The sequence below is a fragment of the Nocardioides sp. R-C-SC26 genome (assembly GCF_021246465.1).
GTDB lineage: Bacteria > Actinomycetota > Actinomycetes > Propionibacteriales > Nocardioidaceae > Nocardioides.
In genome coordinates this window covers 114177-162049 of record NZ_JAHRHK010000001.1, presented here as the reverse complement: position 1 = coordinate 162049, position 47873 = coordinate 114177, and the positions used below count along the sequence as shown (strand labels likewise).

The 47873-nt window shown below is 70.4% G+C and carries 40 protein-coding genes and 1 tRNA gene (1 of these 41 only partly in view); 9 read left to right on the top strand and 32 right to left on the bottom strand.

Going from position 1 to position 47873, the window contains the following annotated elements:
* A partial coding sequence (locus KSO97_RS00745) for an alpha-(1->3)-arabinofuranosyltransferase family protein (protein WP_232675873.1) occupies positions 1 to 3038 on the bottom strand: 3038 nt, incomplete at its 3' end.
* Between the two features lie 78 nt (positions 3039 to 3116).
* Here KSO97_RS00745 and KSO97_RS00740 point away from each other — a divergent pair.
* A complete protein-coding gene (locus KSO97_RS00740; RefSeq protein WP_232675872.1) occupies positions 3117 to 4364 on the top strand; it encodes a lipopolysaccharide biosynthesis protein in 1248 nt (415 codons plus the stop codon).
* Positions 4365 to 4421: 57 nt separating this feature from the next.
* Here the strand turns inward: KSO97_RS00740 and polA are convergent, their stop codons facing one another.
* Positions 4422 to 7127, bottom strand: coding sequence for a DNA polymerase I (gene polA / locus KSO97_RS00735; protein WP_232675871.1), 2706 nt, complete (start codon positions 7125 to 7127; stop codon positions 4422 to 4424).
* A 69-nt stretch (positions 7128 to 7196) separates the two neighbouring features.
* Here polA and KSO97_RS00730 point away from each other — a divergent pair, with 69 nt between their 5' ends.
* The gene (locus KSO97_RS00730; protein WP_232675870.1) at positions 7197 to 7619 is read left to right on the top strand and encodes a hotdog fold thioesterase; all 423 of its coding nucleotides are present in this window, start codon (positions 7197 to 7199) and stop codon (positions 7617 to 7619) included.
* Positions 7620 to 7635: 16 nt separating this feature from the next.
* Here the strand turns inward: KSO97_RS00730 and KSO97_RS00725 are convergent, their stop codons facing one another.
* Positions 7636 to 8217: a GNAT family N-acetyltransferase gene (locus tag KSO97_RS00725; RefSeq protein ID WP_232675869.1), complete on the bottom strand. Its 582-nt coding sequence runs from the start codon at positions 8215 to 8217 to the stop codon at positions 7636 to 7638.
* 305 nt (positions 8218 to 8522) lie between these two features.
* Between KSO97_RS00725 and KSO97_RS00720 the strand changes: the two genes are divergently transcribed.
* The gene (locus KSO97_RS00720; RefSeq protein ID WP_232675868.1) at positions 8523 to 9815 is read left to right on the top strand and encodes an ABC transporter substrate-binding protein; all 1293 of its coding nucleotides are present in this window, start codon (positions 8523 to 8525) and stop codon (positions 9813 to 9815) included.
* A gap of 102 nt (positions 9816 to 9917) precedes the next feature.
* On the opposite strand, the gene KSO97_RS00715 is transcribed toward KSO97_RS00720, so the two are convergent.
* From KSO97_RS00715 to KSO97_RS00695, 5 genes are all read right to left on the bottom strand, one after another.
* Positions 9918 to 10691: an ABC transporter ATP-binding protein gene (locus KSO97_RS00715; RefSeq protein WP_232675867.1), complete on the bottom strand. Its 774-nt coding sequence runs from the start codon at positions 10689 to 10691 to the stop codon at positions 9918 to 9920.
* Complete coding sequence (locus tag KSO97_RS00710; protein ID WP_232675866.1) at positions 10688 to 11605, bottom strand: ABC transporter ATP-binding protein; 918 nt, start codon at positions 11603 to 11605, stop codon at positions 10688 to 10690. The genes KSO97_RS00715 and KSO97_RS00710 overlap by 4 nt, the downstream gene beginning before the upstream one ends.
* A complete protein-coding gene (locus tag KSO97_RS00705) occupies positions 11595 to 12932 on the bottom strand; it encodes a branched-chain amino acid ABC transporter permease (protein ID WP_232675865.1) in 1338 nt (445 codons plus the stop codon). Before KSO97_RS00705 ends, KSO97_RS00710 begins: the two co-directional genes overlap by 11 nt.
* 85 nt (positions 12933 to 13017) lie before the next feature.
* Positions 13018 to 14337, bottom strand: coding sequence for a branched-chain amino acid ABC transporter permease (locus KSO97_RS00700; protein WP_232676105.1), 1320 nt, complete (start codon positions 14335 to 14337; stop codon positions 13018 to 13020).
* A gap of 145 nt (positions 14338 to 14482) precedes the next feature.
* On the bottom strand, positions 14483 to 15097 hold the full coding sequence (locus KSO97_RS00695) for a response regulator (protein WP_308188241.1): 615 nt from the start codon (positions 15095 to 15097) through the stop codon (positions 14483 to 14485).
* 98 nt (positions 15098 to 15195) lie between these two features.
* Here KSO97_RS00695 and KSO97_RS00690 point away from each other — a divergent pair.
* Positions 15196 to 15268: transfer RNA gene (locus KSO97_RS00690), tRNA-Leu, on the top strand.
* Positions 15269 to 15325: 57 nt separating this feature from the next.
* Positions 15326 to 16072: a transcriptional regulator gene (locus KSO97_RS00685; protein ID WP_232675864.1), complete on the top strand. Its 747-nt coding sequence runs from the start codon at positions 15326 to 15328 to the stop codon at positions 16070 to 16072.
* Between the two features lie 16 nt (positions 16073 to 16088).
* Here KSO97_RS00685 and pyk read toward each other — a convergent pair whose 3' ends face one another.
* The 21 genes from pyk to hisD all read right to left on the bottom strand — a co-directional run bounded on the left by pyk (position 16089) and on the right by hisD (position 39903).
* Positions 16089 to 17549, bottom strand: coding sequence for a pyruvate kinase (gene pyk, locus KSO97_RS00680; protein WP_232675862.1), 1461 nt, complete (start codon positions 17547 to 17549; stop codon positions 16089 to 16091).
* Between the two features lie 114 nt (positions 17550 to 17663).
* Positions 17664 to 19133 (bottom strand): glutamate synthase subunit beta, encoded by a 1470-nt coding sequence (locus tag KSO97_RS00675; protein ID WP_232675861.1) that lies wholly within the window; start codon positions 19131 to 19133, stop codon positions 17664 to 17666.
* An 83-nt stretch (positions 19134 to 19216) separates the two neighbouring features.
* On the bottom strand, positions 19217 to 23785 hold the full coding sequence (gene gltB, locus KSO97_RS00670; protein WP_232675860.1) for a glutamate synthase large subunit: 4569 nt from the start codon (positions 23783 to 23785) through the stop codon (positions 19217 to 19219).
* 201 nt (positions 23786 to 23986) lie between these two features.
* Positions 23987 to 25021: a prolipoprotein diacylglyceryl transferase gene (gene lgt / locus KSO97_RS00665; RefSeq protein ID WP_232675859.1), complete on the bottom strand. Its 1035-nt coding sequence runs from the start codon at positions 25019 to 25021 to the stop codon at positions 23987 to 23989.
* Complete coding sequence (locus KSO97_RS00660) at positions 25018 to 25635, bottom strand: SCO family protein (protein WP_232675858.1); 618 nt, start codon at positions 25633 to 25635, stop codon at positions 25018 to 25020. Before KSO97_RS00660 ends, lgt begins: the two co-directional genes overlap by 4 nt.
* A complete protein-coding gene (trpA, locus tag KSO97_RS00655; RefSeq protein WP_232675857.1) occupies positions 25628 to 26440 on the bottom strand; it encodes a tryptophan synthase subunit alpha in 813 nt (270 codons plus the stop codon). The genes KSO97_RS00660 and trpA overlap by 8 nt, the downstream gene beginning before the upstream one ends.
* Positions 26437 to 27669, bottom strand: coding sequence for a tryptophan synthase subunit beta (trpB, locus tag KSO97_RS00650; protein WP_232675855.1), 1233 nt, complete (start codon positions 27667 to 27669; stop codon positions 26437 to 26439). Before trpB ends, trpA begins: the two co-directional genes overlap by 4 nt.
* Complete coding sequence (trpC, locus tag KSO97_RS00645; protein ID WP_232675854.1) at positions 27666 to 28448, bottom strand: indole-3-glycerol phosphate synthase TrpC; 783 nt, start codon at positions 28446 to 28448, stop codon at positions 27666 to 27668. The genes trpB and trpC overlap by 4 nt, the downstream gene beginning before the upstream one ends.
* Before the next feature lie 58 nt (positions 28449 to 28506).
* On the bottom strand, positions 28507 to 28707 hold the full coding sequence (locus KSO97_RS00640; RefSeq protein ID WP_232675853.1) for an HGxxPAAW family protein: 201 nt from the start codon (positions 28705 to 28707) through the stop codon (positions 28507 to 28509).
* Positions 28708 to 28812: 105 nt separating this feature from the next.
* On the bottom strand, positions 28813 to 29460 hold the full coding sequence (locus tag KSO97_RS00635; protein WP_232675852.1) for a Trp biosynthesis-associated membrane protein: 648 nt from the start codon (positions 29458 to 29460) through the stop codon (positions 28813 to 28815).
* A gap of 11 nt (positions 29461 to 29471) precedes the next feature.
* Entirely contained in the window at positions 29472 to 29849 is a 378-nt protein-coding gene (gene hisI, locus KSO97_RS00630) for a phosphoribosyl-AMP cyclohydrolase (RefSeq protein WP_232675851.1), read from the bottom strand.
* Between the two features lie 37 nt (positions 29850 to 29886).
* Entirely contained in the window at positions 29887 to 31740 is a 1854-nt protein-coding gene (locus KSO97_RS00625) for an ABC transporter ATP-binding protein (RefSeq protein ID WP_232675850.1), read from the bottom strand.
* Positions 31740 to 33590 carry an ABC transporter ATP-binding protein gene (locus tag KSO97_RS00620; RefSeq protein WP_232675849.1) on the bottom strand — a complete coding sequence of 617 codons (1851 nt, stop codon included), beginning with the start codon at positions 33588 to 33590 and terminating at the stop codon, positions 31740 to 31742. Before KSO97_RS00620 ends, KSO97_RS00625 begins: the two co-directional genes overlap by 1 nt.
* Positions 33591 to 33671: 81 nt before the next feature.
* A complete protein-coding gene (locus tag KSO97_RS00615; RefSeq protein ID WP_232675847.1) occupies positions 33672 to 34028 on the bottom strand; it encodes a hypothetical protein in 357 nt (118 codons plus the stop codon).
* Between the two features lie 172 nt (positions 34029 to 34200).
* Positions 34201 to 34971: an imidazole glycerol phosphate synthase subunit HisF gene (hisF, locus tag KSO97_RS00610; RefSeq protein WP_232675846.1), complete on the bottom strand. Its 771-nt coding sequence runs from the start codon at positions 34969 to 34971 to the stop codon at positions 34201 to 34203.
* The gene (priA, locus tag KSO97_RS00605) at positions 34968 to 35720 is read right to left on the bottom strand and encodes a bifunctional 1-(5-phosphoribosyl)-5-((5-phosphoribosylamino)methylideneamino)imidazole-4-carboxamide isomerase/phosphoribosylanthranilate isomerase PriA (RefSeq protein ID WP_232675845.1); all 753 of its coding nucleotides are present in this window, start codon (positions 35718 to 35720) and stop codon (positions 34968 to 34970) included. Before priA ends, hisF begins: the two co-directional genes overlap by 4 nt.
* A 4-nt stretch (positions 35721 to 35724) precedes the next feature.
* Positions 35725 to 36072, bottom strand: coding sequence for a hypothetical protein (locus tag KSO97_RS00600; RefSeq protein WP_232675844.1), 348 nt, complete (start codon positions 36070 to 36072; stop codon positions 35725 to 35727).
* Positions 36073 to 36081: 9 nt separating this feature from the next.
* The gene (gene hisH / locus KSO97_RS00595) at positions 36082 to 36753 is read right to left on the bottom strand and encodes an imidazole glycerol phosphate synthase subunit HisH (protein ID WP_232675843.1); all 672 of its coding nucleotides are present in this window, start codon (positions 36751 to 36753) and stop codon (positions 36082 to 36084) included.
* 102 nt (positions 36754 to 36855) lie between these two features.
* Positions 36856 to 37464 (bottom strand): imidazoleglycerol-phosphate dehydratase HisB, encoded by a 609-nt coding sequence (hisB, locus tag KSO97_RS00590; protein WP_232675842.1) that lies wholly within the window; start codon positions 37462 to 37464, stop codon positions 36856 to 36858.
* Positions 37461 to 38564: a histidinol-phosphate transaminase gene (locus KSO97_RS00585; RefSeq protein ID WP_232675841.1), complete on the bottom strand. Its 1104-nt coding sequence runs from the start codon at positions 38562 to 38564 to the stop codon at positions 37461 to 37463. The genes hisB and KSO97_RS00585 overlap by 4 nt, the downstream gene beginning before the upstream one ends.
* A 37-nt stretch (positions 38565 to 38601) precedes the next feature.
* Entirely contained in the window at positions 38602 to 39903 is a 1302-nt protein-coding gene (gene hisD / locus KSO97_RS00580; RefSeq protein WP_232675840.1) for a histidinol dehydrogenase, read from the bottom strand.
* A 95-nt stretch (positions 39904 to 39998) separates the two neighbouring features.
* Here hisD and KSO97_RS00575 point away from each other — a divergent pair, with 95 nt between their 5' ends.
* Positions 39999 to 40676: an LON peptidase substrate-binding domain-containing protein gene (locus tag KSO97_RS00575; RefSeq protein WP_232675838.1), complete on the top strand. Its 678-nt coding sequence runs from the start codon at positions 39999 to 40001 to the stop codon at positions 40674 to 40676.
* 195 nt (positions 40677 to 40871) lie between these two features.
* Positions 40872 to 41357, top strand: a complete 486-nt coding sequence (gene ybaK / locus KSO97_RS00570) for a Cys-tRNA(Pro) deacylase (protein ID WP_232675837.1) — start codon at positions 40872 to 40874, stop codon at positions 41355 to 41357.
* Between the two features lie 36 nt (positions 41358 to 41393).
* Here the strand turns inward: ybaK and KSO97_RS00565 are convergent, their stop codons facing one another.
* From KSO97_RS00565 to dnaE, 3 genes are all read right to left on the bottom strand, one after another.
* Entirely contained in the window at positions 41394 to 43028 is a 1635-nt protein-coding gene (locus KSO97_RS00565; protein ID WP_232675836.1) for a DUF3352 domain-containing protein, read from the bottom strand.
* 154 nt (positions 43029 to 43182) lie between these two features.
* A complete protein-coding gene (locus KSO97_RS00560; protein WP_232675835.1) occupies positions 43183 to 43893 on the bottom strand; it encodes a hypothetical protein in 711 nt (236 codons plus the stop codon).
* Positions 43890 to 47453, bottom strand: coding sequence for a DNA polymerase III subunit alpha (gene dnaE, locus KSO97_RS00555; protein ID WP_232675834.1), 3564 nt, complete (start codon positions 47451 to 47453; stop codon positions 43890 to 43892). Before dnaE ends, KSO97_RS00560 begins: the two co-directional genes overlap by 4 nt.
* Before the next feature lie 150 nt (positions 47454 to 47603).
* Here dnaE and KSO97_RS00550 point away from each other — a divergent pair, with 150 nt between their 5' ends.
* Complete coding sequence (locus tag KSO97_RS00550) at positions 47604 to 47816, top strand: hypothetical protein (RefSeq protein ID WP_232675833.1); 213 nt, start codon at positions 47604 to 47606, stop codon at positions 47814 to 47816.
* On the top strand, positions 47813 to 47873 hold the start of the coding sequence (locus KSO97_RS00545; protein ID WP_232675831.1) for a hypothetical protein. It continues 947 nt past the right edge of the window; 61 of the gene's 1008 nt are visible here — the first part of the coding sequence; its start codon is at positions 47813 to 47815; the stop codon falls past the right edge of the window. Before KSO97_RS00550 ends, KSO97_RS00545 begins: the two co-directional genes overlap by 4 nt.

Sequence of the window (47873 nt, the reverse complement as noted above, 5' to 3'; positions counted from 1 at the left end):
CCTGCCCTCACCACGGCTGTCGCCGGCGCGTCGGCGCCGGCGTCGATCCGGATCGAGGTGATGGTGCGGGGCTTGGCCCACGAGAAGAGCAGCGTCGGCGAGGGATCCTCCTCGGCCGAGACCCAGGACGTGGACGGCTCGCCGTCATAGGCGAACCGTGCCGCGACCTGCGGGTCGGCCCCGTACACCGACGTCGCGCCGACCTGGCGTCGAGCGACCGCGTCGAGGAGGTTCCCCGCCTCCCGGGTGCTGCGCGCCACCACCAGACCCGAGACGTCGAACCGACCGCTCGCCGCCGTCGTCACCGTGCGACGCATGCCGCCGGGCTCCTCCCCTGTCCGGATCCGGGCGACGTCGCAGTCGGGCACCCCCCACTGCACCGAGCAGGCGCGTCGACCCGGGTCGGTGCCCAGCACGATCGAGCCGCCAGGGTCGAGCTCGCCGGGAACCACCAGTGACCGCGGGAAGGACTCGCCGTCGACACTCACCTCCCGCAGACCGACGCGGCCGCGATCGCCGGCTGCTCCCACGCCCACCACCCGGATCTCGACGTGATCGACCACCGAACCGTCGAAGGTCACGGTGCTCATCGCACCCGAGGGGCTCGCCTGGATCCGCCGGACGACGTCGCCCGCGCTGATCTCGAGGCGACGGATCGGCAGTACCTGCGCGTCGTCCACGACGGGTGACACCTGGACGCGTCCCACCGGCCGCGGCTGCGCGAACTCCAGGCGGAGCCACTGCCGGCGAGGATCGCCGGCGAGTGAGGTGATCCACCGTGTCTGCGGGTCTCCGTCGACCGCGGCGCCGGGCGCGGCCTGCGGTGCCACGGGACCGAAGTTGTCGGCGAACCCCTGCGACGAACTCGCCGTCACCGACTCCAGGCCCTGGTAGCGCGCCACCACCTGCGCGGCGCCTGGAACCGTCGGGAAGTCGTGGACGGCGCGATCCAGCCGCCAGGGGTCGTGCGGCCCCATCACGGCCGAGAGCGCCTCGTCGCCGGTGCCGAAGGCCCGCTCGCGTCGCTGGTCACCATCGGTCACGACATCTGCGCGCTCGACCCAGCCCGGCTCCCCTTCGAGCACCGTGGCGACGTCGACGGCGATCTCGCCCGCGCGCTGCAGCGCGAGCACGCTCTCGGGCGCTCCTCGCACGGTCGTGACCTGAGACTCCGGCGTGGCGGCGATCCGGGCGGCGCCCGACGCGCCTGCGACCGACGCAGGTACGCCCAGGATCTCGACCTCGGGGCCGCCTTCGCGGTCCTCTCCGAAGGCGGCGACCTGCTCCAGCCCGCCCCGGGCGGCCGAGACGGCCGCACCACCCGGGTAGGGCGAGCCCGTGAGGGACCGGAGGAGGTCACGGCGGATCACGACGTGACCGACCCCGGCGCGGGCGAGCTGCTCGACGAGCGCAGGGGTCGCACGTCCGGTGACGATGACCTCGTTGAGGGCGTCGAGGTAGCGGATCGACTGCCCGGGGATGAGCGGTATCTGGCTCCGGGTGACCCGGTCCACCCCGCCCAGCACCAGCAACGGCTCGTCGAGGGTCCATCCCCACGTCTGCTGGGCGAAGCCCGCACCGGGGACGATCAAAGTCCGCTCCCCCGCTGCGGCGTGCTCCCGCAGGTAGGCGCGGGCCTCCTGCCACGGCTCGGAGATCTCCGACCAACCGGGCGTGCGGGTGTGGTTGGCCAGGTAGGGCTGCCCCAGGCTCAGCACGATCGCGCCGAGGACCAGCGGCACCCACGGCGTCCACGGACGCGTCCGGGCGCGGGAGGAGAGCCACTCCGCAGCGAGCACCACCGCCTGCCCGACGCCCAGGGCGAGCGGGAGTCGCACCGTCGGGTCGATCTTGTGGACGTTGCGGAAGATCTGCAGCGGGCCGTCGAGCAGGTGCACCATCAGATCGGCGATCGGGGTTCCTGCCGGTCCACCGTGGGCGACGGTGAGCGCAGCGAGTCCGATCAGCATGCCCAGGGCCAGGGGCCTGCGCAACGGCGTCCCGAGCCGGGTCAGGCCGACCAGTCCGATCGCGGTGACCGCGGCGGACACCACGATCAGCCACGGCGTCGCGACGAGCGCATGCGCCGCGGGCCACCAGGGCTGGTCGCCGGTGATCAGGTAGGCCACCCAGTGGGAGTCCCCGCGCGCGGCTTCGGACCACCCGATCAGGCCGGTGGTGTCGGCTGCGCTCTCGACGTACTCGTAGAACGGCGGCGCGTACCCCGCGAGCACGGCCAGCGGCAACATCCACCACAGGGCGGCAGCCAGCACGGCTGCGGTCCACTGGGCCAGGAACCGCCGCGGCAGGGCGCCACGCCACACGCCCCACCCCACCAGCGTGGCGATCAGCGGCAGCGAGCCGGCGTTCTCCACGGCGTTGACCCCGCCCATGCAGACGACGGCCGCTCCGCTGAGCAAAGCGGCCCTCCCGGTGCCCATCCGACCGGACAGGGCGAGCACCACCGGGAGGAGGGCCCATGGCATCACCGAACCCGGCAGCGTCTCGGCGGTGATCACGCTGACGGTGCCGAGCAGCCGCGGCGCGAACCCATAGGCCAGTCCCGCGACGAGGGCGGAGGACGGCGAGAGATCGATCGCTCGTGCCACCCGTCGAGCTCCCTCGATCGCCACGATCAGCACCAGGGCGCTCCACACCCGCTGGCCCACCCAGGCGGGGACACCGATGGCGTCCATCAGCAGGAACCAGGGGCCTTGCGGGAAGAGGTAGCCGTAGGCCTGGTTCTGGAACTCGCCGAAGTTCGACTCCGGATGCCACAGGGTGAAGGCCTCCTGCAGGAAGCTCCCCGGGCGTTGGGTGAGCTCGGCGCGGGTGTCGTAGGTCGTGCGGCCCGGCTGCTGGATGAGCGAGAACGCGACGATCAGCAGGTAGAGCCCGGCGATCGCTGCGCGCGCCGCGGACCGCTGGTCGCCGTCGTCGGGCTCCTGCGCGCTGGCGATCACCGACCTGCCCACGACTCGCCGCGCCACCGACGGGCGTGGCTCGGCGGCTCGCTGACGGGGTCTCGGGGTCGGCATGGCTCGATCACTGTAGGAGGTTCGGCGCGGCGAGCCGCCACGCAAGGAGTACCGGCGCTGCTGTGGAACACTCCCTGCGTGTCCGAGCCCGTCCCGACCCCCCAGGTCGCCGAGGCCGACCGTCCCGGCTCCGGCGGGAGCGCGGTCGCCGTGGCCATCGCGGTCATGAACATCGCTACCTACGGGTTCACGATCATCGCCGCGCGCGGACTCGGCCCCCAGCAGTACGGCGCCTTCGCCGCGGTGATGAACCTCCTGCTCGTCGTCAGCGTGCTCTCGCTCGCCCTGCAGGCCACTGCCGCACGACGCATCTCCTCCACGCCCGACGACGTGGCGATCATCGAGACCGGGGTGCTCCGGGTGGCGTGGCGCGCCGCGCTCTCGTTGGGCCTGCTGCTCATCGTCGCGGCGCCGCTCGTCAACCATGTCCTGCGCCTGGAGTCGTTGGCGACGGCGGTGCTGGTCGGCCTCATCGCCGTGCCGTCGACGCTGATGGGCGGGCAGGCCGGGGTGCTGCAGGGTGAGCGGCGATGGCGCTCGCTGGCCATCCTCTACGTCGCCGCCGGCGTGCCGCGACTGGTGATCGGTGCCGCGCTGATCCTCTGGCGCCCCGAGGAGTTCACCGCCACGCTCGGCGTCCTGCTCGGCGCCCTGGTCCCCGTCGTCGTGGGCGCCATCGCGCTGCGCGACAGGGTCCACGTGTCGCATCGCGGCTCGGACGCCGAGGCGATCGACCACGGAGCGCGAGCACTCGTGCGGGAGTCGGTGCGCAACTCCCACGCCCTCCTCGGCTACTTCGCGGTCTGCAACGTGGACGTGATCATGGCGCGGACCGTGCTCGACAACCACGACTCCGGCCTCTACGCGGCGGGCCTGATTCTCGCCAAGGCCGTGCTGTTCCTGCCGCAGTTCGTGGTGGTGCTGGCCTTCCCCGAGTTCGCCGACGACCGCGCCCGACGGCGGGCGCTACGGCTCAGCCTGGGCCTGGTGGGCGTACTCGGCGTGTTCGGGATCGCGGCGTCGGTGCTGCTCTCCGACATCGCCCTCGTCTTCGTCGGAGGCGCGGAGTACCGCGGCGTGCAGGACCACCTGTGGCAGTTCGCGCTCCTCGGCACGCTGCTCTCCATGATCCAGCTACTCGTCTACGCGCTCCTCGCACGCGCCGGGACGGGCTCGGTGCGCGTGCTGTGGGTGCTCTGGGTCGCACTCGGCGCCGTCATCGCGGGCTCGTTCGCCACCGACTCGGTCACCTCGCTGCTCACCGTCGTCACCGTGATCGACGTCGTGCTGCTCGCGGTCCTGCTGCGCCCAGCGCTGCGGCGCTGACGCGCGGGCGGCGTGGGTCGTCCTGCCGCCCGGCGCCGTCACATCGCGACGCGTCGATCAGTGCGCGGCGTCGTGCCAGGAGCGCCCGGTGCCCACGCTGACGTCGAGCGGCACGAGCAGATCGGCGGCGGCGCCCATGTGCTCGCGCACCAACGCATCGACGGCCTCGCGCTCGCCGGCAGCGATCTCGAACACCAGCTCGTCGTGCACCTGCAGGAGCATCCGTGAGGCGAGACCGTCGGCGTCCAGGGCTTCCTGGGTGCGCAGCATCGCGACCTTGATGATGTCGGCCGCCGAGCCCTGGATCGGTGCGTTGAGTGCCATCCGCTCGGCCATCTCGCGACGCTGCCGGTTGTCGCTGGTCAGGTCGGGGAGGTAGCGACGTCGACCCATGATCGTCTCGGTGAAGCCCGTGCGTCGTGCCTCCTCGACCACGCCGGCGAGGTAGTCGCGGATGCCGCCGAAGGTCTCGAAGTACTCATCCATCAGGCCGCGCGCCTCGGCCGTGTCGATCTTCAACTGCTGGCTCAGCCCGAACGCGGACAGGCCGTAGGCCAAGCCGTAGTTCATCGCCTTGATCTTCGCGCGCTGCTCGACACTCACCGAGTCCGCAGCGACGTCGAACACCCGCGAGGCCGTGATCGAGTGGAAGTCCTGACCCGATCGGAACGCCTCGATCAGCACCTCGTCGTGGGAGAGGTGAGCCATGATCCGCATCTCGATCTGGCTGTAGTCGGCTGTCATCAGGCACTCGGCCTCGGGGCCGACGACGAACCCCTCGCGGATCCGGCGACCCTCTTCGGTCCGGATCGGGATGTTCTGCAGGTTCGGCTCGGTGCTGGACAGCCGACCGGTGGCCGCGATGGTCTGGTTGAAGGTGGTGTGGATCCGCCCGTCGGGCGCGACGGTCTTGAGCAGGCCCTCGATCGTCTGCCGCAGCCGGGTGACGTCACGGTGGCGTAGGAGGTGGGCCAGGAACGGGTGCTCGGTCTTCTCATACAGCGAGGCCAGCGCGTCGGCATCGGTCGTGTAGCCGGTCTTGGTGCGCTTGGTCTTCGGCATGCCGAGCTCGTCGAAGAGCACCACCTGCAGCTGCTTGGGCGAGCCGAGGTTGATCTCCTTGCCGATCACCGCGTACGCCGCCTCGGCCGCGTCGCGAACGGCGGTCGCGAACTGCGCCTCGAGCTCGTCGAGGTACGCCACGTCGACGGCGATGCCCGTCCGCTCCATGCGTGCCAGCAGCCCGACCAGCGGCAGTTCCACCTCGGCCAGCAGCTCGGTGCCGCCGTGCTCGGCGACCGCCTCGTCGAGGGCCTCGGCGAGGTCGAGGACGGCGCGCGCCTGCAGCATCGCCGTGCTCGCGGCTTGGGCTCCGACGCCGTCGGCACCGCCGTCGAGCTCGTCGAAGAGAGAGTCCTGCTCCGGTTCCTCCACCTGTCGCAGCTCGCGCTTGAGGTAGCGCAGCGTCAGGTCGGCGAGGTCGTAGCTGCGCTGGTCGGGCCGCACCAGGTAGGCGGCCAACTGGGTGTCGGTCTCGACGCCGGCCAGCGTCCACCCGTGTGCCACGAGCGCCAACGCCGGACCCTTGGCGTCGTGCAGAGCCTTCGGGCGCGCCGGATCGGCGAGCCAGCCGGCGAGGGCAGCGTCGTCGTCGGGGGTGAGATCGGCCGTGTCGAGGTAGGCAGCGGCTCCCGCGGCGGTGGCGATGGCCAGGCCGTCGACCCGGCCGGTGCCGGCGCCCCAGGCACCGCGGACGTGGACGCCGACGCGCGACTCGTCCAGAGTCGCGAGCCAGCCGGCGACCTGGCCCGAGGCGAGACGGTCGCCGTCGAGCTCGAAGCCCGTGCCGTCGACCTCCTCCTCGGAGGTGAGCTCCTCGAAGAGTCGATCGCGCAGCACGCGGAACTCCAGACCGTCGAAGAGGGTGTGGACCTCCTGACGATCCCACGGCTGGCGGAGCAGGTCGCGCGGCGTCAGTTCGAGGTCGAGGTCGCGCACGAGCGCGTTGAGCCGGCGGTTGCGCAGCACGTCGCCGAGGTGCTCGCGCAGCGCCTCGCCCTTCTTGCCGGTGATCTCGTCGACCCGCGCGATCAGGTTGTCGAGCCCGTCGTACTGGGTGAGCCACTTCGCCGCGTAGCCCTGCCCGACGCCGGGCACTCCCGGCAGGTTGTCGGAGGTCTCCCCGACGAGCGCGGCCAACTCGGGGTAGCGCTGCGGGCCGACCCCGTACTTGGCCTCGACCGCCTCGGGCGTCATCCGGGCCAGCTCCGAGACGCCCCGCGAGGGGTAGAGCACGGTCGAGGCGTCGGTGACCAGCTGGAGGGCGTCGCGATCCCCGGTGAGGATGAGGACGTCCATCTCCTCGGCCAGCGCCTGGGTGACCAGGGTGGCGATGATGTCGTCGGCCTCGTACCCGGGCTTCTTGAGGAAGGGGATGCGCAGGGCCTGCAGCACCTCCTCGATCAGCGGCAGCTGGCTGCTGAACTCGCCCGGGGTCTTGTTGCGCTTGGCCTTGTACTCGGCGTACTCCTCCATCCGGAAGGTCTGACGGGAGACGTCGAACGCGACGGCGAGGTGGGTCGGCTGCTCATCGCGCAGCACGTTGATCAGCATCGAGGTGAAGCCGTAGACGGCGTTGGTGTGCTGCCCGGTGGTGGTGGAGAAGTTCTCGACCGGCAGCGCGAAGAAGGCCCGGTAGGCCAGCGAGTGCCCGTCGAGCAGCAGCAGGCGCGGGCGGGCGGAGCGGGCGTCGTCCTCGGTCACGGTTCGACACTATCGGCGCGCGCCGACACCGCCCGCCCGGCGTCACCACCGGTGGGAGATGATGCGGCCATGAGTGAGATCTCGCGAGACATCACCGACAACCTGCCCGTCGGCACTCTGGGCGAGAAGATGGGGATCCGCATCACCGAGGTCTCCGACGACCGGATCGTCGCCACGATGCCGGTCGACGGCAACCAGCAGCCCTACGGCCTGCTGCACGGGGGTGCGTCGGTGGTGCTCGCCGAGACCCTCGGATCGATCGGCTCCGCCAAGCACGCGATGGCGCTCGGCAAGCTCGCCGTCGGCGTGGACATCAACGCCACGCACCACCGCTCCGCCACCTCCGGCGTCGTGACCGGCGTGGCGAGGCCGGTGCACCTGGGACGCTCGACAGCGTCCTTCGACGTCGTGATCAGCGACGAGAACGGCAAGCGGGTCTGCACCTCGCGCATCACCTGCGCACTGATCGAGGCCCAGCAGCTCGGTCGCTGAGGTCCTCAGACGCTGGTCATCCTGCGACGTCGTCCTGCGCGGCGTCGCGGTGGCGGCGCATCGTGCGGCGCATCGCCACCACCCTCGTCCGGTTGCGACCAGCCGGGCTGCTGGGCCTCTGCGCCTCCAGACGCGCACGCACCGCGACGGTCGGCGCCGTCCGCAGCATGGCGAGCGGCGCCAGGGCGAGTCGTGCCATGAAGCGGTTGGCATCACGCGAGCCGTTGGCGACCCCGATCGAGATCGTCGCGATGCCGGCCTCCTCGGCGAAGGCGACCCCGCTCTCCATCAGCAGCCGGCCGACGCCGTGGCGGCGGAACTCGGGAAGGACGTGCGGGGAGTGGACGTGCACCGCCGGTTCGAGGTTGATGGCGCTCACCGTGGTGACCTCCAGCATGACCGCTCCAGCGCGGCGACCTTCGTACTCGGCGATCAGGAGCCGGCGCTCGGGTGAGTTCTGCGCGGCCTTGACCAACGACTCCGCGTCCGCGACCTGCTCGTGCACGTCGGCCCTGCGCAGCGCGTCGGCCCACAGGCCCGCCAGGAAGCCGGCGTCGGCCAAGGTCGCGGCGCGCAGCGTCGAGGACCGATACGTCACCGTCCCACCGCCTCGTCGCTGGTTCGCCACACCGCACGGTCCCGGGCCGGGACCAGACCCGGCGTCCAGGACGCAGAGCAGCGTACGCCCGCGCGCGTGCGGTGTCTGCGAGACGGCCGATTTGCGGCGCGCAGCCGGCGTCGGGTGCGCGCCGCGTGCGCACCGCGAGGCACATCAGAGATAACGAATCGGCCACAAACGACGCAGCCTCGGCAACCCACCCCCAGCCGCTCCGCATCGGTACTACCTTTCCCCCACACCCGCGACGCCCGCCCTGGGCGTTGCGATGAACCCGCGGAGGATGGATGAACCGCAGAACCACACGTAACCGCCTCGCCGTCGTGGCCGTCGCCGGCATGCTGGCGCTCTCTGCCTGCGGCAGCGACGACGGTGACGGCGACGACGAGCCCACCGGCAACGAGAGCTCGTCGTCCGCCGGCGCCAAGGGCGACGGCACCCTGACGTTCGGCTCCCTGCTCCCCGAGACCGGCAGCCTGGCCTTCCTCGGCCCGCCGGAGTTCGCGGGCGTCGACCTCGCCGTCCAGGAGATCAACGAGGCCGGCGGTGTGCTCGGCAAGGACGTCGTCCACGTGCGTGGCGACTCCGGCGACACCGACTCCGGCATCGCCCCGGCTGAGACCGACGAGCTGCTCGCGCAGGGCTCCGACGTCATCATCGGCGCCGCGTCCTCGGGCGTCTCGCTGACCGTGATCGACCAGATCATGGACGCCGGTGCGGTCATGTTCTCCCCCGCGAACACCTCCACGGCGTTCGACGAGGGCGACTACGCCGAGCCGGACAACTACTTCCGCACCGCGCCGTCGGACATCCTCCAGGGTGCCGTGATGGCCAACCTGCTGATCCAGGACGGTCGTAGCAACGTCACGATCATGGCTCGCCAGGACGCCTACGGTGAGACGCTGGCCAAGGAGATCGAGAAGAACCTCGTCGCCGCCGGCTCCAACGTCACCACGACCGTCTACTACGGCGAGAACGCGCAGAGCTTCGACGCCCAGGTCAGCGAGGTCGCCGCAGCCGGCGGCGACGCTCTGGTCCTGGTGGCCTTCGAGGAGACCGTCACGATCATCCCGCAGCTCATCACCGCGGGTGCCGGTCCGGCCGACGTGCCGACCTACTTCGTCGACGGCAACACCGCCGACTACAGCAACGACTCCTCGACCCCCCTGCCCCCGGGCAGCCTGACCGGCGTCAAGGGCACCATCCCCGGCGCCGACTCCGGTGGGGAGTTCCAGGACCGCCTGATGGCGATCGACCCGAACCTGACCTCGTTCGCCTACGCGGCGGAGTCCTACGACGCGGTGATCACCTCGGCCCTGGCCGCGATCGCTGCCGGTGACGACAGCGGCGACGCCATCGCCGCCGCGCTGCCGGGCGTCACCGAGGGTGGCACGAAGTGCACCTCGTTCGCCGAGTGCGCCGACCTGCTCGCCGACGGCGAGGACATCGACTACGACGGCGCCTCCGGCCCGATCGAGCTCGGTGAGACGGGTAGCCCGACGGCTGCCTCGATCGGCATCTACGAGTACGACAACAAGAACAAGAACGCGCCGATCGACTACATCGAGGGCGAGATCTGATCCACCCGCTCCCCTCAGGGGAACGGAGAAGGGCCCGAGACCTTGCGGTCTCGGGCCCTTCTGCCGTGCTGGAGCCGGATGGCCCGGCGCACGATGCATGGCCTACTTGTCAGCGGCGCCCAGCGTGCCGAGATAGAGCTCGATGACCTTCGGGTCCTTGCCCAGCGCCTCACCTGTGCCGGTGTAGGCGTTGCGGCCGTGGTCGAGGACGTAGCCGCGGTCGCAGATCTGCAGGCATCGACGCGCGTTCTGCTCGACCATGATCACCGAGACGCCCGCACGGTTGATGTTGCGGGTCTGCACGAAGACCTCGTCCTGGAGCACCGGCGAGAGTCCGGCGGAGGGCTCGTCGAGGAGCAGCACCGACGGCGCCATCATCAGTGCCCGGCCCATCGCGACCATCTGTCGCTCCCCGCCGGAGAGCTGGCCGGCGCGCTGCTTGCGACGCTCCCCGAGCCTCGGGAAGATGTCGGCGACGAAGTCGAACCGCTCCTTGAACGCCTTCGGCGCCTGGAAGCAGCCCATCTCCATGTTCTCTTCGATGGTCAGGCTCGGGAACACGTTGTTGGTCTGCGGAACGAAGCCGATACCCGCCGTCACCAGCTGGTCGGCGCGCTTGTTGGTGATGTCACGTCCCTCGAGGGTGACGCTTCCCGAGCGGACGTTGACCAGACCGAAGAGGGCCTTGAGCAGCGTCGACTTGCCGGCACCGTTCGGGCCGATGATGCCGACCAGCTCGCCCTTGTTGCAGTAGAGGTCGGCGCCGTTGAGGATGTCGACACCGGGCAGGTAGCCGCCGATCAGATCGTCGGCACGCAGGATGGCGTCGCTCGCCGCAGCGAGGTGGACCTCGCGCTCGGGCGTCATGGTCGTCATGCGTCCTCCTCGGTGGCTCCCAGCTCGGCGACGGCCTCCGCCTCGAGAGCGGACTCGTCGAGATCACGCAGGTCGGTGTCGTGGTGGGCGCCGAGGTAGGCGTCGATGACGGCCGGATCGGCCATGACCGACTCCGGCGTGCCCTCGGCCACGATCTTCCCCTGCGCCATCACGATGACCCAGTCGGAGATGTCGCGCACCATGTCCATGTCGTGCTCGACGAAGAGCACCGTGCGGCCCTCGTCGCGCAGCGACTTCACGTGGCCCAGCAGTGACTGTTTCAGCGCGGGGTTCACCCCGGCCATCGGCTCGTCGAGCATGATCAGCTCGGGGTCGACCATGAGCGCCCGCGCCATCTCCAGCAGCTTGCGCTGGCCGCCGGAGAGCGATCCGGCGAAGTCCTCCCGCTTGGCGTCGAGTTTGAAGCGCGTGAGCAGATCGTCGGCGCGGACGGTGTTCGCGGCCTCCTGCTTGCGCCACCGAGCGGGGAATGCGGCCTGCCAGAACTTCTCACCGTTCTGACCCGTGGCACCGAGACGCATGTTCTCGATGACGGTCAGCTTGGCCAGGACCTTGGTGAGCTGGAACGTGCGGACCATGCCGAGTCGGGCGACCTTGAAGGGCGCGACCCGGGCCAGCGAATTCCCGTTGAAGCTCCAGTCGCCGCTGTCGGGAACGTCGAACCCGGTCAGCAGGTTGAACAGCGTGGTCTTGCCCGCGCCGTTGGGACCGATCAACGCGGTGATGACGCCCCGCTGGATCTCGATGTGGTCCACGTCGACGGCCTTGAGGCCGCCGAACTGCCGGGTGATGCGGTCACCGACGACGATCGCGTCGGGCTTCTTCGCACCCGGCTCGCGCGGGATCGCGCTCAGGTCGGGCCGGGCGGTGGGTGCAGCGACGTCAGCGTCCATCGATCGCGATCTCCCTTCGGTCGCCGAAGATCCCCTGTGGTCGGAAGATCATCAGCAGCATGAGGCCGAGCCCGACGGCGATGAAGCGCACCAGGCTGGACTGGGTGTTGTCCATCAACCACGACGGCACCAGCGGGTCCGAGCCCGAGGTCGCCTGCCCGAAGAAGGCGCCCAGTCCGGAGATCAGGAACCACAGGATCATGGCTCCGATTACCGGACCGCCCACGCGGGCCGCGCCACCGATGAGCAGGGCGGTGAAGGCGAGGAAGGTCATGTTCGTGGAGTAGTCGCTCGGCACGACCGAGGCCTGCTTGAGAGCGAGGAACAGACCGGCGAGACCACCGAACAGACCGCCGAGGATCAGGGCCTGCATCTTGTAGGCGAAGACGTTCTTGCCCAGCGAGCGGACGGCGTCCTCGTCCTCGCGGATCGATCGCAGTACGCGTCCCCACGGGCTGCGCATCATCGCCCAGACGATCAGGCAGCAGATGGCCACGAGGGTCCATCCCACGAGCATCGACCAGAGGTCGCGCTTGCTGAAGTCGACGATGCCGAGGTCGAGGCGCTCGAAGCCCAACGCGCCGGAGGTGAAGATGTCCCAGTTCCGGAAGATGTTCGCGTCTTGGAAGGTGCCGGCGTAGCCCGTCAGGCCGTTGGAGCCGCCGAACACCGACTTGGTCTCCACCGCGCCGAAGACCAGGCGCAGGATCTCCGCCGTCGCGATGGTCGCGATGGCGAGGTAGTCCGCTCTCAGCCGCAGGGTCGGGATGCCCAGCATCAGCGCCAGCACGACCGGTGCACCCAGGGCGACGACGATGCCCAGCCAGAAGGGGAGGTCCCAGGTGACGACGCTGACGGCGAGGCCGTACGCGCCGACGGCCATGAAGCCGGCCTGACCGAAGTTGAGCAGACCGGTGTAGCCGAAGTGCACGTTGAGCCCGATCGCGGCCAGGGCGTAGACGATCGCGTTGGGTCCGAACGCCTGGTTCAGCGCCGTGCGCAGCACTCCGCTGAGCTCGACGCCACCGATCCCGGCGGTGAAGCCGATCACGACCCAGGCCAGGAGGTAGAGGGTTCCGATGATGCCGAGGATCTGCGCCGCCTGCGCCATCCCGCGACCGGTCAGGCGCCCCGGGGCGGCGTCGATCTCACGTAGTGCCTGGCGCGCCTTGACGTAGGCGAACGGCGAGGTGATGCCGACCGCGAGCGTGAGCCCGGCGATCGCCAGCACCATCGCGGTGATGGCGCCCTTGCTCGTGCGCGCCACCTGCTGCGGTGCGACGGCAGGCCCCGGAGCCGGCGTCGGCTCGGACGTCGTGGTGCTCATGCGTCGCTCCGTTCGATGCGGGCGGTGATGAAGTCGTCCACGGGGGACGTCGATGGCGACGGTGCGCGGTGCCTGGTGTGCGTCGTCATCCGATCCGCTCCCGTCGTCCGAGAATGCCTTGCGGACGGATCAGCAGCACCAGGATGAGGACCACCAGCGCGCCGACCTCCTTGATCGAGCTGGGCACGCCGAACAGCGGCCCGACCTCGACCATGATGCCGATCACCATCGAGCCGAAGAGCGCGCCCCAGATCGTGCCGAGGCCGCCCAGCGTGACGGCCGCGAAGACCAGCAGCAGCAGCTTGAAGCCCATCAGGAAGTTGATCTGGCTGTTCACCGCGAGCAGCACGCCGGCCAGACCGGTGAGCGCGGTGCCGAGGATCCACACGGCGCTGATGACGCGATCGACCTGCATGCCCGAGGAGGCCGCGAGTGCGGGGTTGTCCGACACCGCGCGCATCGACTTGCCGAGTCGGGTCTTCATCAGCACCACACACGTCACCACGATGGTGACGGTGGCGATCACGATGATCGCGATCTCCTTGTCGGCGAGCTTGACGATGCCGAAGTCGTGTCGGCCCTGGCTCACGTACTGGCTGAGCGACTTGCGCGAGCTGCCGATCAGGTACTGGTAGAGGTTGCGCAGCAGCAGGCCCAGACCGATCGAGACGATCATCATCGCGATCAGACCCGTGCCGCGCTTGCGCAGCGGCCTCCACAGTCCGCGATCCTGCGCCCACCCGAAGAGCGCTGAGACCAGGACCGCCACGATGCCCGAGAGCACCACCGGCAGCCCGATCCCGACGTTGACGGCATAGGTGACCATCGCGCCGAACGTGATGAGCTCGCCGTGCGCGAAGTTCGTCAATCCCGTGGTGCCGAAGATCAAGGAGAGTCCCAGCGCCGCGAGCGCGACGAGGAGGCCGAACTTCACCCCCGAGACCAGGCTCCCCGAGAGCCGTTCGGCGAACGGCGTGGTCACGACGTCCTGGACGCCGATCGGGAAGAGCCCGGGGTTGACCTCGAACCGGGCGGTGATCTCGATCTCGTTGCTCGTCTGCGAGCTGAGCTCGATGCCGTCAGGCAGGGTGTCCTCGTCCAGGACCACGCGATACACGCCGTTGCCGGGGATCGGGACGATCATCACGCCCTCGGCGTCGGTGACCGATGCGCCGATCTCGGCGTCGTCGGCCTTGTCGAAGACCGTCAGCGTCACTCCCGTCACCGGGGCGTCGGTCTCGGCGTCCTTGAGCGCCACCCTGATGTAGGGCTGCCCGTCGGGCGGTGGTTCCGCCGCGGGCGCGGGCGATGAACTCTCGGTCGGCGCTGGGGGCTCGGTCTCGTCGGCATGGGCCGCGCTCACCGGCGACAGCAGCACGTAGGCGATGGCTGCGAGCAGCACCATCACTCTGAGGCGTCTCGCCAAGGCTCCTCCGTTCGTCGGGTCGACGTTCGACGAACATCTCACCCGGGTCGTCGGAGGAGAATAACCACTTGCGCAATCTCCGTCCCGCGGTTGACGGGCCGAACCGGTAACGGTTGCGTGTCGATCAGGACGAGAGTCCCGCGACTCCGTGCTCGACGACGCCCTCGGCGACCTGACGCATCGACAGGCGCAGATCCATCGCCGTCTTCTGGATCCAGCGGAACGACTCGGGCTCGGTGAGACCGAGTTGGCTCTGCAGGATGCCCTTGGCACGGTCGACCGACTTGCGTGTCTCCAACCGCTCTTGGAGATCGCCGACCTCGGCCTCGAGCTGGGTGAGCTCGGCGAAGCGGCTCATCGCCATCTCGACGGCCGGCACGAGGTCGGACTGGGTGAACGGCTTGACCAGGTAGGCCATCGCCCCGGCGTCACGGGCACGCTCGACGAGATCGCGCTGGCTGAAGGCGGTGAGGATCACGACGGGGGCGATCCGCTTGCTCGCGATCGCCTCGGCGGCCGCGATCCCGTCGAGGACCGGCATCTTGACGTCGAGGATCACCAGGTCGGGTCGCAGCTCCTCGGCGAGCTCGATCGCCTTGGCGCCGTCGCCCGCCTGGCCGACTACCGCGTAGCCCTCGTCGGTCAGCATCTCGGCGAGATCCATCCGGATCAGTGTCTCGTCCTCGGCGATGACGACCGTGGGGGCACTGCTCTTCGACGCCTCGGATGCGGTGGTCACGGGCCCAGCGTAGTGTCACCGCACGGCCACCGTCCCCGAAGCGGAAGCTCGTGGCCGACATCACCGCCGAACCAGCGTTGCACTAAGGTCGGTGCGCCGCCCCGGTAGCCCAACGGCAGAGGCGATGGTCTCAAACACCATTCAGTGTGAGTTCGAATCTCACCCGGGGCACGACAGTGCTGTGGACGACAACCTCCAACTGTCGGTGTTCACCGCAACGATCGGACGATGCACAGCATCGAGATGCGGCACCGCGCGGAGCGCTTGCACCGCGGTGGGGCAACGTGGAGTGAGATCAGCACCGCACTCGGTGTCGCTCGATCTACCTTGCGCGCGTGGCACGTCGACGAGAGCGCGCCCTCCGCGGCCGATCAGTGCCCCCGCTGCTCCTCCGGCGCGACCCGGCCGGACGCGTACGCCGCTCTGCTCGGGTACTACCTCGGCGACGGGCATCTCTCGAAGCATCCGCGCTACTTCTCGCTGCGCATCACCTGCGACGACCGCTGGCCCGGCATCATCGCGGACGTTGTCGACTCACTGCGCGGCGTTCGCGCGGCGGGCAAGGTCTATCAGGTCCATCGCCCAGGTTGTCGCGACGTCACCAGCCTTTGGAAGCACTGGCCATGCCTGTTCCCCCAGCACGGGCCGGGCCCCAAACACAGCCGTGCGATCGTCCTCGAGGAGTGGCAGCGCGCCATCGTGACGACGTATCCGGCCGACTTCGTCCGCGGACTGATGCACTCCGACGGCTCCCGGGTCCGCAATTGGGCGACCCGCGTCGTGGAGGGCGAGCGGCGTCGCTACGACTATCCGCGGTGGCAGTTCAGCAATCGGAGCGCCGACATCCGCGATCTGATGTGCTGGGCGCTCGACCTGCTGGAGGTGCCATGGCGCCGGAGCAGCCCGGTGCATGTGAGCGTCTCGCGCCGGGCAGCGGTGGCCCGGCTCGACGAGCTGATCGGCCCGAAGCGCTAGTCCGACGCCGCTCTGCCTACGAGCGGCGATAGGCCGGTGCGACCTCGTTGATCGCGTCGCCCATCCGGTGGATGCGCAGCGCGTTGGTCGACCCCGGGATGCCCGGCGGACTGCCCGCGACGATCACCACGAGGTCGCCCTCCTGCACGCGGCCGATGGCGAGCAGCTGCTCGTCGACCTGGCGCACCATCTCGTCGGTGTGCTGCACCGGGACGGTCCGGAAGGTCTCCACACCCCAGGAGAGCGAGAGCTGCGACCGGACCCGGTTCTCCGGCGTGAACGCGAGCACCGGTACCGAGCCGCGCAGGCGGGACAGACGGCGCGCCGAGTCGCCGCTCTGGGTGAACGCCACCACGTACTTGGCGTCCACGCGCGTGGCGACCTCCTCCGCCGCCTTGCAGATCACGCCGCCGCGGGTGTGGGGGTCCCACTCGATCTGCTCGAAGTCGCCGAAGTCCGCGGGCTCCATGGCGTGCCGCTCGGTGGCGGCGATGATCCGGGCCATCGTCTCGACCGCGTGGATCGGGTGGTCGCCGACGCTGGTCTCTCCCGAGAGCATGACCGCGTCGGCACCGTCCAGGACGGCGTTGGCGACGTCGCTCGCCTCGGCACGGGTGGGCGCCGGGTTGGTGATCATCGACTCCAGCATCTGGGTCGCCACGATGACCGGCTTGGCGTTGAGGCGGGCCTTCTCGATGACCTGCTTCTGCAGGAAGGGCACATCCTCCAGCGGGCACTCCACGCCCAGGTCGCCGCGGGCGACCATGAACCCGTCGAAGGCGGCGATCACCTCGTCGAGGTTGGCGATGGCCTGCGGCTTCTCGATCTTCGCGATCACGGGAAGCATGACGCCCTCCTCGCGCATGATCCGCCGTACGTCCTCGGCGTCCTCGGCGTTGCGCACGAAGCTCAGCGCGATGAAGTCGACGCTCAGGCTGAGGGCGAACCGCAGGTCGGCCTCGTCCTTGCCCGACAGCGCCGGCACGGAGACCGCGACGCCGGGCAGGTTGATGCCCTTGTTGTTGCTGACCGGGCCTCCGACGAGGACCTCGGTCTCGACATCGGTATCGCCGACCGAGACGACGCGCAGACGCACCTTCCCGTCGTCGATCAGGATCGGGTCGCCGGCCTTCACGTCCCCCGGCAGGCCGCCGTAGGTGGTGCCTGCGATCTCGCCGTCACCGGGGACGTCGCGGGTGGTGATCGTCCACCGCTGACCGCGCCGCAGGACGGCGTGCCCCTCGGCGAAGCGGGCCAGTCGGATCTTGGGCCCCTGGAGGTCAGCGAAGATCCCGACCCCGTGCCCCGAGGCGTCCGCCGCCTCCCGGACCAGCCGGTAGGACTCGGCATGATCGGCGTGCGAGCCGTGGCTCATGTTCAGGCGCGCGACGTCCATCCCCGCGTAGACGAGTTCACGGATCCGGCGTTCACCGCTGGTGGCCGGCCCCAACGTGCACACGATCTTTGCTCTTCGCACGGCACCATCCTAGCGGCCGTTGGATCGTTCCAAGGTGACCTGCCCCCATCGGAGGACGGGTCGATGGGTGAACGTACGTTGACCCGTCTTCAGATAAAGACGGGTCAACGCAGCTCAGACGACGAGGGGGCGCGCGGTGGGCGGGATCGGGGCCGGGAGGGCCGTCGAGCCGGTCAGGAAGGTGTCGACGGCAGCCGCTGCGGCACGGCCCTCGGCGATCGCCCAGACGATGAGCGACTGGCCACGACCGCAGTCGCCGGCGGAGAATACGCCCGAGACCGAGGTCATGTAGTCGTTGTCGCGGGCGACGTTGCCACGTTCGTCGAGGTCCACGCCGAGCTGCTCGACCAGGCCGGGTTGCTCGGGGCCGGTGAAGCCCATCGCGAACAGCACCAGGTCGGCCGGGATCTCACGCTCGGAGCCCTCGATCTCGGTGAGCTTGCCGTCCTCGAACACGACGTCGACGATCCGCAGCGCGCGCACGTTGCCGGCGTCGTCGCCGAGGAACTCCTGGGTGGAGACGGCGTAGACGCGCTCGCCGCCCTCCTCGTGCGCGGAGGAGACCCGGAAGATCATCGGGTAGGTCGGCCACGGCTGGCCATCGGGCCGCGACTCGGTCGGCTGGGGCATGATCTCCAGCTGCGTGATCGAGGCCGCGCCGTGGCGGATCGAGGTGCCCAGGCAGTCGGCGCCGGTGTCGCCGCCGCCGATGATGACGACGTGCTTGTCGGTGGCCATGATCTGACCCTCGACCTGCTCGCCCACCGCAGCCCGGTTGGCCTGAGGCAGGAACTCCATGGCCTGGTGGATGCCGGCGAGCTCACGACCGGGAACGGGCAGATCCCGCGCCTGCGTCGCTCCGATGGCCAGGACGACGGCGTCGTAGCGCTCACGGAGCCTCTCCCCCGTCAGGTTCCCCTCGCCGACCTCGACACCCGTGCGGAACACCGTGCCCTCGCGCTTCATCTGCGCGAGACGACGGTCGAGGTGCTTCTTCTCCATCTTGAACTCGGGGATGCCGTAGCGCAGCAGCCCGCCGACCTTGTCGGCACGCTCGTAGACCGCCACCGTGTGACCGGCGCGCGTGAGCTGCTGAGCAGCCGCCAGGCCCGCAGGCCCCGACCCGACGACCGCGACCGTGCGGCCCGAGAGCCACTCGGGCGCCTGGGGCCGCACGAAGCCGGACTCCCACGCCTTGTCGATGATCGAGACCTCGACGTTCTTGATCGTCACCGGGTTCTGGTTGATCCCCAGCACGCAGGCCGTCTCGCACGGAGCCGGGCACAGGCGGCCGGTGAACTCCGGGAAGTTGTTCGTCGCGTGCAGCCGCTCGCTGGCACCCTCCCAGTCGTCACGCCAGACCAGGTCGTTCCACTCCGGGATGATGTTGCCCAGGGGGCAGCCCTGGTGGCAGAACGGGATGCCGCAGTCCATGCAGCGGCTGGCCTGGGTGTTGATGATCGGAAGGAGCGCCCGACCGATCCCGTCGGGGTACACCTCGTCCCAGTCGCGCACCCGCTCGTCGACGGGGCGGCGGGTGGCGACCTCGCGGTCGTTCTTCAAGAAGCCCTTCGGGTCAGCCATGGTGAACAGCCCCCTTCTCAGACGAGCGGCACGGGCCGCGGTGGGAACGCAGGTCGACGTCGCGCACGGTGTGCCCGGAGAACTCAGCCATAGAGCACCTCCATGACGCGGTTGGCCGCCTGCTCCTCGTCGAGCCCCTCGGCCTCGGCCTCGGCCTGGACGGCGAGCACCTTGGCGTAGTCGCGCGGCATGACCTCGGTGAACCGCGCCAGAGACGCGTCCCAGTCGGACAGCAGCGCGTGGGCGACCGGCGAGTCGGTCTCCTCGGCGTGCTCGCGCACCATCTGCTCGAGCTCGGCGCGGTACTCCTCGCTCACCGGACGCAGGTCGACGAGCTCGCCGTTCACGCGGAACGGCTTCAGGTCGAGCACCCAGGCGATGCCGCCGGACATCCCGGCCGCGAAGTTGCGTCCGGTCTTGCCCAGGACGACGACGCGCCCGCCGGTCATGTACTCGCAGCCGTGGTCACCCACGCCCTCGGTCACGATCCAGGCGCCGGAGTTGCGCACGCCGAACCGCTCGCCGACACCGCCGCGCAGGAAGATCCGCCCGGACGTCGCGCCGTAGGCGATGGTGTTGCCGGCGATGATGTGCTTGTCGGAGTCGAACGTCGCGGCCCGGTCGGGGCGGACCACGATGTGGCCGCCGGAGAGCCCCTTGCCCACGTAGTCGTTGGCGTCGCCCTCCAGTCGCAGGGTCACCCCCGCGGGCAGGAAGGCCCCGAAGGACTGCCCGGCGGAGCCGGTGAAGGTGATGTCGATCGTGCCCTGGGGCAGGCCGCCGCCGCCGTAGCGCTTGGTCACCTCGTGGCCCAGGATCGTGCCGACCGTGCGGTTGACGTTGCGGATCCGCACCTGGGCGCGGACCGGCTCCCCCCGCTCGAGCGCGGGCTCGGCCAGGGGCACCAGCTCGTTGACGTCGAGCGACTTCTCCAGCGCGTGGTCCTGGCTCTTGGTGCAGCGCAGGTCCTGGTCGGGGAAGTGGCTGGAGTCGACCTCGTGGAGGATCGGCGTGAGATCCAGGCCGGAGGCCTTCCAGTGCCGGACGGCGTCGTCGATGTCGAGGACGCCGACCTGGCCGATCGCCTCGTCCAGGGTGCGGAAGCCGAGCTCGGCGAGGAGCTCACGCACCTCCTGGGCGATGTACTCGAAGAACGTCACGACGTACTCGGCCTTGCCGCTGAACCGCTCGCGCAGCACCGGGTTCTGCGTCGCCACGCCCACCGGGCAGGTGTCGAGGTGGCACACCCGCATCAGGATGCAGCCCGAGACCACCAGCGGGGCGGTGGCGAAGCCGTACTCCTCAGCCCCGAGCAGCGCCGCGATGACGACATCGCGGCCCGTCTTGAGCTGACCGTCGGTCTGGACGACGATCCGGTCGCGCAGGCCGTTGAGCAGGAGGGTCTGCTGGGTCTCGGCGAGGCCGAGCTCCCACGGGCCGCCCGCATGCTTGAGCGAGGTGAGGGGCGAGGCGCCGGTTCCGCCGTCGTGGCCCGAGACCAGGACGACGTCCGCGTGCGCCTTCGAGACCCCGGCCGCCACGGTGCCGACGCCGACCTCGGAGACCAGCTTCACGTGCACGCGCGCCTGCGGGTTCGCGTTCTTCAGGTCGTGAATCAGCTGGGCGAGATCCTCGATCGAGTAGATGTCGTGGTGCGGCGGCGGGCTGATCAGCCCCACGCCGGGCGTGGAGTGCCGGGTCTTGGCCACCCAGGGGTAGACCTTGTTGCCGGGCAGCTGGCCGCCCTCGCCGGGCTTGGCGCCCTGCGCCATCTTGATCTGGATGTCGTCGGCGTTGGTCAGGTACTCGCTGGTGACGCCGAAGCGCCCGCTCGCGACCTGCTTGATCGAGCTGCGCCGCTCCGGGTCGTAGAGACGGTCGGGGTCCTCCCCGCCCTCGCCGGTGTTCGACTTCGCGCCGAGGCGGTTCATCGCGATCGCGAGGGTCTCGTGCGCCTCGCGGGAGATCGAGCCGTACGACATCGCACCGGTGGAGAAGCGCTTGACGATCTCGGAGATCGGCTCGACGTCGTCGATCGGGATCGACTCGCGGCCGGACTCGTGTGCGCCCTTGAACTTGAAGAGACCACGCAGGGTCATCAGCTTGTTCGACTGCTCGTCGACGGCCTGGGTGTACATCTTGAAGATGTCGTAGCGCTGCGAGCGGGTGGAGTGCTGAAGCCGGAAGACCGTCTCGGGGTTGAACAGGTGCGGCTCGCCGTCGCGGCGCCACTGGTACTCGCCGCCGATCTGCAGCAGACGCTCGCTCGGAGCGACGCCACCGCGCGGGTAGGCGGTGGCGTGACGGCGCGCGACCTCCTCGGCCACGACGTCGAGGCCGATGCCGCCGAGCTTGGTCGTGGTGCCGGTGAAGTACCGGTCGACCACGTCCTGGGAGAGACCGATGCACTCGAAGATCTGCGCCCCGGTGTAGGAGGCGACCGTCGAGACACCGATCTTGCTCATCACCTTCGTGACGCCCTTGCCGAGCGCCTTGATCAGGTTCTTGACCGCGACCTCGGGCTCCACGGTCACGTAGTAGGCCTCGCGTGCGAGGTCCTCGACCGACTCCATGGCCAGGTACGGGTTCACCGCGGCCGCGCCGTACCCGACGAGGAGCGCGACGTGGTGCACCTCGCGGACGTCGCCTGCCTCGATGAGAAGGCCGACCTGCGTCCGGGTCTTCTCCCGGACGAGGTGGTGGTGCACCGCGGCGGTGAGCAGCAGCGACGGGATCGGCGCGAGGTCGCCGTCGGAGTGACGGTCCGACAGCACGATGATCCGGGCACCGTCGGCGATCGCGGCGCTGACCTCGTCGCAGATCTCCGCGATCCGGCGCTCCAGGGCGACTCCCCCGCCGGCGACGTCGTACAGGCCGCGCGAGACGTGGGTGATGAAGTCGGGGTGGTCGCCGTCGCGGTTGATGTGGCGGATCTTGGCGAGGTCGTCGTTGGAGATGACCGGGAAGGGCAGCACCACCTGACGACACGAGTCGGCCGACGGCGCGAGCAGGTTCGCCTCCGGCCCGATGGTGCCGTTCAGCGAGGTGACGAGCTCCTCGCGGATGGCGTCCAACGGCGGGTTGGTGACCTGCGCGAAGAGCTGGCTGAAGTAGTCGAAGAGCAGCCGTGGCTTGTCGCTGAGGGCAGCGATCGGGGTGTCGGTCCCCATCGAGCCGAGCGCCTCACCCGCGGTGTTGGCCATCGGGGTGAGGAGCACCCGCAACTCCTCCTCGGTGTACCCGAAGATCTGCTGGCGACGGGTGACCGAGGCGTGGGTGTGCACGACGTGCTCGCGCTCGGGGATGTCGTCGAGGTGGATGAGGCTCTCGGAGAGCCAGTCGCCGTAGGGGTTCTCCTCGGCGAGCTGGCCCTTGATCTCCTCGTCCTCGATGATCCGGTGCTCGGCGGTGTCGACCAGGAACATCCGGCCCGGCTGCAGCCGGCCCTTGCGCACCACGGTCGCCGGGTCGAGGTCGAGCACGCCGACCTCGGAGGCCAGCACCACCAGGCCGTCGTCGGTCACCCAGAAGCGCGACGGACGCAGACCGTTGCGGTCCAGCACCGCACCGATCTGGGTGCCGTCGGTGAAGACGACGCATGCCGGACCGTCCCAGGGCTCCATGAGCGCGGAGTGGAAGGCATAGAAGTCGCGACGCTTCTGGTCCATCTCGGTGTGGTTCTCCCACGCCTCGGGGATCATCATCAACACCGAGTGCGGCAGGCTGCGGCCACCGAGGTGGAGGAGCTCGAGCACCTCGTCGAAGGACGCCGAGTCCGACGCGCCGGGGGTGCAGATCGGGTAGAGCCGCTCGAGGTCGCCGGGGATCAGGTCCGAGGCGAGCAGGGCCTCGCGGGCGCGCATCCAGTTGCGGTTGCCCATGACGGTGTTGATCTCGCCGTTGTGCGCGATGAACCGGAAGGGGTGAGAGAGCGGCCAGCTCGGGAACGTGTTGGTCGAGAAGCGCGAGTGCACGACGGCGAGGGCGCTGGCCATCCGCTCGTCGAGCAGGTCGGGGAAGAACTGGTCGAGCTGCTCGGTGGTGAGCATGCCCTTGTAGGCCAACGTGCGGGCCGACAGCGTCGGGAAGTAGACGTCGGTCTCCCGCTCGGCGCGCTTGCGCAGGCAGAAGGCCAGGCGCTCGAGCGCGAGCTCGTCGGCACCGTTGAGCGGCCCCCCGGCCGCCTGCACGAACAGCTGGCTGAACACCGGCATGACGTTGCGCGCCATGCTGCCCAGGATGTCGGGGTTGACCGGCACGTCGCGCCAGCCGAGGACGCTCAGGCCCTCGTCCGTCGCGATCTCCTCGATCCGCGTGCGCGTCTTGGCGACGTCGTCGGCCTCACCCGGCAGGAACGCGATGCCCGCGGCGTAGGTGCCCGCCGCCGGCAACTCGAAGCCGGCCTCCGCGGTCACGGCGCGCAGGAACGCGTCGGGCAGCTGCATGAGGATGCCTGCGCCGTCACCGGAGTTGGTCTCGGCGCCAGCGGCGCCGCGGTGGTCGAGGTTGCGCAGCGCGGTGAGCGCCTTCGCGACGATGTCGTGCGAGGCCTCCCCGGTGAGCGTGGCCACGAAGGCGACACCACAGGCGTCGTGCTCGTTGGCGGGGTCGTAGAGCCCTTGGGGCGGCGGGAACGCGTGCTGGTAGGGCACAGGAGTTCTCCCGTCGGCGTCGGGTGCAGCGGCCTCGCTCGTCCGGTATCGGCGGGGACCGTCGGTCTCGGACGTCGGGGGTGCGGCAACAGTGGGTCGCAGGGACGACATTGGCCCACGCGGCGGAGCGCTCAGATTACCACCGGGTTACATGGGCGTGCGCACCAGTTCCACCCGAGAGATCGCCGAGCCCCGAGGCGCTCAACGTTCGACGGGGGTCCCCTCGCCCTGACCGGTTCCCGCTTCGTTCCCGGTCGTGGAGTCGGTGGCTGCGCCGTCGGAGGCCGACGTGTCGGAGGAGCGCCCGTCGACGTCGGCGCCCTCGGTTCCGATCGCGTCCGCGTCCGCTGCGCGCCTCGCCACGTAGACATCGTCCTCGCGACCGGGATGCCGTCGCGAGGACCACGCGAAGTACACGGCGGCCACGACGAACAGCACGATCGAGGTCCACACGTTGAACCGCAGCCCGCCGACGTCGTCGAGCTCGACGGTGTCGATACGCAGGTCCTCGATCCACCCGCGGCCCATGGTGTAGGCCATGACGTAGAGCGCCATCACGCGGCCGTGGCCGAGCCGGAAGCGGCGATCGGCCCAGATGACCAGGGCGAACGCCGCGAGGTTCCAGCCGAACTCGTAGAGGAAGGTGGGGTGGAAGAGGATCTCCCCGGCCCCCGAGGGGACGAACCCGTCAGGCCACTTCGACGGATCGATCTCCAGGCCCCACGGCAGGTCGGTCTCGCGGCCGAAGAGCTCCTGGTTGAACCAGTTGCCCCACCGGCCGATCGCCTGCGCCACCAGGACGCCGGGCGCGAGCGCATCGAGCATCGGAGCGAGTCGGATGCCCATGCGGCGAGCCCCGATCCAGATGCCGACGGCGCCGAGGGCCACGCCACCCCAGATGCCGAGTCCGCCGTTCCACACATAGAGCGCGGTGACCGGATCGTTGCCGTCACCGAAGTAGCGCCCGGAGTCGGTGGCGACGTGGTAGAGCCGCGCGCCGACGATGCCGAACGGCACGGCCCAGATCGCGAGGTCGGTGACCTCGCCCTTGGTGCCGCCACGCGCCACCCACCGCCTCTCACCGATCCAGATCGCGGCGACGATGCCGGCGATGATGCAGAGGGCATAGCCACGGATCGGCAGCGGACCCAGATGCCAGACGCCGTTGCTCGGGCTCGGGATCGAGAGGGGGACGAGCGCCTGGGCCCAGGCGGTGGACAACGCGTCGATGGTCACCGCTGCTCCTCGAGGAGGGTGTGGATGTCGGAGGCGAACTGCGCCGGCGAGGTGGTGTCGGACCAGTACACGACGGCCTGGTCGTCCGCGTCGAGCGCGATCGTCGACGTCGTGTGACCGCCGAGGTCGTACCCGCCGGTGGGCAGCTTCTCGCCGTCGCTGACATAGATCTTGAGTGAGTCGCCGACCTCGATGATGGTGTCGAGGTCGCCGGTGAGGCCCTCGAAGTCCTTGTCGATGCGATCCAGGTACGCCCGGATGCGCTGCGCGTCGTCGCGCGCGGGATCGGTGGTCACGAACACCACACGCACGTCGTCACGATCGGCTTGGTCCAGCTGCGCCATCGCGAAGGCGAGGTTGCCCAGTACCTGCGGGCAGATGTCGGGGCAGTGGGTGTAGCCGAAGAACACCAGTGTCAGCGGAGTGTCGGTGTCGGTGGCGAGCGAGAACTCATCGCCCTCGGTGTCGGTCAGCGCCGTGGTCGAGACGTCGTAGGGGTTGACGAGCCGGGTGCCGTGGAAGACGCCGGGGTCGGGTGACGAGCACCCCGCGACCACGAGCATCGCGGTGGCCGCCCCTGCAGCGGCCAGCCGGCGCCAGCGACGATCAGCCACGGCGAACACCATCGGCGAGCTCGGCGGTCAGCCCACCCAGCGCGGCGAGGCCGGCCGCACGATCTCCGGCATGGTCGAGAAGGACTCGGACGAACGCCGAGCCGACGATCACGCCGTCGGCGTAGGCGGCGATCTCGGCGGCCTGGTCGCCGGTGCTGACGCCGAGTCCGACACCGACCGGCAGGCCCGACTGCGCAGTGGCTGCCTTGGTCCGCGCGACGAGCGGTCCGGCGAGGTCGCTCGTGGTGGCGCGAGCGCCCGTCACACCCATCACGGCGGTCGCATAGACGAAGCCGCGGCTCGCGGCGGTCGTCATCGCGATCCGCTCATCGGTGGATGACGGCGAGACCAGGAAGACCTTGTCCAGGCCCCGGGAGTCCGCCGCAGCGATCCATTCGGGCGCGTAGTCGGGCGTCAGGTCGGGCGTGATCAGGCCCGCTCCCCCGGCGCTGGCCAGATCGGAGGCGAACCGCTCGACGCCGTAGCGCTCGACCGGGTTCCAGTAGGTCATGACCACCGTCGGGGTGCCGGTGGCGGCGACCGCCTCGACCGTGCGGAAGACGTCACGGATCCGGACGCCGCCGTCGAGCGCCTGCTGGGCGGCGGCCTGGATCGTGGGACCGTCCATCACCGGGTCGCTGTAGGGAAGACCGATCTCGATGACGTCACAGCCGGAATCGACCAGGACCCGCAGCGCGGCGATGCCGCCCTCGACATCGGGGAAGCCGGCGGGCAGGTAGCCCACCAGGGCCGCGCGCCCCTCGGCCCGCGCAGCCGCGAAGGCGGTTCCGGTCGAGGCGCTCACTGGCCGTCCCCCAACCCGAAGTACTCCATCACCGTGCCCATGTCCTTGTCGCCGCGACCACTGAGGTTGATCAGCACGGTCGCCTCGGGTCCCTTGGTGGCGGCGAGCTCCTCGGCCACGCCGAGCGCACCGGCGACGGCGTGGGCGGACTCGATCGCCGGGATGATGCCCTCGGTGCGGCTCAGCAACGCGAGCGCATCCATCGCCGCGGCATCGGTGACGGGGCGGTAGACGGCCCGCCCGATGTGCGCGAGATGCGCGTGCTGCGGGCCGACACCCGGGTAGTCCAGACCGGCCGAGATCGAGTGCGACTCGATGGTCTGGCCGTCCTCGTCCTGGAGCACGAAGGTGCGGGCGCCGTGGAGCACGCCACGCTCGCCGGCGAAGATCGTCGCGGCGTGCCGCCCGGTGTCGAAGCCCTCGCCACCCGCCTCGAAGCCGTAGATGTCGACCTCGGCGTCGTCGAGGAAGGCCGTGAACAGGCCGATCGCGTTCGAGCCACCGCCGACGCACGCTGCGACAGCGTCCGGCAGCACGCCGTACTGATCCAGACACTGGGCTCGGGCCTCGTCTCCGATGCCGCGGCAGAACTCCCGCACCATGCTCGGAAACGGATGCGGGCCGGCTGCGGTGCCGAAGAGGTAGGCGGTGTGGTCGACGCTCGCGACCCAGTCGCGCAGCGCCTCGTTGATGGCGTCCTTGAGCGTCGCGCTCCCGGACTCGACCGGCACCACCTCCGCCCCCAGCAGCCGCATCCGCGCGACGTTGAGCGCCTGGCGACGGGTGTCGACCGCTCCCATGTAGACGACGCAGTCCAGACCGAAGTAGGCCGCCGCTGTCGCGCTGGCAACGCCGTGCTGGCCGGCGCCGGTCTCGGCGATGACGCGCTTCTTGCCCATCCGCTTGGTCAGGAGCGCCTGACCGAGGACGTTGCGGATCTTGTGGGCGCCGGTGTGGTTGAGGTCCTCGCGCTTCAACAGCACCCGGCAGCCGACACGTTCGGAGAGTCGCGTGGCGTGGTACAGCGGGCTCGGCAGGCCGGCGTAGTCGCGCAGCACCGTCTCGAACTCCTCGACGAACGCGGGATCGGCCATGGCCTCGTGCCAGGCCAGCGTGAGTTCGTCGAGCGCGGAGATCAGTGCCTCCGGCATGAACCGTCCACCGAAGTTGCCGACCTCGCCGAACCAGCCCTGATCGTCGGCGTCGAAGCGGCTCGCGTCCTCGTTCATGGCGTCACTCCCGTCATCGCGGCGACGGCGCCGCGTGGGTCGCCGTCCTTGACCAGTGCCTCGCCGACCAGCACCGCGCGCGCCCCTTCGCCGACGAAGCGCCGGACGTCGGCGGGACCGCCGATGCCCGACTCGGCCACCTTCACCCGGTCGTCGGGGATCAGCGGCGCGAGTCGGCCGAAGGTGCCGTCGTCGACGGCGAGGGTCTTGAGGTTGCGGGCGTTGACGCCGATCAGCTCGGCACCGAGTGCGACCGCTCGCTCGGTCTCGGTCTCGTCGTGGACCTCTACCAGGACGGTGAGTCCCAACTCACCGGCCGCGTCGAAGAGGCGTCGCAGGCGGTCGTCGTCGAGCGCGGCGACGATGAGCAGTGCGAGATCCGCGCCGGCCGCGCGGGCCTCCACCAGCTGGTAGGTCTCGACGATGAAGTCCTTGCGCAGGATCGGCACGTCCACGGCAGCGCGGACGGCGCGGAGATCGTCGAGGCTGCCCCCGAACCGGCGCTCCTCGGTCAGCACACTGATCGCGGCGGCGCCGCCCGCGGCGTACTCCGCGGCGAGCGCGGCGGGGTCGGGGATGTCGGCCAGATCGCCCTTGCTGGGGCTGCGCCGCTTGACCTCGGAGATCACGCTCGACCCCGGGGCGCGCAGGTGCGGCATCGGGTCACGCACGGCGTCGGCGTCGGCGAGTCGGGCGCGGAGGTCGGCCAACGACACCTCGGCCTCACGCCGGGCGAGGTCCTCGCGCACCCCGATGATGATGTCGTCGAGCACAGACATCGGAGCGCTCAACCTCCGTTCAGCGCCCACCTCACGCGGGCGCCTCGATGGGTGTGAATCAGTGCGTGGACTCGTGCAGGCCCATCTTGGCCATGATCACGAACAGCACGCCTGCGAACAGCACGATGGCGACGCCGACCCAGAAGACGACGTAGTTCATCGGCGAGAACATCAGCCCGGCGCCGCCGACCACGAAGCCGGCGAGTGCAACGAGGACGGCAGTCCAGGCAGCCGGGGTGTTGCCGTGGTTGTCAGACATGCAGGAGCTCCTCGCTCGGTCGAACGTGCGGGTCTGCCCGGCCGACATCGAGAGTGATCGGGCATCGCCACTGTAGTGGGCGCACCGACGTCGACGTCGCTCGGGTCAGCGCCCGGAGCCGTCGGGATCGGTGGGATCGCGACCTTCGTCGAGCGAGCGCCACAACTCCAGATGAGAGAATCCAGCCCCGTCCTCCGAGGCGGCCGGCGGGGTGCTCCCCGCGGCGGACGGCGCGTCGTAGCGGTGCCCCATCTCGGGCCACCGTCGCACGCCCCGCGCCGCCCCGATCGCCGCGACGAGCGCGGCGAGGCTCATCGCCACGCCGAGATGGGCCCACCAGGTGCGGTCAAGGTCGACCGCGAGACCACGGATGTCGTCGCCGACCAGGCCCGGGGTCCGCTGCCAGGCCACGGCCGCGACGGCGACCAGGCCGCCGGCGGCGACGACGCCGAGCCACGCGATCAGGCGCCGTGCGATGCCGCGCGTGACCAGCAGGACACCCCACGCGGCCAGGCAGACGAGCGCGAGCGCCGTCACCGGCGGAGCGCTCCCCTGCGTCGTGAGGCCGACCGCGGACGCGTAGGCCGCGTCGGCACGACCGCCGCCACCGGCGACCCGAACCCAGTCCTGGTTGCCGGCCACCGCGGCGGCGCCCCCGCCGATCACGCCGAGCAGCACCGTGGGACCGAAGCGCGGCCCGCGGAGGTGCATCGCGGCGGGCTCGTCCGTCCCGGCTGCGTCAGGGTCGGTCACGTCGGGCTCGGTCACTGCGGCCCCAACCGGTCGGCGTCGAAGCAGGTGCGATCTCCGGTGTGGCAGGCCGCGCCCTCCTGGTCGACGGCGATCAGCAGCGCGTCGCCGTCGCAGTCGAGCCGCACGTCCTTGACCCACTGCACGTGGCCGGACGTGTCGCCCTTGACCCAGTACTCCCGGCGCGACCGGCTCCAGTAGGTGGCGCGGCCGGTCGTCAGCGTGCGGTGCAGCGCCTCGTCGTCCATCCACCCGAGCATCAACACCTCCCCGGTGTCGTGCTGCTGCACGATCGCGGCCACCAGGCCGTCGGGGGCCGTGGGGTCGGGGGTGCGCTTGAGACGCGCGGCGATCGCGGGGTCGAGCTGGCTCACCCGTCCATTCTCGCGCATCCTCGCGCCTCTCCTGTCCGCACGGGCGCACACACCACTACTCGCGCGAACGCTGAGCGATCCATGACGAGTGCAGTCGGGCGTACGCCGAGTCCACCGCGGCGACCAGCTCCCGGTGCGGGCCTCGCTGGACCACACGACCCGCATCGACCACGACCACCTCGTCGGCTGCCTCGGCCGTGGAGAGCCGGTGCGCGATCGTGATGCTGGTGCGCCCGCTCATCAGGCGCTCGAGTGCCGAGGCGATGCGCAGCTCCAGTGCCGGGTCGACGGCGCTGGTGGCCTCGTCGAGCACGAGCAGATCCGGATCGGCGAGGTGGGCGCGCAGCAGGGCGACGAGCTGGCGCTCGCCGGCGGAGAGCGACTCACCGCGCGGCCCGACGCGGGTCGCCAGGCCCGCGGGGAGGCCCGCGAGCCAGTCGCCGATGCCGAGCTCGACGGCGCTGGCGGCGATCTGCTCCTCGGTGGCGTCGAGGCGTCCGTAGCGTGCGTTGGCCGCGATGGTGTCGTCGAACAGGAATCCCTCCTGGGGCACGAGCACCACGCTGCGCCGCAGCGAGACCTGCCGGATCTCGCGCACGTCGACGCCGTCGAGCAGCACCGCACCCTGGGTGGGATCCATGAGTCGGGTGACCAGCTTCGCGACCGTCGACTTGCCCGAACCCGTCTCGCCGACGACGGCCACGCGGCGTCCCGCGGCGACGTCGAGCGTGATGTCGTGGAGCACCGGCGGTCCGCCCGGGTAGGCGAACCCGACGCCGTCGAGCCGGACGTCGAGGGGCCCGCGCGGCAGCACCCTCCCCTGCTCGCCGGGGTCCACCAGGTCGGCGGGCGTGTCGAGGATGCCGATCACACGTCGCCAGCCAGCGATGGCGAGCTGGGCGTCGGTCAGGATCTGAGTGCCCATCTGGACCGGGCCGACGAACAGGGTGACCAGGAAGGCGAAGGCGAGGATCTCGCCCGAGGTCAGCGAGCCGGCTCCGAGCCATCCGTGCAGCGCCAGCCACACGCCGACGACGATCACGCCGGCGTTCGCCAAGCCCGCCGAGACCCCGCCGAGGGAGAACGAGAACGCGGTGAACCCCTGCGCGCGGGTGCTGGCGGCCTGGTGCGCGGCCACGGCGTCGTCGATGCGCTGCTGGGTGCGGTCCTGGACCGCATAGGTGCGCACCACCGCGGCACCGACGACGGGCTCGGAGATCGCCGAGAGCATCAGCCCGACCTGGCGCCGGACGATGCCGTAGGCGTCGGCGAGCTTGCGCTGGAAGTAGCGCAGGCTGAGGAAGAGCGGAGCGAAGCAGAGCCAGACCACGATGGTCAGCTGCCAGGAGTAGACGGCCATCACGACCGTGGCGACCAGCACCTGACCGACGCTGACGACGAAGAGGAGCCCGCCGAAGACGAGGAACTGGCTCACCTGGTCGACGTCGCTGGTCACCCGCGCGACCAGCGAACCGCGCCGCTCGGTGTTCTGGGTCAGCAGGGGCAGGTCGTGCACATGACGGAAGGCCTTGATCCGCAGCGTCGCCAGGCCGGCCTCGGACGTGCGGAAGAGTCGCGTGGTCATGGCGAAGGAGGCGAGGCTGGTGAGAGCGATCGAGAGCGCCGCCAGCAGGCCCATCCACACCACGAACGACACGTCGATCCCGCCGGTGCGTGCCGTGCCGTCGGCGCCTCCCAGGCCGCGGTCGAGGGTCTGCTGGACCGCGATCGGGACGACGACCTGCCCGGCGGAGGCGATCACGGCCAGCAGCAGCGTGACGGCGATGCCCTCGCGCAGCTCCGGCGAGTAATGCACACCGCGCCGAATCGTGTGCCAGGCCCCGAGGTCGTCCCCCGTGGCGAGCGCGGTGAACTCCCCGGCTCTCTGCTGTGCCTGCGTCGCCGCCATCAGTGCGCGGCCTCCGTGCTGAGGGAGGAGGCATGGTCGCTGTGCTCCTCGTAGGCGTTGACCAGCCGCGCGTAGCCCGGGGATGCGGTCAGCAGCGCATCGTGGGTACCCGAACCGACGATCCGCCCGCGGTCGAGGTAGAGGACCTCGTCGGCGAGGCTGATGGTCGCCTTGCGGTAGGCGACCACGACCAGGGTCGCCGGGACGCCGTCGCCCGACCCGCCACGTGGCGTCGCGTCGCGGAGGGCACCGAGGATCTTCGCCTCGACGTCGGGATCCACCGCGGAGGTGGCGTCGTCCAGCACGAGCAGTCGCGGCCGGCGCACGAGAGCACGCGCCAGCGAGATCCGCTGCCGCTGACCGCCCGAGAGCGAGGTGCCGCGCTCTCCCAACGGGGTGTCGAGCCCCCGCGGCAGCGCCGCCACGAAGGTCTCGGCCTGCGCGACGCGCAAGGCGTCCCATACCGCGTCGTCGTCGACGTCCGCCCCGAGGGTGACGTTGCCCCGCACGGTGTCGTCGAAGAGGAACGGCGTCTGCGGGACGACGGCGATGGTGCGCGCCAGCTCGCCGGGCGCGAGGTCGCGCACGTCGATGCCGTCGACGCGGATCGAGCCCGCGTCGGGGTCGACCAGGCGCGCGATGAGGGCGGTGATCGTGCTCTTGCCGGAGGCGGTCGGCCCGACCAGGGCGACCGTGCGCCCCGGCGAGACGGCGAAGCTCAGCCCTCCCAGCAGGGGCTGGCTCGCGTGGTAGCCATACTCGACGTCGCCCACCTCGAGGTGGGCCCCGCCGGCGCCGCGGGGCATCGTGCGCTCGCCGTAGGGCATCTGGCCGGTCGTGCGGAGCACGGCGTCGACCCGGCTGTACCCGACGACGCTGCGGGGGAACTCCCCCAGCAGCCATCCGATGGACCGGATCGGGAAGGAGACGATAGTCAGCAGGTAGGCGATCGTGACGAGGTCGCCGGGCTCGGTCTGACCGGCGCCGACGCGCTGCACACCGACCGCCAGCACGACCAGCACGCCGAGGTTCGGCAGCGCGGCCAACGTCGGGTCGAACGCCGCGCGGATCCGCCCGACGCGGGTGTTGACGTCGCGCAGCTCCCGCGACTTCGCGGCGAAGCGCCCGGTCTCCTCCTGCTCGCGCCCCAGCGTCTTGACGACCATCGCGCCGTCGAAGGACTCGTGCGCGATCTCGCTCACCTCGGCGCGCAGTTCCTGCGCCCGCGTGGCCCACCCCTGGGAGAGGCGTTGGTAGACGACGTTGGTGGCGATCACCAGCGGGAAGATGAGCAGGCCGATCAGCGCCATGACGACGTCGGCGAGGAGCATCTGGGCGACGGCGATCACCATCATCGCGACGGTGCCCACCGCCATCGGCAAGGGCGCGATCGGCCCCCACGCGGCTTCGACGTCGGAGTTGGCGTTGGAGAGCAGGACGCCTGTGGGGTGCTGCTGGTGCCAGGCCATCGGGAGCTCGAGATAGCGGCGGGTCACCTCACGACGACTGCGGGCCTGGAGCCGGTACTGCATGATGCCGGCGCCGAGTCGGCGCGCGACGATGCCGACGGCGCGCAGCAGGGCCACGCCCAGGAACAGCGCCACGACGACGACCAGAATGTCGACCCCGATCTCGCCGTCGCGAAAGGCGGGAAGGAGCACGTGGTCGGTCGACCAGCCGAGCACCCAGGCGTCGGCCACCGTCAGGGCGCCGAAGAGCAGGCTGCCGAGAGTCGAGACCGCGAAGACCCAGGGCTCACGCCGGATGGCAACTCCGAGGACGGCGAACCCCGCGCGGGTCGACCCACGCCCGAGATCCTGCGTCCGCTGCTCTGCTGCGTTGCTGCTCACGTGCCTCCGTCCGACGTCCCGGCTCACAACCATCGGCCGGCACCGCGCTATTCCCCGCCTCGGCCAAGCGCCGCTGGGGCGTCAGGAACTCTCCCCCAGGAAGCGCAGCACGCGGACCGCGAAGTGGAAGCGCGACATCGCGCCGTCCACCACGACCAGGAACCCGTCGCCGTCCTGGTAGACGCGTCGACCTTGCGGCATGACGGGGTCCGGCGGATCGAACTCCCACGCCTGCTGCAGGGCGGTGCGCATCGCCTCCTCACGCGTCGCGTGGTCGTGGTCGGTCTCCACGAGCTTCGTCGGCGGCTTGGCGTCACCGCGGTTGGCGTACTCGATGACGATCCGCCACCGCTCCGGGCCGCTCGCGTCCGCCCCGCCGATCGTGCCGTGGGCTCCGGCGGCCCCGGGCGCCGCGTACACCTCGTAGGAGTCGCTCACCATGCCGAGGTTAGAGATTCCCGCGGCGGCGGGTTGATTTTCGCCGGCGCCGTCCAGTTTTCTCGGCCGGCCGAGAAAGCCGGACCTTGGCGGGGGAAGCAACCTCGTCCAAGGTCCGGTTTCTCACGCCAAGCTGCGGGCGACGCGGGCTGCGCGCGTGGATCGGCCGACGTCAGCGCACCGGGTGGCCCGACGCGGCGAGGGCGCCCTTCACGTCACTGATCCGCAGGGTGCCGAAGTGGAAGACGGTCGCGGCCAGGACCGCGTCGGCCCCGGCCTCCACCGCGGGAGCGAAGTGCTCGACGGCACCCGCGCCGCCGGAGGCGATCACCGGGATGCTGACCTCCGAGCGCACCGCACGCAGCAGCTCGAGATCGAAGCCGTCCTGGGTGCCGTCGGCATCCATCGCGTTGAGCAGGATCTCCCCCGCGCCCAGCTCGGCGGCACGCACCGCCCACGCGACGGCGTCGAGACCGGCCGACTGCCGGCCACCGTGGGTCGTCACCTCGAAGCCGGAGTCGGTCGCGCGCTCGGGCGGCGAGCGCCGGGCGTCGACCGAGAGCACCAGCACCTGGTTGCCGAATCGATCGGCGATCTCCGCGACGAGCTCAGGACGTCGGATCGCCGCGGTGTTCACCGCCACCTTGTCCGCGCCCGCGCGCAGCAGCCGGTCGACGTCCTCGACGGAGGAGACTCCCCCGCCGACGGTCAGCGGGATGAACACCTCCTCGGCGGTCCGGGAGACGATCTCCATCGTGGTCGCCCGGCCCTCGTGCGAGGCGGAGATGTCGAGGAAGGTCAGCTCGTCGGCACCCTCGGCGTCGTAGGTGCGCGCGAGCTCGACCGGGTCACCCGCGTCGCGCAGGTCCAGGAAGTTGATGCCCTTGACCACCCGGCCGCCGTCGACGTCCAGGCACGGGATGACGCGGGTGGCGAGACTCACGACGCGGCCTGCGGCAGGGTCAGCGCGAGCGCGTCCTCGAGTGTGAAACGGCCCTCGTAGAGCGCCGTCCCCGCGATCGCACCCTCGACGCCACCGGATCCCTCCGCGGGCACCAGCTCCATCAGCGCCCGGATGTCGTCGAGGGTGGTGACCCCGCCGGAGGCGACGATCGGAGCCGAGGTCGCGGCGGCGACGTCGCGCAGCAGCTGGAGGTTGGGGCCGGCGAGCATGCCGTCCTTGTTCACGTCGGTGACCACGTAGCGGGCACAACCCTCGGCGTCGAGGCGGGCGAGCGTCTCGTAGAGGTCGCCGCCGTCACGTGTCCAGCCACGAGCGGCCAGCGTGCGGCCCCGCACGTCGAGTCCGATCGCGATCCGGTCGCCGTACTCGGCGATCACCTTCGCGCACCACTCGGGCTGCTCGAGAGCAGCGGTACCGATGTTGACCCGACGGCATCCGGTGGCCAGCGCCGCAGCCAGCGACTCGTCGTCGCGGATGCCGCCGCTCATCTCGACCTGGATGTCGAGGGTGCCGACGATCGCGGCCTGCACCTCACGATTGGTGCCACGTCCGAAGGCCGCATCCAGGTCCACCAGGTGCAACCACTCGGCACCGGCGTCCTGCCACCGGAGCGCGGCGGCGACCGGGTCGCCGTACTCACGCTCGGAGCCGGCGACGCCCTGCGTCAGCTGGACGGCGCGGCCCTCGGTGATGTCGACGGCAGGCAGGAGCTCGAGGTAGCGGGTCACGGGGTCACTTCCGATTCATCAGGCCGAGGGCAATGGGGGTGAGCAGGATGCTGAGCAGGACGACGAATGCCGGGGTGGCCCAGTCGTCGGCGGCGAAGAGCACGAGGAGATTGACGGCGAGAACGCCTGCGACCACCATCCGGGTGGCCTGCTGACGACGTGCAGCGAGGGAGCCGGACGGCGCTCCGCGCTGCGAGCCGACCAGGCGCGTGAAAGGCCGCCGTAGGACCCGCCAGCGCTCCTGACGCGCCGAGCGACGGCGAGCGGCGGCGCGTCGCTGCGTCGCCGCCTCCGCCTGCGCGCGCTCGCGCTCGGCGCGTTGCCGGGCGCGTGCACCTTCATTGCTCCCCACGATCGCCGCCTAGAGCGAGCCGACCCAGTTGCGCAGCAACCGGGCACCGGCGTCACCGGACTTCTCGGGGTGGAACTGGGTGGCGCACAGCGGACCGTTCTCGACCGCGGCGACGAACCGGTCCGCAGACGGGCCGGGACCGTGCTCGGACCAGGTGACCAGCGGCTCGGCGGTGCGACCGTTGGTGACCAGGTCCCAGGACCGCACGCCGTAGGAGTGCACGAAGTAGAAGCGCTCGTTCTCGATGCCCTCGAAGAGCATCGATCCGGCGGGCGCCTCGACGGTGTTCCAGCCCATGTGCGGGACGACCGGTGCCTGCAGCCGCTCCACGACGCCGGGCCACTCGTGGCAGCCGGCCGTCTCCACGCCGTGCTCGACCCCCCGCTCGAAGAGGATCTGCATACCCACGCAGATGCCGAGCACGGGCCGGCCGCCGGCGAGACGGCGTCCGATGATCCGGTCGCCCTTGATCGCCCGCAGACCCTGCATGCACGCGGCGTAGGCGCCCACGCCGGGCACGACCAGGCCGTCGGCGGCCAGCGCAGCGTCGAAGTCGCCGGTGAGCTCGACGTCGGCGCCCGCCCGCTCGATGGCGCGCACAGCCGAGCGGAGGTTGCCCGACCCGTAGTCGAGGACGACGACGGTGGGTTTCGAGACGCTCGTTCCTCGCTCCTCAACCACCGGGGCGACGCTCGTTCCTCGCTCCTCAACCACCGGGGCGACGCTCGTTCCTCGCTCCTCAACCACCGGGGCGACGCTCGTTCCTCGCTCCTCAACCACCGGCTACAGCGCGCCCTTCGTGGACGGGATGCCCGTCTCGCGAGGGTCCAGCGCGATGGCGTCGCGGAACGCCCGCGCGAACGCCTTGAACTGCGTCTCCACGATGTGGTGCGGCTCGCGACCGGCGAGCACGCGCACGTGCAGGGCGAGGTGAGCGTGGAAGGCGATCGTCTCGAAGACGTGGCGGGTCAGCGAACCGAGGAACGCGGGGGTGGTTCCTCCCAGCTGCACGTACTGCTGGCCCTCGGGCTCGCCGGTGTGCACGCAGTAGGGACGGCCCGACACGTCGACCACGGCCTGCACGAGCGCCTCGTCGAGCGGCACGGTCGCGTCACCGAAACGACGGATGCCGACCTTGTCGCCCAGCGCCTCGCGCAGCGCCTGGCCGAGCACGATCGCGGTGTCCTCGACGGTGTGGTGGCCGTCGATGTGGGTGTCACCGGTGGTCTTCACCGTGAGGTCGACCAAGGCGTGTCGCGCGAAGGCGGTGAGCATGTGGTCGTAGAAGCCGACCCCGGTCGAGATGTCGTGGCGACCGGTGCCGTCGAGGTCGAGTTCGACCAGGACGGTCGACTCGCTGGTGGTGCGCTCGATGCGGGCGGTGCGGCTCATCGGAGATCTCCTGTCACCTGGGTGAGGGCGGTGCGGAACGCGGTCATCTCCGCCGGCGTCCCGATCGAGACGCGGAGCCAACCGTCGGGACCGACCTCGCGGATCAGTACGCCTCGGTCGAGCAGACCCTGCCAGACCGCATGACGGTCGGCGAATCGGCCGAAGAGGCAGAAGTTGGCGTCGGAGTCGGCGACCTCGAAACCCTGGTCGCGCAGCCAGGCGACCGTGGCGTCGCGCTCGGCGCGCAAGGTGGCGACCTGGCCGAGCAGTTCGTCGGTGTGGCGCAGCGCCGCCACAGCGGTCGCCTGGGTGACGGCCGAGAGGTGGTACGGCAGCCGCACGATCCGGATCGCGTCGCAGATCGCCGGGTCGGCGGCCAGGTACCCCAGGCGGAGCCCCGCAGCGGCGAAGGCCTTGCTCATCGTGCGGGTGACCACCAGATTGCGGTGAGCCGGCAGCAGCTCCAGGGCCGACGGCGTCCCGCCGCGGCGGAACTCTCCGTACGCCTCGTCGACCACGACGAGGCCGCTGTCGCCCACCAGCGCGCAGAGCTCGCCGATCACGGCCGGCGCGAGCGCCGTACCCGTGGGGTTGTTGGGCGAGGGCAGGAAGACGACGCTGGGGCGCTCGGTCGCGACCAGGTCGCGCGCGGCACCCAGATCGAGACCGAAGTCGTCGGCACGCCGTCCTGCCACCCAGCCGGTGTGGGTGTCGCGGGCGTACTCGGGATACATCGAGTAGGTCGGCGCGAAACTGATCGCCGTGCGGCCCGGGCCCCCGAATGCCTGCAGCAGCTGGAGCATCACCTCGTTGGACCCGTTGGCCGCCCAGACCTGGGCCGGCGTGATGGTGTGGCCGTCCGGGCCGGTGTCAGCGGTGAGGTAGGAAGCCAACCCCGCACGCAGCTCCTCGTGCTCGCGGTCGGGGTACCGGTTCAGGCCCAGCGCCGCCTCGCGAACCGAGTTGGCGATGTCGTCGGCGCACGCCGCCGACGGGCCGTACGGGTTCTCGTTGGTGTTGAGGCACACCGGGACGTCGAGCTGGGGGGCGCCGTACGGCTCGAGGCCGCGCAACTCCTCCCGCAGGGGTGGGAACGTCACCGTGCGACCTCTGCGGCGGCGATCGTCGTGTCGAGGCTCATGCCTGGAAACGAACCTTCACCGCGGCGCCGTGACCGGGGAGGTCCTCGGCCTCGGCGAGCGCGACGACGTGGTCGGCGACGGCGGCCAGACCCTCGCGGCTGTAGTCGATGACATGCACGGACTTCAGGAACGCGCGCACCGAGAGCCCCGAGGAGTGACAGGCGCAACCGGCGGTAGGCAGCACGTGGTTGGAGCCGGCGCAGTAGTCGCCGAGCGAGACCGGGGAGTATCGACCGACGAAGATCGCGCCCGCGTTCGTCACGCGCGCTGCCCACGCGCCGGCGTCCTCGGTGTGGATCTCCAGGTGCTCCGCGGCGTAGGCGTCGACGACGGCGAGGCCCTGCTCGAGATCGTCGACGAACACGATGCCCGACTGCGGTCCGCTCAGCGAGGTGCGGATGCGCTCGACGTGCTTGGTCGCGGAGACCTGCTTGTCGAGCTCGGCCTCGACCTCGTCGGCCAGCCGCTGCGACGTCGTCACCAGCACGGAGGCGGCGAGGGGATCGTGCTCGGCCTGGCTGATGAGGTCGGCGGCCACGTACGAGGCATCTGCGGTGTCGTCGGCGAGGATCGCGATCTCGGTCGGACCCGCCTCGGAGTCGATGCCGATCTGCCCCTTGAGCAGACGCTTGGCCGTCACGACGTAGATGTTGCCCGGGCCGGTGACGAGGTCGACCTTCGCGCACGGGCCGGTGCCGTAGGCGAACATCGCGATCGCCTGGGCTCCCCCGACGGCATAGACCTCCTCGACGCCGAGCAGCGCGCAGGCGGCCAGGATGCTGGGGTGCGGCAGTCCTCCGAACTCGCGCTGCGGCGGGCTCGCGAGAGCGATCGCGCCGACCCCCGCCGTCTGGGCGGGGACGACGTTCATCAGCACGCTGCTGACCAGGGGCGCCAGGCCACCGGGAACGTAGAGGCCGACCCGGTTGACGGGCACCTTGCGGTGCGTCACCCGCGCACCGGGGCCGAGATCGGTGACGGCGTCGCTCTCGAGCTCGTTGGCACACGTGAGACGCAGCCGTCGGATCGACTCGTCGAGGCCTGCGCGGATCGCCGGATCCAGATCGACCAGGGCCTGCTGCATCACCGCGGCCGGGACCCGCAGCTCGTCGTTCGCCGTACCGCCGTCGAAGCGCTGGTTGAACTCCAAGATCGCCTCGACGCCCCGCGTGCGCACGGCCTCGCAGATCTCATGCACCGCCGGGACCGCGGCTTCGACGTCGAAGTCGGCACGGGGCACGGCTGCGCGGTAGTCGGCCTCCGGGCCGGCTCCGCGCAGGTCGATGCGACGAATCATGAGACCGATTCTACGAACGGCGTCGACCGGATTCGGACCGGTGAGTCCTGCGTGGACGCCGGACCCGATTCGGCGGCACGACTACGGTTGGGCTCGTGGCCGCGACGATGCCGATGTTCCCGCTCAACGCGGTGATCTATCCGGGCGTGAGCGTGCCGCTCCACGTGTTCGAGGATCGCTACCGGGCGTTGGTGCATCACCTGCTGCGCGTGGAGGATCCGATCGACCGGGTCTTCGGCTCGGTCGCGATCCGTGAGGGCTACGAAGTCGGCGAACACGGCACCCAGTCGCTCTTCCGGATCGGCTGTCGCGTGCGGATGACGCAGGTGCAGGCGCATCCCGACGGCACGTTCGACCTGGTCGCCGTGGGGTTGGACCGCATCCGACTGGACCGGCTCGAGACCGGGAGCCAGTTCCCGGTGGGCCACGTCGAGCTCATCGACGACGATCGTGCGCGTCGGCCCAGACCCGTGGCCGAGTCGGTGACCGAACTCGCCCGGGCGACGTTCGGCGCCTACCGGTTCGCGCTCTCGGAGCTGCGCAGCGATCCGTTCTCCGGCCCGCTCCCGCGCGACGCGGAGTTCTTGTCCTGGACGCTCGCGGCCTGCGCGCCGCTGCCGCTCTCGGACCGGCAGGCGCTCTTGGAGACCGAGGACGCCGCCGAACGGCTGATCATGGTGACCGACCTGCTGCGCTCGGAACTGCGCGCGATGAACGTGATCGCCTCGCTGCCCGCCACGGACGTCGCTCGGACGCGCTGGTCACCCAACTGAGAGATCGCACGGATAGGGGCTGTCGTGGTGGGCGTCGTCCCGGTGCGTGCATGAGCGCCGAGGAGGGAGCCGTGCCGGAGGCACGGCTCCCTCTGCAGTTGGTGCTCAGGTGCGTGCGGGGGCGGCGACCAGCCGACATCTGCCCTATCTGTGAGATCTCTCGGCCCGGACCCTTGAGGCTGAGACCCTGACGCCATGGCGAGGAGACAGCCCGGTGGGACGCCGGCGATGCTGGCGCTGACCCGCGCCGGCGCACCGTTCGTCGTCCGGGAGTACGACCACGACCCGCGCGCGGCGTCCTTCGGACTGGAGGCGGCGCAGGCCCTCGACGTCGCCCCGGACCGCGTGTTCAAGACTCTGCTCGCCGACGTCGACGGCGGGCTGGCCGTCGCCGTCGTGCCCGTCGACCGACAGCTCGACCTCAAGGCTCTCGCCCGCAGTCTCGGCGCGCGCAGGGCCTCGATGGCGGCGCCGGCCGACGCCGAGCGCTCGACCGGCTACGTCGTCGGCGGGATCTCGCCGCTGGGCCAGAAGCGGACGCTTCCGACGGTCGTCGATGCCACGGCGCTCGGCTTCGAGACCGTGCTGGTCTCGGGGGGACGTCGCGGCCTGGACCTCGAGCTCAGCCCGCAGGACCTCGTCGCACTCACCAGCGCCACCACCGCGGACATCGCGCGCTGACCCGGCCGCATCTGCGGACGGGTCAGCGGCGCTGAGTCAGGCGGGTGCGGGGGTCACAGCGACGTGGGCGACGTCGTCCTCGGCCCACGAGGTGATCCCGAGGGCCTCGAGCGCGTCGACGTCCTCGGCGACGTCGCCCTCGCTCTCGACCAGCTTGACCAGCCAGTCGTCGACGGAGAAGTCGACGAACACCACGCTGCTGGCCCGATCGGAGTCCGGGACGACGGCGCGGTAGGTGTCGGTGCGACCGAGCGTGCCCTTCTCGAGCAACGTCTCGCGGTAGCCGTCGAAGCCCACGACCACGACGTCGTCGTCGGCGACGTAGCCGAAGTCGGAACCCAGCTCAGCAGCGACATCGGGGCGATCCAGGAGCTCGTCGAGCAGCGGGGTGATCTCCTCGGCGTCGCCCGTGATCCGGACGGCGAGCGGGAGGTCGCCACTCGACTCGCCAACGAAGAGGTCGACGATCTCGTCCGGGCTGCCGATGGAGACCGCGACCGACGACCCGAGCAAGGTCTCGACATCGCTCGGGACGGAGAGGCCCGTGAGGGCCTCGAACTCACCGATGAGGTCGTCACCGAACACGTCGTCGACCTGGCCGAGCACGGTGTCGAGCCAGCCATCCGCGAAGCCGACGCCCACAGCGAGCGCCGTTCCCTCGGGAAGCTCCTCGACGGCTTTCCCGCCGGCGTCGTTGTCGGGCAGCTGCGGGAGCGCGCCCTGCGTGCCGCTCGCGAACTCCAGTGACACCCCGTCGCCGTCGAAGCGCAGCGACATGGCCGCGCCGCCGAAGTCCGCCAACGTCTCCCGCATCATGTCCTCGGTCTCATCGACCTGTGCCTGCATATCGCTCTCGAAGGCAGCCCACTCCTCGTCGCAGGAGGCCGGACCGTCGTCGCCTGGCTCGCTCGGCAGCCCGGAGTCGTCGAAGAACGAGCAGTCGGGCGTATCGCTCCACATCGCGGCCGTACCCAGCCCACCGAACATGTCGGCGAAGAGACGTCCGGCTGCGGGTGCGGCGTAGCCGGTGATGAACCCGGGGTCGCCGACCTCGTCGGTCCATCGCCGGAAGTCGTCGTCGTCGGCGAGGCTGTTCGACTCGGCCCGGGCCGCCACGTCCTCGGCGATCTCCTCGGTCTCGGCGATGAGCGCCCACTCGGCGGTGACCGCGAACCCGCCAACGCCGTCGGCACTGGAGGAGCTCATGCCGGTGAGGTCGCCGACGTCGGTGCCCGCACAGTCGCGCAGCGCCTCCAGCCCGGTCACTGCGGCATCGCGGTCGCTCACCTGGACCACGAGGACCGGGGCGACCTCGTCGTCCACCTCGACCGCGGCGACCGCGAATCGGTCACCGAGCCACGGCTCGATGTCGTCGGCGTAGTCCAGGTCGGGGCAGGCGCCCTCGCCCTGGGCCTCGTCGAAGATCACCCGTCGGACGTCGTCGCGGCTCTCGATGTCGAGCTCCTCGGCGAGGCTGGGGAACTTCCGGAGGGTGTCGAGCGCGGCCAGCTTCTGCTTGCCGCTCGGGTCGAGATCGATCGAGAGGTAGCCGAGCGTGGAGGCGGGAAGCGCTTCGGCCGGCTGGGGGCCGGTGCCGAAGTACGCCGACCACGCGAGCCACCCGCCCACCCCGATCCCCGCTGCGCCGATGACGACACCCGCCGCGATCACGAGCCCGCGACGACGCCGCGGCGCCCCGGCCGGCGGGGGCAGAGGCGGCGGAGTCCACGGAGGTGGAGGCATGGACGGCGGCGGCGCGGAGGGCGGCGGGCCCATCGGCGGAGGGGGCGGCGGCGGAGGGTGCTGATCCGACATGGACTGCCTCCTACCCGAGTCGGTCGGGCTCAACCGTGGGCGATCCTCCGTCCGGCGAGGCGTGGTCTCCGTCGACGTCACGCCGCTCGCCGAGCGCGGCGTTCGCGATCTCGACGCGTCGCCACTCGGCCACGCCTGCGGACGCACCGGCGGTCAGCACGTAGGTCACGCCGAGTCCGAGAAGCGCCCCGAGCGGCCAGGCCACGAACGGGCTGTGCCCGGTGATCGTCGCCTGACCTGGCAACGACGTGCCGTCCGCTGCCGTGGCCGCCAGCCGCACCGGGTCAGGCGGGCTCAGCTGCATCCCGACCCGGTAGCTCAGCCAGGCCGCGACCACGCTGCCGACCATGACCCCGGCGAGGACGCCGAGCTCGGAGCGGCGGAAGATCGAGCCCACGAGGACGGCCAGGACCGCGCCGCCGGCCAGACCGACGACGGCGTACCAGCCGGTCGCACCGAACACGCGTCCGATCGAGACGTAGCTGTCGTAGAGCCACCGCCCGTCGACGACCTCGCCCGTGGGCGGCGTCCACAGCGTCTCCCAGAGCCAGCCTCCTGCTGCGCCCGCCACGGCGAAGACCGCCGCGACGATGGCGGCCCGCCCGACGGCATGACGCACCGGGTGTCGAGCGCAACCCGGCGGCAACGCCTCCGAAGCGTCGGAGTTCACGTCGTGGGGAGCCTGGCCGTGGTGGGCCGGGCCGGTGGTCGATGAGCTCACCCGGTCAAGCATCCCGGGCCGAGCAACTGCTTGAGATCGGCGAAGAGCGCCGGCGTCGCCGTGACGCGCAGGCGGTCGTCCAGTCGCAGCACCTTGGTCGACTCACGCGAGAGCAACCTCAGATGGACGTCGGTCATCCCAGGGTGGGTGGCCAGCACGTCCTTGAGCTGCTCCACGACCGGCGGCGTGCAGCGAGTGGAGGCGAGGTTGATGATGACCGGCCCGGACGGCCCCGTGCCGCCCGCGCTCAGGTCGGGCACCGAGACCTCTTGGCCGCGAAGCTCGGGCTGCTCTTTGTCGCGCGAGAGCTGCCCCTTGATCCGCACGATGGCGTCCTGCTGCAGATGTGGTGCGGCCAGCTGGTAGGAACTCGGGAAGAGCAACACCTCGATGGCGCCGTCCAGATCCTCCAGCGTCACCGTCGCCCACGCGTCACCACGCTTGGTGATCTTGCGCTGCACCGAGGTGATCAGGCCGCTGACGGTCAACGTCGTGCCGTGCGATCGCTCCTCGTCGACCAGCAGCTGCCCGATGGTGCAGTCGGTGCCCTGGCTCAGCACGTGCTCCAGACCGAGCAACGGGTGATCGGAGACGTAGAGACCCAACATGTCGCGCTCGTGGCCGAGGAGGGTCATCTTGTCCCACTCCTCGATGTCGGGGACAACGACGCTCACGCCGAAGCCGGCGTCCTCGCCGATGTCGTCGAGCCCGGCGAACAGGGAGTCCTGGCCGATGGACTCGTTCTTCTTGATGTCGACGTACTGGTCGACGGCCTGCTCGTGCACGGCGACCAGCGCTCGGCGCCGATGCTTCATGTCGTCGAAGGCGCCCGCCTTGATCAGCGAGTCGATGACGCGCTTGTTGCACGCTGGGAGCGGCACCTTCGCCATGAAGTCGTTGAAGTCGACGAACCGGCCCTCACCCTCGCGCGCCGCGACGATGTGGTCGACGACGTTCGCTCCGACGTTGCGGATCGCGGTGAGACCGAAGCGGACGTCGGTTCCGACCGGGGTGAAGTCGTGCGCCGACTCGTTGACGTCGGGCGGCAGCACCTGGATCTTCATCCGACGGCACTCGTTGAGATAGACGGCGAGCTTGTCGCGGTCGTCCTTGGCCGAGGTCAGCAGCGCCGCCATGTACTCGGCCGGGTAGTTGGCCTTGAGGTAGGCCGTCCAGTACGTGATCACGCCGTAGGCGGCCGAGTGCGACTTGTTGAAGGCGTAGTCGGAGAACGGGAGCAGGATCTCCCACAGCGTGTCGATCGCTTCCTGCGGGAACTGCCGCTCGAGCATGCCGTCGCGGAAACCGGCGTACTGCTTGTCGAGCTCCTCCTTCTTCTTCTTGCCCATCGCGCGGCGCAGGTTGTCGGCCGCGCCGAGGGTGAAGCCGGCGAGCACCTGCGCGATCGCCATCACCTGCTCCTGATAGACGATCAGGCCGTAGGTCTCCCCCAGCACGGGCTCGAGCGCCTCGGCGAGCGCGGGGTGGATCGGCTCGATCGGCTCGCGACCGTTCTTGCGGCGGGCGTACTTGTTGTGCGAGTCCGCACCCATGGGTCCGGGGCGATACAACGCGCTCACGGCGGTGATGTCGGCGAACTGGTCGGGACGCATCGAGCGGAGCAGGGCACGCATGCCCGACCCATCGAGCTGGAACACGCCGAGGGTGTCGCCGCGTCCCATCAGCTCGTAGGTGGCCCGATCGTCGAACGGCACCTCCTCCAGCACGACCTTCTCGCCCCGGTTGGCCTCGATGTTCACCAGCGCGTCTTCGAGGATGTGCAGGTTGGAGAGTCCGAGGAAGTCCATCTTGACCAGCCCGAGCGACTCGCACATCGGATAGTCGAACTGCGTGATGATGGCGCCGTCCTGGGGGCGGGCCATGATCGGCACGATGTCGATCAGCGGTTCGCTGGACATGATCACGCCGGCGGCGTGCACGCCCCAGTTGCGGATCTGGCCCTCCAGCCCCAGCGCCGTCTGGTAGATCGTGCGGACGTCGTGCTCGGCCTCGTAGAGGGCACGGAACTCGCCGCCGTCGGAATAGCGCTTGTGCTCGGGGTTGAAGATCTCCTTCAGCGGCACGCCCTTGCCCATGACGTCGGGCGGCATGGCCTTGGTGATCCGGTCGGAGATCGCGAAGCCGTGGTCGAGCACGCGGGCGGCGTCCTTGATGGCCGCCTTGGACTTGAGCCGGCCGAACGTCGCGATCTGCGCGACGCGCTCGGTGCCGTACTTCTCCGTGACGTACTTGATCACCTCACCGCGGCGAGCGTCGTCGAAGTCGATGTCGAAGTCGGGCATCGAGGGGCGCTCGGGGTTGAGGAACCGCTCGAAGAAGAGCCCATGCTCCAGCGGGCACAGGTCGGTGATGCTCAGCGCGTAGGCGGCGATGGAGCCCGCACCGGACCCACGACCGGGGCCGACGCGGATGCCGTTGCGCTTGGACCACTGGATGAAGTCGGCGACCACGAGGTAGTAACCGCAGTAGCCCTTCTGCGAGATGATCCCGAGTTCCATCTCGACACGGTCCTTGACCTCCTGGGTCAACCGCTCACCGGGATAGCGCTCCTCGATCCCGCGCCAGACCTCCTTGCGGAACCAGGACTCCTCGGTCTCGCTGTCGGGTACGTCGGCACGCGCCATGTAGCCGCCGGTGGACTCGGTGAACTCGACGTTGCACCGCTCGGCGATCGCGAGGGTGTTGTCGCAACCGTCGGGGAACTCCGACCAGAGCTGGCGCATCTCCTCCGCGGACTTGATGTAGTAGCCGCCACCGTCGAACTTCAGGCGGTTGGTGTCGGCCAGCCGCTTGCCCGAGGCGACGCAGATCAAGGCATCCTGGCCGTCGGCGTCCTCGGGATTGGTGTAGTGGGTGTCGTTGGTGACGATCGTGGGGAGACCGAGGGTCCGGGCGATCTTGACCAGGTCATCGCGGGTGGCCCGCTCGGCCGCGATGCCGTGGTCCATCAGCTCGAGGTAGAAGTTGTCCTTGCCGAAGATGTCCTGAAACTCACCGGCCGCGCGAAGTGCCTCGTCGTACTGACCCAGCGTCAGTCGGGTCTGGATCTCCCCCGACAGGCAGCCGGTGCTGGCGATGATGCCCGTGGAGTAGCGCTGGAGCAGCTCGCGGTCCATGCGAGGCTTGTAGTAGTAGCCCTCCATGCTCGCCAGGCTCGCGAGACGGAAGAGGTTGTGCATCCCCTCGGTCGTCTCGGCCCACATGGTCATGTGGGTGTAGGCACCGCCGCCGGCGACGTCCTTGCCACCCTCCTCAGCCGAGTCGCCCTTCCCCCACCGGACCCGCTTGCGCTCGCTGCGCGGTGTGCCGGGCGTCAGGTAGGCCTCGATGCCGATGATCGGCTTGACCCCGTGACGCTTGGCCTTGCTGTAGAAGTCGAAGGCGCCGTGCAGGTTGCCGTGGTCGGTCATCGCGATCGCCGGCATGCCGAGTTCGGCGGTCCGGGTGAACAGCCCGTCGAGGAGCGAGGCGCCGTCGAGCATCGAGTACTCGGTGTGGACGTGCAGGTGCACGAAGTTGTCGTGGCTGCCGGACGACATCGGGTGGGGTCTTCTCCTCGGAGGCGAGCGGATGGATCCGGGGAAGGAGATCCGTGAAGGACGTCAGCCTACGCGAGCGCGGAGGCCGACACGCGGAGGACACGGCACGACCGGGGACCCCCGGTCGGCGGGCGACACTAGGCTGCACTCATGTCCACCGCTCGGACGCTCGCCGGCGAGCTCGGCGCCGACGTCCCGCCCGGAGTCGCCGCTCTCCCCGACGAGGCCCAGGACCGGCTCGCCACCCTGATCCACCAGGCGCGGGTGCGGCAGGCCGACGCGCTGGAGGGAGCGGTCCAGGAGGGTCTGGGCTTCGTCCCGCGGGTCCTGCGCGGGACCATCACCCGGATCGTGCTGCGATGAGCGCCGCGCTCGAGCGCCGTGCGGAGACCATCAAGCTGGCGCGCCTGCTCGGCGTCG

Coding starts and splice junctions, on each gene's coding strand:
- KSO97_RS00710 (WP_232675866.1), bottom strand. CDS start 11,605: ATGGACGCTGACGTCGCTGCACCCACCGCCCGGCCCGACCTGAGCGCG.
- hisD (WP_232675840.1), bottom strand. CDS start 39,903: ATGATTCGTCGCATCGACCTGCGCGGAGCCGGCCCGGAGGCCGACTAC.
- KSO97_RS00625 (WP_232675850.1), bottom strand. CDS start 31,740: ATGGCGGCGACGCAGGCACAGCAGAGAGCCGGGGAGTTCACCGCGCTC.
- KSO97_RS00705 (WP_232675865.1), bottom strand. CDS start 12,932: ATGAGCACCACGACGTCCGAGCCGACGCCGGCTCCGGGGCCTGCCGTC.
- trpB (WP_232675855.1), bottom strand. CDS start 27,669: ATGAACGAGGACGCGAGCCGCTTCGACGCCGACGATCAGGGCTGGTTC.
- KSO97_RS00640 (WP_232675853.1), bottom strand. CDS start 28,707: ATGTCTGACAACCACGGCAACACCCCGGCTGCCTGGACTGCCGTCCTC.
- dnaE (WP_232675834.1), bottom strand. CDS start 47,453: ATGTCGTCCGGCAGCCACGACAACTTCGTGCACCTGCACGTCCACACC.
- KSO97_RS00675 (WP_232675861.1), bottom strand. CDS start 19,133: ATGGCTGACCCGAAGGGCTTCTTGAAGAACGACCGCGAGGTCGCCACC.
- KSO97_RS00715 (WP_232675867.1), bottom strand. CDS start 10,691: ATGACGACCATGACGCCCGAGCGCGAGGTCCACCTCGCTGCGGCGAGC.
- trpC (WP_232675854.1), bottom strand. CDS start 28,448: ATGTCTGTGCTCGACGACATCATCATCGGGGTGCGCGAGGACCTCGCC.
- ybaK (WP_232675837.1), top strand. CDS start 40,872: ATGGCGAGGAGACAGCCCGGTGGGACGCCGGCGATGCTGGCGCTGACC.
- hisI (WP_232675851.1), bottom strand. CDS start 29,849: ATGCGCGAGAATGGACGGGTGAGCCAGCTCGACCCCGCGATCGCCGCG.
- hisB (WP_232675842.1), bottom strand. CDS start 37,464: ATGAGCCGCACCGCCCGCATCGAGCGCACCACCAGCGAGTCGACCGTC.
- KSO97_RS00685 (WP_232675864.1), top strand. CDS start 15,326: ATGCACAGCATCGAGATGCGGCACCGCGCGGAGCGCTTGCACCGCGGT.
- KSO97_RS00720 (WP_232675868.1), top strand. CDS start 8,523: ATGAACCGCAGAACCACACGTAACCGCCTCGCCGTCGTGGCCGTCGCC.
- KSO97_RS00730 (WP_232675870.1), top strand. CDS start 7,197: ATGAGTGAGATCTCGCGAGACATCACCGACAACCTGCCCGTCGGCACT.
- KSO97_RS00700 (WP_232676105.1), bottom strand. CDS start 14,337: ATGGTGCTGCTCGCAGCCATCGCCTACGTGCTGCTGTCGCCGGTGAGC.
- KSO97_RS00550 (WP_232675833.1), top strand. CDS start 47,604: ATGTCCACCGCTCGGACGCTCGCCGGCGAGCTCGGCGCCGACGTCCCG.